53 protein-coding genes, 3 tRNA genes and 2 pseudogenes (1 of these 58 cut by a window edge) are annotated in these 55,998 nt (G+C 70.5%); 34 read left to right on the forward strand and 24 right to left on the reverse strand.

What is annotated here, in order from left to right; all coding sequences use genetic code 11:
* The 8 genes from AB0J93_RS00265 to rdgB all read left to right on the forward strand — a co-directional run.
* A protein-coding gene (locus AB0J93_RS00265) for a M67 family metallopeptidase (protein WP_093401918.1) crosses the window boundary here: on the forward strand, positions 1-287 show its 3' portion. It extends 202 nt beyond the left edge of the window; 287 of the gene's 489 nt are visible here — the last part of the coding sequence; its start codon lies off the left edge, out of view; it ends in the stop codon at positions 285-287.
* 67 nt (positions 288-354) lie between these two features.
* The gene (locus AB0J93_RS00270) at positions 355-714 is read left to right on the forward strand and encodes a MoaD family protein (RefSeq protein WP_363916606.1); all 360 of its coding nucleotides are present in this window, start codon (positions 355-357) and stop codon (positions 712-714) included.
* An 11-nt stretch (positions 715-725) separates the two neighbouring features.
* Positions 726-1,691: a pyridoxal-phosphate dependent enzyme gene (locus AB0J93_RS00275; RefSeq protein WP_363916608.1), complete on the forward strand. Its 966-nt coding sequence runs from the start codon at positions 726-728 to the stop codon at positions 1,689-1,691.
* 268 nt (positions 1,692-1,959) lie between these two features.
* On the forward strand, positions 1,960-2,706 hold the full coding sequence (locus tag AB0J93_RS00280; RefSeq protein WP_363916610.1) for an MBL fold metallo-hydrolase: 747 nt from the start codon (positions 1,960-1,962) through the stop codon (positions 2,704-2,706).
* An 84-nt stretch (positions 2,707-2,790) separates the two neighbouring features.
* On the forward strand, positions 2,791-3,936 hold the full coding sequence (locus AB0J93_RS00285) for a glycosyltransferase family 1 protein (protein ID WP_363916612.1): 1,146 nt from the start codon (positions 2,791-2,793) through the stop codon (positions 3,934-3,936).
* Positions 3,937-4,013: 77 nt separating this feature from the next.
* On the forward strand, positions 4,014-5,123 hold the full coding sequence (locus tag AB0J93_RS00290) for a glycosyltransferase (protein ID WP_363917637.1): 1,110 nt from the start codon (positions 4,014-4,016) through the stop codon (positions 5,121-5,123).
* Between the two features lie 100 nt (positions 5,124-5,223).
* Entirely contained in the window at positions 5,224-5,952 is a 729-nt protein-coding gene (gene rph / locus AB0J93_RS00295) for a ribonuclease PH (RefSeq protein ID WP_363916614.1), read from the forward strand.
* Entirely contained in the window at positions 5,949-6,566 is a 618-nt protein-coding gene (gene rdgB, locus AB0J93_RS00300; protein ID WP_363916616.1) for an RdgB/HAM1 family non-canonical purine NTP pyrophosphatase, read from the forward strand. The genes rph and rdgB overlap by 4 nt, the downstream gene beginning before the upstream one ends.
* Before the next feature lie 77 nt (positions 6,567-6,643).
* On the opposite strand, the gene hutH is transcribed toward rdgB, so the two are convergent.
* From hutH to AB0J93_RS00330, 6 genes are read right to left on the reverse strand one after another with little or no spacing between them, the layout of a single operon-like run.
* The gene (gene hutH / locus AB0J93_RS00305; protein ID WP_363916618.1) at positions 6,644-8,179 is read right to left on the reverse strand and encodes a histidine ammonia-lyase; all 1,536 of its coding nucleotides are present in this window, start codon (positions 8,177-8,179) and stop codon (positions 6,644-6,646) included.
* Complete coding sequence (hutI, locus tag AB0J93_RS00310) at positions 8,176-9,381, reverse strand: imidazolonepropionase (RefSeq protein WP_363916620.1); 1,206 nt, start codon at positions 9,379-9,381, stop codon at positions 8,176-8,178. Before hutI ends, hutH begins: the two co-directional genes overlap by 4 nt.
* Positions 9,378-10,739 carry a formimidoylglutamate deiminase gene (locus tag AB0J93_RS00315; protein WP_363916622.1) on the reverse strand — a complete coding sequence of 454 codons (1,362 nt, stop codon included), beginning with the start codon at positions 10,737-10,739 and terminating at the stop codon, positions 9,378-9,380. Before AB0J93_RS00315 ends, hutI begins: the two co-directional genes overlap by 4 nt.
* Entirely contained in the window at positions 10,736-11,953 is a 1,218-nt protein-coding gene (locus AB0J93_RS00320; protein WP_363916624.1) for an allantoate amidohydrolase, read from the reverse strand. The genes AB0J93_RS00315 and AB0J93_RS00320 overlap by 4 nt, the downstream gene beginning before the upstream one ends.
* A 9-nt stretch (positions 11,954-11,962) precedes the next feature.
* Positions 11,963-13,660, reverse strand: a complete 1,698-nt coding sequence (gene hutU / locus AB0J93_RS00325) for a urocanate hydratase (RefSeq protein ID WP_363916626.1) — start codon at positions 13,658-13,660, stop codon at positions 11,963-11,965.
* Between the two features lie 12 nt (positions 13,661-13,672).
* The gene (locus AB0J93_RS00330; RefSeq protein WP_363917640.1) at positions 13,673-14,503 is read right to left on the reverse strand and encodes a MurR/RpiR family transcriptional regulator; all 831 of its coding nucleotides are present in this window, start codon (positions 14,501-14,503) and stop codon (positions 13,673-13,675) included.
* Positions 14,504-14,694: 191 nt separating this feature from the next.
* Between AB0J93_RS00330 and AB0J93_RS00335 the strand changes: the two genes are divergently transcribed.
* The 3 genes from AB0J93_RS00335 (at position 14,695) to AB0J93_RS00345 (ending at position 19,403) form a co-directional block, all read left to right on the forward strand.
* Positions 14,695-16,590: a trypsin-like peptidase domain-containing protein gene (locus AB0J93_RS00335; protein WP_363916628.1), complete on the forward strand. Its 1,896-nt coding sequence runs from the start codon at positions 14,695-14,697 to the stop codon at positions 16,588-16,590.
* A complete protein-coding gene (locus AB0J93_RS00340) occupies positions 16,590-18,395 on the forward strand; it encodes a hypothetical protein (protein WP_363916630.1) in 1,806 nt (601 codons plus the stop codon). The genes AB0J93_RS00335 and AB0J93_RS00340 overlap by 1 nt, the downstream gene beginning before the upstream one ends.
* Positions 18,396-18,539: 144 nt before the next feature.
* Positions 18,540-19,403, forward strand: a complete 864-nt coding sequence (locus AB0J93_RS00345; RefSeq protein ID WP_363916632.1) for a glycosyltransferase — start codon at positions 18,540-18,542, stop codon at positions 19,401-19,403.
* A 47-nt stretch (positions 19,404-19,450) separates the two neighbouring features.
* Here AB0J93_RS00345 and AB0J93_RS00350 read toward each other — a convergent pair whose 3' ends face one another.
* Genes AB0J93_RS00350 through AB0J93_RS00370 form a run of 5 tightly spaced genes read right to left on the reverse strand, consistent with a single transcriptional unit; the run spans position 19,451 to position 24,640 of the window.
* Complete coding sequence (locus tag AB0J93_RS00350; protein ID WP_363916634.1) at positions 19,451-20,161, reverse strand: sugar phosphate nucleotidyltransferase; 711 nt, start codon at positions 20,159-20,161, stop codon at positions 19,451-19,453.
* Positions 20,158-21,174 (reverse strand): GDP-mannose 4,6-dehydratase, encoded by a 1,017-nt coding sequence (locus tag AB0J93_RS00355; RefSeq protein WP_363916636.1) that lies wholly within the window; start codon positions 21,172-21,174, stop codon positions 20,158-20,160. Before AB0J93_RS00355 ends, AB0J93_RS00350 begins: the two co-directional genes overlap by 4 nt.
* A gap of 15 nt (positions 21,175-21,189) precedes the next feature.
* Positions 21,190-22,125, reverse strand: a complete 936-nt coding sequence (locus AB0J93_RS00360) for an NAD(P)-dependent oxidoreductase (RefSeq protein ID WP_363916638.1) — start codon at positions 22,123-22,125, stop codon at positions 21,190-21,192.
* Positions 22,122-23,141 carry a glycosyltransferase gene (locus tag AB0J93_RS00365; protein ID WP_363916641.1) on the reverse strand — a complete coding sequence of 340 codons (1,020 nt, stop codon included), beginning with the start codon at positions 23,139-23,141 and terminating at the stop codon, positions 22,122-22,124. The genes AB0J93_RS00360 and AB0J93_RS00365 overlap by 4 nt, the downstream gene beginning before the upstream one ends.
* A gap of 26 nt (positions 23,142-23,167) precedes the next feature.
* A complete protein-coding gene (locus AB0J93_RS00370) occupies positions 23,168-24,640 on the reverse strand; it encodes a lipopolysaccharide biosynthesis protein (protein ID WP_363916643.1) in 1,473 nt (490 codons plus the stop codon).
* 433 nt (positions 24,641-25,073) lie between these two features.
* Here AB0J93_RS00370 and AB0J93_RS00375 point away from each other — a divergent pair, with 433 nt between their 5' ends.
* Both AB0J93_RS00375 and AB0J93_RS00380 read left to right on the forward strand, forming a co-directional pair.
* A complete protein-coding gene (locus tag AB0J93_RS00375; protein WP_363916645.1) occupies positions 25,074-26,129 on the forward strand; it encodes an endo-1,4-beta-xylanase in 1,056 nt (351 codons plus the stop codon).
* 198 nt (positions 26,130-26,327) lie between these two features.
* Positions 26,328-27,791 carry a sugar transferase gene (locus AB0J93_RS00380; RefSeq protein ID WP_363917642.1) on the forward strand — a complete coding sequence of 488 codons (1,464 nt, stop codon included), beginning with the start codon at positions 26,328-26,330 and terminating at the stop codon, positions 27,789-27,791.
* A gap of 63 nt (positions 27,792-27,854) precedes the next feature.
* Here the strand turns inward: AB0J93_RS00380 and AB0J93_RS00385 are convergent, their stop codons facing one another.
* Positions 27,855-28,928 carry an LCP family protein gene (locus AB0J93_RS00385; RefSeq protein ID WP_363916647.1) on the reverse strand — a complete coding sequence of 358 codons (1,074 nt, stop codon included), beginning with the start codon at positions 28,926-28,928 and terminating at the stop codon, positions 27,855-27,857.
* A gap of 105 nt (positions 28,929-29,033) precedes the next feature.
* On the opposite strand from AB0J93_RS00385, the gene AB0J93_RS00390 reads away from it, so the two are divergent.
* From AB0J93_RS00390 to AB0J93_RS00400, 3 genes are all read left to right on the forward strand, one after another.
* Positions 29,034-29,867, forward strand: coding sequence for a class I SAM-dependent methyltransferase (locus AB0J93_RS00390; protein ID WP_363916649.1), 834 nt, complete (start codon positions 29,034-29,036; stop codon positions 29,865-29,867).
* A 4-nt stretch (positions 29,868-29,871) separates the two neighbouring features.
* The gene (locus tag AB0J93_RS00395; RefSeq protein WP_363916651.1) at positions 29,872-30,690 is read left to right on the forward strand and encodes an MOSC N-terminal beta barrel domain-containing protein; all 819 of its coding nucleotides are present in this window, start codon (positions 29,872-29,874) and stop codon (positions 30,688-30,690) included.
* Positions 30,691-30,791: 101 nt separating this feature from the next.
* Positions 30,792-31,097 carry a hypothetical protein gene (locus tag AB0J93_RS00400; RefSeq protein ID WP_363916653.1) on the forward strand — a complete coding sequence of 102 codons (306 nt, stop codon included), beginning with the start codon at positions 30,792-30,794 and terminating at the stop codon, positions 31,095-31,097.
* A 255-nt stretch (positions 31,098-31,352) separates the two neighbouring features.
* On the opposite strand, the gene AB0J93_RS00405 is transcribed toward AB0J93_RS00400, so the two are convergent.
* Positions 31,353-33,059 (reverse strand): CocE/NonD family hydrolase, encoded by a 1,707-nt coding sequence (locus AB0J93_RS00405; RefSeq protein ID WP_363916655.1) that lies wholly within the window; start codon positions 33,057-33,059, stop codon positions 31,353-31,355.
* A 462-nt stretch (positions 33,060-33,521) separates the two neighbouring features.
* Between AB0J93_RS00405 and AB0J93_RS00410 the strand changes: the two genes are divergently transcribed.
* Positions 33,522-34,517: an expansin EXLX1 family cellulose-binding protein gene (locus AB0J93_RS00410; protein ID WP_363916657.1), complete on the forward strand. Its 996-nt coding sequence runs from the start codon at positions 33,522-33,524 to the stop codon at positions 34,515-34,517.
* 45 nt (positions 34,518-34,562) lie between these two features.
* Here AB0J93_RS00410 and AB0J93_RS00415 read toward each other — a convergent pair whose 3' ends face one another.
* The 3 genes from AB0J93_RS00415 to bcp all read right to left on the reverse strand — a co-directional run bounded on the left by AB0J93_RS00415 (position 34,563) and on the right by bcp (position 35,866).
* Positions 34,563-35,111: a GNAT family N-acetyltransferase gene (locus tag AB0J93_RS00415; protein ID WP_363916659.1), complete on the reverse strand. Its 549-nt coding sequence runs from the start codon at positions 35,109-35,111 to the stop codon at positions 34,563-34,565.
* A gap of 92 nt (positions 35,112-35,203) precedes the next feature.
* Positions 35,204-35,290 (reverse strand) — tRNA-Leu (locus tag AB0J93_RS00420).
* A 99-nt stretch (positions 35,291-35,389) separates the two neighbouring features.
* Positions 35,390-35,866, reverse strand: a complete 477-nt coding sequence (bcp, locus tag AB0J93_RS00425; protein WP_363916661.1) for a thioredoxin-dependent thiol peroxidase — start codon at positions 35,864-35,866, stop codon at positions 35,390-35,392.
* Positions 35,867-36,019: 153 nt separating this feature from the next.
* Here bcp and AB0J93_RS00430 point away from each other — a divergent pair, with 153 nt between their 5' ends.
* The 4 genes from AB0J93_RS00430 to AB0J93_RS00445 are packed head-to-tail and all read left to right on the forward strand — an operon-like array spanning position 36,020 to position 38,673.
* Complete coding sequence (locus AB0J93_RS00430) at positions 36,020-36,736, forward strand: energy-coupling factor ABC transporter permease (protein ID WP_363916663.1); 717 nt, start codon at positions 36,020-36,022, stop codon at positions 36,734-36,736.
* The gene (locus tag AB0J93_RS00435; RefSeq protein ID WP_363916665.1) at positions 36,733-37,119 is read left to right on the forward strand and encodes a PDGLE domain-containing protein; all 387 of its coding nucleotides are present in this window, start codon (positions 36,733-36,735) and stop codon (positions 37,117-37,119) included. Before AB0J93_RS00430 ends, AB0J93_RS00435 begins: the two co-directional genes overlap by 4 nt.
* Before the next feature lie 5 nt (positions 37,120-37,124).
* Positions 37,125-37,895, forward strand: coding sequence for a cobalt ECF transporter T component CbiQ (gene cbiQ, locus AB0J93_RS00440; protein WP_363916667.1), 771 nt, complete (start codon positions 37,125-37,127; stop codon positions 37,893-37,895).
* A gap of 7 nt (positions 37,896-37,902) precedes the next feature.
* Complete coding sequence (locus AB0J93_RS00445) at positions 37,903-38,673, forward strand: ABC transporter ATP-binding protein (protein ID WP_363916669.1); 771 nt, start codon at positions 37,903-37,905, stop codon at positions 38,671-38,673.
* Here AB0J93_RS00445 and AB0J93_RS00450 read toward each other — a convergent pair.
* Genes AB0J93_RS00450 through AB0J93_RS00465 form a run of 4 tightly spaced genes read right to left on the reverse strand, consistent with a single transcriptional unit; the run spans position 38,663 to position 41,550 of the window.
* Complete coding sequence (locus AB0J93_RS00450; protein ID WP_363916671.1) at positions 38,663-39,793, reverse strand: hypothetical protein; 1,131 nt, start codon at positions 39,791-39,793, stop codon at positions 38,663-38,665. The two genes, AB0J93_RS00445 and AB0J93_RS00450, sit on opposite strands and share 11 nt — an antisense overlap.
* Positions 39,790-40,506 (reverse strand): thioredoxin domain-containing protein, encoded by a 717-nt coding sequence (locus tag AB0J93_RS00455; RefSeq protein ID WP_363916673.1) that lies wholly within the window; start codon positions 40,504-40,506, stop codon positions 39,790-39,792. The genes AB0J93_RS00450 and AB0J93_RS00455 overlap by 4 nt, the downstream gene beginning before the upstream one ends.
* Positions 40,499-40,996, reverse strand: a complete 498-nt coding sequence (locus AB0J93_RS00460; RefSeq protein WP_363916675.1) for a MauE/DoxX family redox-associated membrane protein — start codon at positions 40,994-40,996, stop codon at positions 40,499-40,501. The genes AB0J93_RS00455 and AB0J93_RS00460 overlap by 8 nt, the downstream gene beginning before the upstream one ends.
* A complete protein-coding gene (locus AB0J93_RS00465; protein WP_363917644.1) occupies positions 40,993-41,550 on the reverse strand; it encodes a sigma-70 family RNA polymerase sigma factor in 558 nt (185 codons plus the stop codon). The genes AB0J93_RS00460 and AB0J93_RS00465 overlap by 4 nt, the downstream gene beginning before the upstream one ends.
* 305 nt (positions 41,551-41,855) lie before the next feature.
* Between AB0J93_RS00465 and AB0J93_RS00470 the strand changes: the two genes are divergently transcribed.
* The 3 genes and pseudogenes from AB0J93_RS00470 to AB0J93_RS00480 all read left to right on the forward strand — a co-directional run.
* Positions 41,856-43,520 (forward strand): copper resistance protein CopC, encoded by a 1,665-nt coding sequence (locus AB0J93_RS00470; protein WP_363917646.1) that lies wholly within the window; start codon positions 41,856-41,858, stop codon positions 43,518-43,520.
* Between the two features lie 13 nt (positions 43,521-43,533).
* Positions 43,534-44,295, forward strand: a complete 762-nt coding sequence (locus AB0J93_RS00475; RefSeq protein ID WP_363916677.1) for a YcnI family protein — start codon at positions 43,534-43,536, stop codon at positions 44,293-44,295.
* 665 nt (positions 44,296-44,960) lie between these two features.
* Positions 44,961-45,185, forward strand: a pseudogene (locus AB0J93_RS00480) (hypothetical protein); the annotation flags it as partial.
* Positions 45,186-45,669: 484 nt separating this feature from the next.
* Here AB0J93_RS00480 and AB0J93_RS00485 read toward each other — a convergent pair.
* The gene (locus AB0J93_RS00485) at positions 45,670-46,965 is read right to left on the reverse strand and encodes a glycosyltransferase 87 family protein (RefSeq protein ID WP_363916679.1); all 1,296 of its coding nucleotides are present in this window, start codon (positions 46,963-46,965) and stop codon (positions 45,670-45,672) included.
* Positions 46,966-47,038: 73 nt separating this feature from the next.
* On the opposite strand from AB0J93_RS00485, the gene orn reads away from it, so the two are divergent.
* Complete coding sequence (orn, locus tag AB0J93_RS00490) at positions 47,039-47,629, forward strand: oligoribonuclease (RefSeq protein WP_363916681.1); 591 nt, start codon at positions 47,039-47,041, stop codon at positions 47,627-47,629.
* 136 nt (positions 47,630-47,765) lie between these two features.
* A tRNA-His gene (locus AB0J93_RS00495) sits at positions 47,766-47,841 on the forward strand.
* A gap of 167 nt (positions 47,842-48,008) precedes the next feature.
* On the opposite strand, the gene AB0J93_RS00500 is transcribed toward AB0J93_RS00495, so the two are convergent.
* Together AB0J93_RS00500 and AB0J93_RS00505 are read right to left on the reverse strand one after the other, a co-directional pair.
* The gene (locus AB0J93_RS00500) at positions 48,009-49,277 is read right to left on the reverse strand and encodes an Ig-like domain-containing protein (protein WP_363916683.1); all 1,269 of its coding nucleotides are present in this window, start codon (positions 49,275-49,277) and stop codon (positions 48,009-48,011) included.
* 126 nt (positions 49,278-49,403) lie between these two features.
* Positions 49,404-50,669: an Ig-like domain-containing protein gene (locus AB0J93_RS00505; protein WP_363916685.1), complete on the reverse strand. Its 1,266-nt coding sequence runs from the start codon at positions 50,667-50,669 to the stop codon at positions 49,404-49,406.
* A gap of 187 nt (positions 50,670-50,856) precedes the next feature.
* On the opposite strand from AB0J93_RS00505, the gene AB0J93_RS00510 reads away from it, so the two are divergent.
* The 4 genes from AB0J93_RS00510 to AB0J93_RS00525 all read left to right on the forward strand — a co-directional run bounded on the left by AB0J93_RS00510 (position 50,857) and on the right by AB0J93_RS00525 (position 52,551).
* A tRNA-Lys gene (locus AB0J93_RS00510) sits at positions 50,857-50,932 on the forward strand.
* A gap of 215 nt (positions 50,933-51,147) precedes the next feature.
* Positions 51,148-51,576: an NUDIX hydrolase gene (locus AB0J93_RS00515; RefSeq protein ID WP_363916687.1), complete on the forward strand. Its 429-nt coding sequence runs from the start codon at positions 51,148-51,150 to the stop codon at positions 51,574-51,576.
* Between the two features lie 71 nt (positions 51,577-51,647).
* Positions 51,648-51,854, forward strand: a complete 207-nt coding sequence (locus AB0J93_RS00520) for a hypothetical protein (protein WP_092382243.1) — start codon at positions 51,648-51,650, stop codon at positions 51,852-51,854.
* Positions 51,855-51,870: 16 nt separating this feature from the next.
* Complete coding sequence (locus AB0J93_RS00525) at positions 51,871-52,551, forward strand: YdcF family protein (RefSeq protein ID WP_363917648.1); 681 nt, start codon at positions 51,871-51,873, stop codon at positions 52,549-52,551.
* 6 nt (positions 52,552-52,557) lie between these two features.
* On the opposite strand, the gene AB0J93_RS00530 is transcribed toward AB0J93_RS00525, so the two are convergent.
* Complete coding sequence (locus AB0J93_RS00530; protein WP_363916689.1) at positions 52,558-53,784, reverse strand: helix-turn-helix transcriptional regulator; 1,227 nt, start codon at positions 53,782-53,784, stop codon at positions 52,558-52,560.
* A gap of 370 nt (positions 53,785-54,154) precedes the next feature.
* On the opposite strand from AB0J93_RS00530, the gene amcA (AB0J93_RS00535) reads away from it, so the two are divergent.
* The 4 genes and pseudogenes from amcA (AB0J93_RS00535) (at position 54,155) to amcA (AB0J93_RS00550) (ending at position 55,977) form a co-directional block, all read left to right on the forward strand.
* Positions 54,155-54,322 (forward strand): multiple cyclophane-containing RiPP AmcA, encoded by a 168-nt coding sequence (amcA, locus tag AB0J93_RS00535; protein WP_281566319.1) that lies wholly within the window; start codon positions 54,155-54,157, stop codon positions 54,320-54,322.
* Entirely contained in the window at positions 54,319-54,663 is a 345-nt protein-coding gene (locus AB0J93_RS00540; protein ID WP_363916691.1) for a hypothetical protein, read from the forward strand. The genes amcA (AB0J93_RS00535) and AB0J93_RS00540 overlap by 4 nt, the downstream gene beginning before the upstream one ends.
* Positions 54,660-55,795: pseudogene (gene amcB / locus AB0J93_RS00545) on the forward strand (cyclophane-forming radical SAM peptide maturase AmcB). The gene AB0J93_RS00540 and the pseudogene amcB overlap by 4 nt, the downstream one beginning before the upstream one ends.
* Positions 55,792-55,977, forward strand: coding sequence for a multiple cyclophane-containing RiPP AmcA (gene amcA, locus AB0J93_RS00550; protein WP_363916693.1), 186 nt, complete (start codon positions 55,792-55,794; stop codon positions 55,975-55,977). The pseudogene amcB and the gene amcA (AB0J93_RS00550) overlap by 4 nt, the downstream one beginning before the upstream one ends.
* Positions 55,978-55,998: the final 21 nt, after the last annotated feature.

Raw genomic sequence — 55,998 nt, forward strand, 5'->3', positions numbered from 1 at the left:
ACGACCGGGACGAGGAACCGGTGGTGATCTACCACTCGCACACCGCCACCGAGGCGTACCCGTCACGGACGGACATCTCCTTCGCCGGCGAGCCCGGCGCGCACTATCTGCTCGTCTCCACGCGCGAGCCCGACACGGAGGAGATCCGCTCCTTCCGCATCGTGGACGGCGTGGTGACCGAAGAGCCGGTGCGGATCCTCGACGCCGGGGTGGATCCGCACGCCGTGCAGTCATACATGTTCGGGCAGAGCCCGGCGACGGTCGACTACGAGTGTTCGGGCCGCTGATCACCCTCAGCCCCCCGCACGCCCTTTCCCGTCACCGAGCATCCACCCGATCGAGGAGTACGACACCATGGCCATCGAGGTTCGCATCCCCACCATCCTGCGCAGCTACACCGGCGGCGCGAAGGTCGTCGAGGGCGGCGGCGACACGCTTGACGACCTGCTCACCGACCTGGACTCCCGGCACTCCGGGCTGCGTGGCCGGCTGGTCACCGAGGCCGGCGCGCTGCACCGCTTCGTCAACGTCTACGTCAACGACGAGGACGTCCGCTTCCTCGGCGCGCTTGACGCCAAGCTCAACGACGGCGACAGCGTGACCATCCTGCCCGCGGTGGCCGGTGGTGCGTTCGGCTTCGCCGCGGCGGCGGCGATGGCGCAGCACGTCGCGGCCGCGCCGGCCCAGGGCCGGGCGCGCGTCACCGCGAGCTGAGGCGGCCCGCGATGACGCGGTACGACAGCCTGTTGGACGCCTGCGGCGGGACGCCGCTGGTGGGGCTGCCCCGACTGTCGCCGACGGTGCCCGAGGGCGCACCGCCGGTGCGGCTGTGGGCGAAGCTTGAGGACCGCAACCCCACCGGCAGTGTCAAGGACCGGGCCGCTCTGTTCATGGTCCGGGCCGCGGAGGCCGCCGGCCGACTCCGACCCGGCGACACCATCCTGGAGCCGACCAGCGGCAACACCGGCATCTCGCTGGCCATGGTGGCCAAGTTGCGGGGGTACCGCCTGGTCTGCGTGATGCCCGAGAACGTCTCCACCGAGCGGGTGCAGCTGCTGCGGATGTACGGCGCGGAGATCATCTTCTCGCCGGCTGCGGGCGGCTCCAACCAGGCGGTGGCCACGGCCAAGCAGATCGCCACCGAGCACCCCGACTGGGTGATGCTCTTCCAGTACGGCAACGAGGCGAATGCCCGGGCGCACTACGAGACGACCGGGCCCGAGCTGCTGCACGACCTGCCGACCATCACCCACTTCGTGGCCGGGCTCGGCACCACCGGCACCCTGATGGGCACCGGGCGTTACCTGCGCGAGAAGGTCGAGGGCATCCAGATCGTCGCCGCCGAGCCGCGCTACGGCGAGCTGGTCTACGGGCTACGCAACATCGACGAGGGATACGTACCGGAGCTCTACGACGCGACCGTGCTGAACCGTCGCTTCTCCGTCGGCACCCGGGACGCGGTGCTGCGTACCCGACAGCTGGTGGAGGTCGAGGGGTTGTTCGTCGGCTTCTCCACCGGCGCGGTCCTGCACGCGGCGCTTGCCGTGGCGCACGAGGCGGCGCGGGCCGGCCGTCGGGCCGACGTGGCGTTCGTGGTCAGTGACGGCGGCTGGAAATATCTGAGCACCGGGGCGTACGGCGGGACGCTCGCCGACGCGGAGGAGGCGCTGGACGGTCAGCTCTGGGCCTGACCTGCGGCGCGACCGACATGTGACGAGGGCCACCGGCACGACGCCGGTGGCCCTCGTCGCGTCGGTCGGCCCGAGTCGACCACTTCGGTGACGGGTGGTCGATCGGACGGGCGAAACCGGTGTCACGTTGATGACAACTTCCAGCAGATCATTCTTGCCCTTGCACGCGCGGGCGTAGGCTGCGCAGCGTGGCGTACGCGTCGGTAGTGATCACCGCCGGAGCGGCGGCCGGCACGTTCACTACCTACCGTGACAGCGAGACAACTCGATGCGACTGACCGTCCTGGGCTGTGCGGGCAGCTTCCCCGGACCCGAGTCCCCCTGCTCGGCTTATCTGGTCGAGGCCGAGGACTTCCGGCTCCTGGTCGACTTCGGCTCGGGCTCACTGTCCACCCTGCAACGCTATGCCGGGCTGCACGCCCCGGACGCCATCCTCCTGACCCACCTGCACTGCGACCACATCCTCGACGCCGCGACATACGTGGTGGTGCGGCGATACGCCCCGGACGGGCCGTACCCGCCGTTGCCGGTCTACGCGCCGGCCGGTGCCCCGGACCGGTTGTCCACCGCGTACGGGCAGGAGGACAGCACCGTCGAGGACGTCTACCAGTTCTACGCGCTGCAACCCGGCACCTTTCCGATCGGCCCGTTCACCGTCACCGTCGACCGGGTGCTGCACCCGGTGGAGACCTACGGCGTACGTCTTGAACACGGCGGCCGGGTGCTCTGCTACTCCTCGGACACCGCCCCCTGCGAGGCGTTGCTGCGCCTGGCCCAGAACGCCGACGTCTTCCTCTGCGAGGCCAGCTATCTCGACGGCGTCGACAACCCACCGGATCTGCACCTCACCGGCGGTGAGGCGGGCGAGGCGGCAGCCAAGGCCAACGTCGGGCGGCTGCTGCTGACCCATCTGGTCCCCGCCTGGGGTAGCGAGGCGCTCACGGTCGCCGCCGCCTCCGCCGCGTACGCCGGCCCGCTGGAAGTGGTCCGTCCCGGCGCGAGCTACGAGGTCTGACCCGCGCGGGTTCGTGCCGCACTGTTCGCCGGGCGGTCAATTGGACGTCTCCTGGACCTTCGCTGCCACCACCACGGTGAAGGCATGCGGATCGCCATCGTGACCGAGTCGTTCCCGCCCGACGTCAACGGAGTCGCCCACTCGGTCGTGCGGGCCGCCGAGCACCTCGTCACCCGCGGCCACGAGCCGTTGGTGATCGCACCCGCCCCACCGGGGATGCTGCGTCGCGACACCGACCGGTACCCGTACCCGGTGGTCCGTATCCCGAGCGTGCCGTTGCCGCGCTACCACGGCTTCCGGCTCGGCGTACCGACGAACAACCGGCTGGCCGGGGTGCTGCTGGAGCACTCGCCCGACGTGGTCCACCTGGCCAGTCCGTTCATCCTCGGTGCCCGGGCGGCCGTGCTGGCGGGCCGGCACGGGCTGCCCACCGTCGCCGTCTACCAGACGGACGTAGCCGCCTACGCCCGGGCGTACCGGGTCGGTTGGGGCGAGGCGGCGGCCTGGCGACGACTGCGGGAGATCCACAACTCGGCCCGCCGCACCCTCGCCCCCTCCACCAGGGCCGCCGAGGACCTCGCCGCGCACGGCGTGCAGCGGATCTGGCTGTGGCGCCGAGGCGTCGACGCCGAGCGCTTCCACCCGGACAAGCGCTGCCCGAGCCTGCGCCGGGCCTTCGCGCCCGGCGGTGAGACCCTGGTCGGCTACGTCGGGCGGCTCGCCCCGGAGAAGCGGGTCGACCTGCTCGCCGCCACCGCCCGCCTGCCCGGTGTCCGGGTCGTGGTCGCCGGTGACGGCCCGGCCCGCCGCCAGCTCGAACGGGACCTGCCCGGTGTGCGCTTCCTCGGCGTCCAGCACGGCGAGGCCCTGGCCCGCCTCTACGCCAGCCTCGACCTGTTCGTGCACACCGGCCCGCACGAGACCTTCGGCCAGACCGTCCAGGAGGCGCTGGCCAGCGGGGTGCCGGTGGTCGCGCCGGCCAGCGGTGGGCCGGTCGATCTGGTCACCCCCGGGCAGACCGGCGTGCTGGTGCCACCCGAGGACGGCACGGCGATCGCCGAGGCGGTGGCCGGGTTGGTCGCCGACGAGACGCGCCGGCAGGCGTACGGCCTGGCCGCGCGTGCCGCGGTGCACGGACGCAGCTGGGCGGCGGTCGGCGACGAACTCGTCGGGCACTACCGGGCCGCCTGCGCCAGCACGCCCGCCATCGACCTGCCGGCGGCGTCGTGACCGGCACCCACCCGGGCCGCACCAGGACCACCGGCGTCACGCCCGCGACCGAGGTCGCGGGCACATCCACCGGCACACTGCGGATCGTCAGGCTGGCCAGCTTCGTCACCGGAACCTCCGGCGGGCTGCGCACCGCGTTGCAACACCTGGGCGAGGGCTACCGGGCGGCCGGACACGAACCGGTGCTCGTGGTGCCCGGCCGTCGCGACGACGACCAACGACACCCGTGGGGCCGGGTCGTCACGCTGGCCGGCCCATCGCTGCCGCACAGCGGCGGCTACCGGTTGCTCACCGCCCGACGCCGGCTCGCGCGGCTGCTGACCACGCTCGCACCCGACCGGCTGGAGGTGTCCGACCGCTCGACCCTGCGCTGGACCGGCGACTGGGCTCGGGCGACCGGGGTGCCGTCCGTGATGGTCTCGCACGAGTCCCTCACCGGCCTGCTGGGTGCCTGGGGCGTACCCGCCACGCTGGGGCGGCGGCTCGCCGACCGGCTGAACGCCGACACGGCCCGCCGTTACGACCGGATCGTCTGCACCACCCGGTGGGCGGCCGAGGAGTTCGCCCGCATCGGTGTGCCCCACGTCGACCTGGTACCGCTCGGCGTCGACCTGGACACCTTCCATCCCGGCCGCGCCGACCCGGCGGTCCGGGAACGGTACGCGGGCCCGGCCGAGGTGCTGCTGGTGCACTGCGCGCGGCTGTCCGTGGAGAAACGGCCCGAGCTGGCCGTCGACGCGTTGGCGCAACTGCGGCAGGCCGGTGTGCCGGCGGTGCTGGTGATGGTCGGCGACGGCCCGCGCCGCGCCGCACTGCGGCGGCGAGCGGCCGACCTGCCGGTCACCTTCACCGGCTTCCTGCCCGACCGTCGTGCCCTTGCGGCGGTACTGGCCAGCGCCGACGTGGTCCTGGCCCCCGGCCCGGTGGAGACCTTCGGTCTGGCCGGGCTGGAGGCACTGGCCTGCGGTACCCCGGTCGTGGTCAACGCGGCCAGCGCGTTGCCCGAGGTGATCGGCTCGGGTGGGCTCGCCGCCGACGGCACCCCGGCGGCGTTCGCCGAAGCCGTCCGTCAGCTTCTCGAGCGCCCGGAGGCCCGGCGGCGGGCCGCCGCCCGGGATCGGGCGGCGCAGTTCGGCTGGCCGGCGGCGGTCGCCGGGTTCCTCCGCGCGCACGACACCGACCGCTGACTCGGCCGGTCACGGCCTCGACGCCGGAAGACTCACCGCGTCGATCCCGATGGCGGACACCCGGGGAGGGTTCGATCAGCGCACCACATAGGGTGCAGGCATGGCGCGACCTGACGGGCGGCGACCCGACCAACTTCGACCGGTGACTTTGACCCGCGGTTGGAGCACCCATCCCGAGGGGTCGGTGCTTGTGGAGTTCGGCGGCACCCGGGTGCTCTGCACCGCGAGCGTCACCGAGGGGGTGCCGCGCTGGCGCCGTGGTTCCGGGCTGGGCTGGGTCACCGCGGAGTACGCGATGCTGCCGCGGGCCACCAACACCCGGTCGGACCGGGAGAGCGTCAAGGGCCGGGTCGGTGGGCGTACCCATGAGATCTCCCGGCTGATCGGCCGGAGCCTGCGCGCCGCGATCGACCTCAAGGCGCTCGGCGAGAACTCGATCGTGCTCGACTGCGACGTCCTGCAGGCCGACGGCGGCACCCGGACCGCCGCGATCACCGGTGCCTACGTGGCGCTGCACGACGCGGTGAACTGGCTCGCCGCCCGCAAGGCCCTGACCGGGAAGCCGGAGAAGGTGATGCACCGTTCGGTGGCGGCGGTCAGTGTCGGTGTGGTTGACGGCGAGCCGCGCCTGGACCTGTGCTACGACGAGGACGTGGCCGCCGAGGTCGACATGAATGTGGTCTGCACCGGCACCGGCGACTTCGTCGAGGTGCAGGGCACCGGCGAGGCCGGCGTCTTCGCCCGCGAACAGCTCGACGCCCTGCTCGACCTGGCCGTGGTCGGCTGCCTGGACCTGGCCGAAGCCCAGCGGAAGGCTCTACTCCCATGAACAAGGTGCTGCTCGCCACCCGCAACCGCAAGAAGCTGATCGAGTTGCAGCGCATCCTGGACGGGGCGCTTGGCGTGCACCGGGTGGCCCTGATCGGGCTGGACGACATCGAGGCGTACCCGGAGCTGCCCGAGACCGGGCTGACCTTCGGCGAGAACGCGCTGATCAAGGCCCGGGAGGGCTGCCGGCGTACCGGGCTGCCGACGATCGCCGACGACTCCGGGCTGGCCGTCGACGCGCTCAACGGGATGCCGGGGGTCTTCAGCGCCCGCTGGGCCGGGCGGCACGGTGACGACCAGGCCAACCTCCAACTGGTCCTCGACCAGATCGGCGACGTGCCGGACGAGCACCGGGGCGCCTCCTTCGTCTGCACCGTCGCGCTGGTGCTGCCCGGAGGCAAGGAACACCTGGTTGACGGCCGGCAGGCGGGTCGCCTGCTGCGTGCCCCGCGCGGCGACGGCGGTTTCGGCTACGACCCGATCTTCCTCGGCGACGGCCAGGACCGCACCAACGCCGAGCTGACCCCGCCGGAGAAGGACGCGATCAGCCACCGCGGCAAGGCGCTGCGCGAACTGGCCGCCCTGGTCGCCAAGGTGCTCCCGCCGGTCGCCTGACCAGCGCGCCGCCTGACCAGCGCGCCGCCTGACCAGCGCGCCGCCTGGCCGGCGTCCGGGCAGCACACCGTGCCGCGTCAGCCGAGGGGCCCGATCTCCTGCTCGATGGCGGCGCGGAGGTCGGGGGCGGCCAGCACGGCGCGGGCGGCCTCCATCAGCGGGGCGAGGAAGATGTCGGGGCCGGGCTCGCCGGCGGCCCCGCCGAGCGCGGCGATCGCCGCCCGCCCGGCCGGCGACGGGGCCAGCGGTGCCCGCAGCTGCAACCCGCGTACGGCGGCGAGCAGTTCCACCGCGAGCAGGCTGGTCAAATTGTCAAGCACGGTACGCAGCTTCTTGGTCGCCGCCCAGCCCATCGAGACGTGGTCCTCCTGCATGCCGCTGGTCGGCAGCGAGTCCACCGAGGCCGGCGCGGCCAGCCGGCGGTTCTCGGCGACGATCCCGGCGGCCGTGTACTGCGCGATCATCAGCCCGGAGTTGACCCCGGCGTCGGGGGAGAGGAACGCCGGCAGGCCCCGGGACCGGGTCACGTCGAGCAGCCGGTCCACCCGACGCTCGGCGATCGCGCCCACCTCGGCGGCGGCGATGGCCAGGAAGTCCGCCGCGAAGCCGAGCGGTGCGCCGTGGAAGTTCCCGGTCGACTCGACCCGGCCGTCGGGCAGCACCACCGGGTTGTCCACCACCGAGACCAGTTCCCGGGCGGCGGTGGTCCGGACGAACTCCAGGGTGTCCCGGGCCGCGCCGGCCACCTGCGGCGCACAGCGCATCGAGTAGGCGTCCTGCACCGCGTGCGCCAGGTCGTCGCGGTGCGAGTCCATCACCGCCGAGTCCTGCAACAACCGGTGGATGTTGGCGGCCGAGACGCCCTGCCCGGGATGCGGACGGATGGCGTGCAGTTCCGGTAGGAACGGCCGTTCCGAGCCGAGCATCGCCTCGATCGCCAGCGCGGCGGTCACGTCGGCCATGGTGAACAGGTGAGCGGCGTCGTCGATGGCGAGCAGCAGCATGCCGAGCATGCCGTCGGTGCCGTTGATCAGCGCCAGCCCCTCCTTGGCGGCCAGCTCGACCGGGGCGAGGCCGGCCCGGCGCAACGCGTCGGCGGCGGGCACCCGCCCGCCGTCCGGACCGAGCACCCAGCCCTCGCCGAGCAGCACCAGCGCGCAGTGCGCCAGCGGGGCCAGGTCACCGGAGGCACCCAGCGAGCCGTGTTCCGGCACCCACGGGGTGACGTCGTGGTTGAGCAGGTCCACCAGGGCCTCGGCGACCAGCGGGCGTACCCCGGAGTGGCCGAGCGCCAGCGAGCGGACCCGCAGCAGCATCATCGCCCGTACCACCTCGCGGTGCATCGGCGCACCGACCCCGGCGGCGTGCGACCGGATCAGCGCGTGCTGCAACTCGGCGCGGCGCTCCGGAGCGACGAAGGTGTTCGCCAGGGCCCCGAAACCGGTGGACACGCCGTACACGGGACGACCGGCGGCCTCGATCCCGTCCACGATGGACCGACTGGTGGCCATCGCCTCGATCGTGGCCGGGTCGAGGACCACCTTGGCGCCGCCGCGCGCCACGGCGAGCAGGTCGGCGGGGGTGATTCCGGTGGGCTGGATGGTGACGGTCATCGCGGTACTCCGTTGTGCAGAACCTGGCGGACGAGAGGCACCCCGGGCCGGTAGGCCAGGTGCAGGTGAGACGGTGCGTCGAGAATGATCAGGTCGGCCCGGGCACCGGGCCGCAGCACGCCGATGTCGTCGCGGCGCAGCGCCCGCGCGCCGCCGGCGGTCGCGGCCCAGACCGCCTCCGCCGGGGTCATCCGCATCTCGCGCACGGCAAGCGCGATGCAGAACGGCATCGACGAGGTGTACGACGAGCCGGGGTTGCAGTCGGTGGCCAGCGCCACGGTCACCCCGGCGTCGAGCAGCCGGCGGGCGTCCGGGTAGGGCGACCGGGTGGAGAACTCGGCGCCGGGCAACAGCGTCGCCACGGTCGTGGTGTGCCCACCGTCGGCGCACATGCAGTCGAACCGGGTCGAGGCCAGCGCGTCGACGTCGGCGTCGGTCAGGTGGGTGCAGTGGTCCACACTGGCGGCCCCCAGCTCCACCCCGAGTTGCACCCCGGGGCCGGGGCCGAGTTGGTTGGCGTGCACCCGCACCCCGAGCCCCAGGGCCTGCCCACAGGCGAGGATCGCCCGGGCGTGGTCGGCGTCGAAGGCACCCCGCTCGCAGAACACGTCGATCCAGCGGGCGTGCGGCGCGGCGGCGGCCAGCATCGGCCCGCAGACCAGCGACACGTAGTCGTCGGGACGGGCGGCGTACTCGGCCGGGACCACGTGCGCGCCGAGGAACGTGGTCTCCGCGCTGAACTCGGCGGCGATCCGCAGCGAACGGGCCTCGTCGGCGACAGTCAGGCCGTACCCACTCTTGATCTCGATCGTGGTGGTGCCCTGGCGTAGCGCCTCCGCGCGCAGCCGGCGCACGGTGGCCCGCAGCTCGCCGTCGGAGGCGGCCCGGGTGGCACCGACCGTGGTGCGGATGCCGCCGCCGGTGTACGGCTCGCCGGCCATCCGGGCGGCGAACTCGGCGGCCCGGTCCCCGGCGAAGACCAGGTGGGCGTGACTGTCCACGAAACCGGGCAGCACCGCCGCACCGGCGGCGTCGATCCGCCGGTCCGCTGCCGGTGCGTCGGTCGCCGGGCCGACCCAGGCCACCTCGCCGTCCTCGACGAGCACCGCGGCCCGTCGCCGGATCCCCAGCGGCCCGCCCACGCCCGAGCCGGCCACATTCGTCACCAGTTCACCGATGTTGTCGACAAGCAGGCTGCTCATGGGGTGGTCACCTCCGCGATCGCCGTGGCCAGTTCCTGCGGTACGTCCACGCGTACGTGCCGGCCGTCGCGGACCAGCACCTGACCGTCCACCACCACCTGCGCGACATCGGCCGCGCCCGCCGCGAACCAGACGCCCGCCGGGGTCACCCCGGCCGTGCGTACGCTGTCCAGCCGCACCGTGACCAGGTCGGCGCGGTCACCGACGGCGATCCGGCCGGCATCGGTCCAGCCCAGTGCGGCGTGCCCGGCGCTGCTCGCGGCGGTCAACAGCTCCGCCGGGGTGAAATGGCCCCGCTTGCGGGTCCGCAGCCGCTCGTCCAGTTCGACGGCGCGCGCCTCCTCGAACAGGTCGATCACGGCGTGGCTGTCACTGCCCAGGCTGAGCGGGATGCCGGCGTCGGCCATCCGGCGGGCCGGACCGATACCGTCGGCGAGATCCCGCTCGGTTGTGGGGCAGAGGCAGACCCCGGTGCGACTGTCGCCGAGCAGACCCACGTCGGCGCTTGTCGGATGGGTGGCGTGCACCGCCGTGGTGGCCCGGCCGAGCACCCCGTGATCGGCGAGCAGCCGCGTCGGGGTGCACCCGTGCACCGCCCGGCAGGCGTCGTTCTCGGCGGGCTGCTCCGACAGGTGCACGTGCAGTGGGGCGTCGCGGCGCTGCGCCCAGCCGGCGACGGTGGCGAGTTGCTCGGCCGGCACCGCCCGTACCGAGTGGATCGCCGCCCCGAGACGCACGTGCCCGCCGTCCGGGGTGAACGCGTCGAGCCGCTCCGCCCAGCGCAGCGCGTCGCCGTCGCCGAACCGCTGCTGCGGCCCGGTCAGCGGCCGGCCGTCCACCGAGGCGGTCAGGTAGCAGGTGTCCAGCAGGGTCAGCCGGATTCCCGCCTGCGCCGCCGCCTCGACAAGCGCCACACCCATCGCGTTCGGGTCGGCGTACGGGGTGCCGTCCGGCCCGTGATGCAGGTAGTGGAACTCACCGACGCCGGTGACGCCCGACAGCGCCATCTCGGCGTAGACCGCCCGGGCCAGCGCCAGGTAGGAGTCGGGGTCGAGGCGGGTGGCGACCGCGTACATCTGGTCACGCCAGCTCCAGAAGTCGCCGCGCCCGGAGTGGGTGCGGCCACGCAGCGCCCGGTGGAACGCGTGGGAGTGCGCGTTGGCCAGCCCGGGCAGGGTCAGCCCCGGCAGCCGTACCGCGTCGGCCAGCACGTCGACACCGGCGTCGGGCCGGCCGTCCGGCGCGAGAGGTGTGACGCCGGTGATCCGGTCGTGCACGGTCTCGATCAGCACGTCCGGGGTCGGCTCGGCCTCCTCGGGAAGCCAGGCGTATTCCGCGAGCCAACGGGTGGCACTCATCGGAGCAGCTCCTCCAGCACCCTGGCCAGGGCGGTGACTCCGGTGGCGCAGTCGGCGTCGGTGGCCGATTCGGCGGGGGAGTGCGACACCCCGGTCGGGTTGCGGACGAAGAGCATCGCGGTGGGTACGTGGGCGGCGAGCACCCCGGCGTCGTGCCCCGCCCCGGTGGGCAGCACCGGCGCGGCCAGCAGACCGGCCAGCCGGTCGGCCAGCCCGCCGTCGAAGGCCACCAGCGGGGTGGCCGACTCCTCGGTCAGCGTCACCTGCGTACCGTCGCGTCGGGCCCGTTCAGCGGCCTTGCCGTGGACCGCCTCCACCATCCCGGTCAGGGTCTCCGGCTCGGCCGCGCGGGCGTCCAACCAGCCGGTCACCCGCGACGGGATCGCGTTTGTGGCGTTCGGCTCCACCGCCACCCGACCGACGGTGGCGTGCGCGCCGCGCAGCCGGGCCTCCTTGTTCGCGGCGAGCACCGTGAACGCGTACGTGAGCATGGGGTCTCGGCGGTCGGCCATCCGGGTCGTACCGGCGTGGTTGCCCTCGCCGGTGAAGTCGAAGCGCCAGCGGCCGTGCGGCCAGATGGCGCTCGCGACGGCGACCGGCGCGTCCTGTTCGACAAGCGCGCGGCCCTGCTCGACGTGCAACTCCACGAAGGCCGCGAAGCGGCCGAGCAGCTCCGGCCGGGCACCCGCCGGCAGGTCGCCCAGCGCCTCGGCGAAGCTCACCCCGTGGGTGTCGCGCAGCCCCGCCGCGCGCGCGACGTCCAGCGCACCGGTGAGCAGCCGGGACCCCAGGCACGGTACGCCGAACCGGGCGCCCTCCTCCTCCACGAACGCCGCCACCGCCACCGGCCGGGCGGGTGTGACGCCCGCCGCACGCAACTCGTCGACCGCGAGGAAGGCGCTCACGATGCCCAGCGGACCGTCGTACGCCCCGCCGTGCGGCACCGAGTCGAAGTGGCTGCCGGTCAGCACCGCGTCCCCGTCCTCCGAGTCACCCCACCAGGCGAACAGGTTGCCGTTGCCGTCGTCGGTCACCGGCATGGCCCGCGCGTCGGCCTGCGCCCGGAACCACTCCCGTAGCCGCAGCTCCGGCTCGGTCAGCGCGTACCGCAGGTAGCCGCCGCTGCGCTCGTCCCGGCCGATCGGGGCGATCTGCCCCCACAGCTCGCGGAACCTGTCGAGCAGGGGCCCGTCCTCCACCGTGTGTGTAAACAAGGGCCTTCCTCACTCCGCCATCGGGACGCGGACGCCGGTGCGGGTGGCCACCTCGCGGGCGTCTTCGTAGCCGGCGTCGACGTGCCGGATGACGCCCATCGCCGGGTCGTTGGTCAACACCCGCTCGATCTTCTGCCCGGCCAACGCCGTGCCGTCGGCCACGCAGACCTGACCGGCGTGGATGGACCGGCCGATGCCGACCCCACCGCCGTGATGGATGGACACCCAGGACGCCCCGCTGGCGGTGTTGACAAGCGCGTTGAGCAGCGGCCAGTCGGCGATCGCGTCGGAGCCGTCGGCCATCGCCTCGGTCTCCCGGTACGGGCTGGCCACGCTGCCGCAGTCCAGATGGTCACGACCGATCACCACCGGCGCGCTCAACTCACCCGAGGCGACCATCTCGTTGAACCGTACGCCCGCCCGGTCCCGCTCGCCGTAACCGAGCCAGCAGATGCGCGCGGGCAGCCCCTGGAAGGCGACCCGCTCGCCGGCCATCCGGATCCACCGCGCGAGGGACTCGTTCTCCGGGAAGAGGTCCAGGATCGCCCGGTCGGTGGCGGCGATGTCGGCCGGGTCGCCGGAGAGCGCCGCCCACCGGAACGGCCCCTTGCCCTCGCAGAACAACGGCCGGATGTACGCCGGCACGAAGCCGGGGAAGTCGAACGCGCGCTCGTAGCCGCCGAGGCGGGCCTCGCCCCGGATCGAGTTGCCGTAGTCGAAGACCTCCGCGCCCGCGTCGAGGAAACCCACCATCGCCTCGACGTGCTTCGCCATCGACGCCCGGGCCCGGTCGGTGAACTCGGCAGGTTTGGCCGTCGCGTAGTCCCGGGCGTCGGCCAGCTCGACCCCCTCCGGCAGGTACGACAGCGGATCGTGGGCGCTCGTCTGGTCGGTGACGATGTCGACCGGTACGCCCCGGCGCAGCAGCTCCGGGAAGACCGTGGCGGCGTTGCCGACCACACCGACGCTGAGTGCCCGACGGTCGTGCTTGGCGGCGAGCACCCGCCGCACCGCGTCGTCCAGGTCGTCGGCGATCTCGTCGAGGTAGCGGTCGTGCGCCCGGCGGGCCAGCCGGCTGCGGTCCACGTCCACGATCAGGCAGACGCCACCGTTCATGGTGACCGCGAGGGGCTGCGCCCCGCCCATGCCGCCACAACCGGCGGTGAGCGTCAGGGTGCCGGCGAGGGTGCCGTCGCTGGTCGGCTGCCCGTCACCGAGGGCACCCGCGAGCTTGGCCGCCACGGCGGCGAACGTCTCGTAGGTGCCCTGGAGGATGCCCTGGGTGCCGATGTAGATCCACGAGCCGGCGGTCATCTGCCCGTACATGGTCAGACCGAGCTGTTCCAGGCGGCGGAACTCCGGCCAGGTCGCCCAGTCGCCGACCAGGTTCGAGTTGGCCAGCAGCACCCGGGGCGCCCACTCGTGGGTACGCAGCACGCCGACCGGGCGACCCGACTGCACAAGCATCGTCTCGTCGTCACGCAGTTCGGTGAGCGTCCGCACCAGGGCGTGGTACGACGGCCAATCCCGGGCGGCCTTACCGGTGCCGCCGTACACGACGAGGTCGTCGGGGCGTTCGGCGACCTCGGGGTCGAGGTTGTTCATCAACATCCGCAGGGCGGCCTCCTGCGGCCAGCCACGGGCGGTGCGCTCCGTGCCCCGGGCGGCCCGAACAGGTCCGGGGGCGGTCTGGTCGGCGTGGGTCATGGCGGACTCCTCCTAACCGAGGAACAACTGTCGACGGGCCGCTGAGGCTTCGAACGCCTCCAGCCGCCGCTGGGTCTCGGCCGGGGCGGCGTCGCAGATCGCCTGGAGCAGCACCATGGCCAGGGTCATCGGAGCGGTGTGCAGGTCGAACACGAGTTGCGCGCCGACCGCGGCGGAGAGCACCACGTCGGCGTGCTCGGTCGCCGGGCTCACCGGCGAGTCGGTGATCGCGACGACCGTCAGCCGCGCCTCGCGGGCCGCACGTAACGCGTCCAGCGTTTCCCGGGGGTAGCGCGGCAGCACGAACGCCAGCAGCGCCCGCGCTCCCGCCTCGGCGGCCTGTTCGAGGCGGTCGGTGAGCAGGCTGCCGCCGTCGTCGAGCACCCGCACGTCGGGATGCACCTTGGCGGCGAAGTACGCGAAGTATGCGGCCAGCGGCGCGGCGGAGCGCAGGCCGAGCACCGGCAGCGGCCGGCTGGCCGCCAGCAGACGCCCGGTCTCGGCGATCCGCTCCCGGTCGGCCAACTGCCCGGCCAGCCGGTCCAGGTTGCCGATTTCGGCGCGTACCGCCTGCTGAAGTTCGTTGCCGGCGGTGGCCGGGCCGGGCGCGGCGGCGGTCAGCTCGCGCAGCCGGCGACGCAGGGCCGGGTAGCCGTCGTGGCCCAGCGCCACCGCGAACCGGGTGACCGACGGCTGACTGACCCCGGCCAGCTCGGCGACCTCGGCGGCGGAGAGGTAGCCGATCGCGGGGGCGTGCTGCACCAGACAGTGCGCGATGCGCCGCTGCGTCGGGGTGAGCCGGACCCCGTCGAACAGGCCGACGACCCGCTCCGCCGACGCCATGGCAACTCCCTCATTCACCCCGTGACTCTATGCATGAAAACTTTCATCCGGCAAGCTGATCTGCCCATTCCATTGTGGATGACGTCTGGTCTGCGGTTTCGGGACCGCCCTCGGCCGTGGGGCGACCAGCGGGCAGATAGGGGTGCGGCAGGTGGATAGGATCCGCACCGCGGTCGAGTAGAGGAGTTGCCATGCAGCCGGACGGCCCCTACCGGTACACCCACCTGCTGGGCGGGTCGCCGGTCGGTAAAGCGTGGGCGGCCGTGGACGGGCAGGGTCGCTTCGTCACGGTGGCCGTGCTGGACGCCACCGTGGCCGCCACCGCGGGCTGGCGTGAAGCGTTCGCCGGCACCGCCAACAGTCTCGCTCAAGCACCAGGTGGCGCCCCCTTCGCGTACGCGGACTTCTCCGCGCCCGCACCCTGGGTCGCCTACTCCGCCGAGGCCGGCCCGGCGGCGGAGCAGCTGTTCCGGGCCCTCGGCGTCGACTACCAGCCCGTGCCCACGTCTGCCCCTCCCGTGTCCGGTCCGCCGCAGCCGGTTTCGGGTGTGCCGCAGTCCGTGTCCGGTGTGCCGCAGCCGGTTTCGGGTGTGCCGCAGTCCGTGTCCGGTGTTCCGCAGCCGGTGTCCGGTGCGCCTCAGCCGGTGAGCCCGGTTCCGACGCAGCCCGCCTACTCGGCCCCGATTTCCGGCGCGCCAACCTCCCCCAGCTCTGGTCCGTCCGTCGACGAACGGGGCTATGACCCGTTCACCGCGCCGGCCCGCCGCATCCAGCCCTCGACGCCACCAAAGCGGCGAACCGGACTCTGGGTTTCGCTGGCCAGCCTCGTACTGGTCGTGGCGCTCGGCTCGGGTGTCGCCGTCTGGGCGCTCGCCGGTGACGACTCCGAGCCGCCGTCGAGTCCACCGGCGGCCGGTCCCTCGGCGTTTCCCAGCGGAGCCCAGGTCGAGCCGGGTTTGCGGCCGTGGGCGCAGGCGGTCCCGTTCAGCTCGGAGGAACGAGCACTGGCCGCAGCCGCCCCGTCGCTCGTCTTCGTGGAGGCGGTCTTCACCGGCTACGTGCGGGACGCCAGCACGAACGTCCCCGTTCGTAGCACGCCCATCATCTTCACCCGGCGGTGCAGTGCCTTCGTGGTCAACCCGGACGGACATGCCCTCACCAGCACGTCCTGCGTGCAGCCGACCGAGGAGAACGCCAGACAGATTGCCCTCGATGCGGTGGCCCGAATGCTCGTACGCGAGCGGGAGTTGACGGATGCGGAGGTCCCGGGCTACGTGCAGACCAACCTGCCCAAGGTCCGATTCACCGGGATCGAACCGGACAGCCCACCGGCTGGCGAGGTTTTCGCGCAGCTCAACACCGCCACCGGCAATCAGACAACCGCTCCGGCCATTCCGGTCGAGGTTGTTCGCACCCTGCCTGCCGAGGCGGGCAACACCGCACTCATCAAGCTCACCCAGGACAACCTGCCTGCGGTGGAACTCAACCCGTCGGCCGGGCTCGAGGAGGGCGGCACGGTGCTCATCATCGGGTTCGCCACCACTGACTCGGAGTTCCGCACTGCGACCTACCGACCGCAGTCGAAACTGGTGACGATCAGTGGGTCGGGGCGGCGGGGGCCAGTGTCGATCCACCGGATCAGCGAGGACCTCGGCAGCGCCTCCCACGGCGGCGTCGCCCTTGACCCCAGCGGTCGGATCGCCGCCATGGTCGACCAGGATCATGCTCGCCCGGACCGGGCCAACCGGGTGCTGTTGCCCGCATCCACGGTCAGCGGCCTGCTAAACGAGGCGAACGTCGAGAACACGCTCGGTGACACCGACAAGCTGTACCGAAACGCTCTGGACTCCTACTTCGCTGGTGACGACGGCACCGCGATCGCTGAGCTCGAGCGGGTCGCCGAGTCGTCCCCCGGCAATCTCCTTGCCCAGGCGTACCGGCAGAACGCCATCGAACGACAGCAGAACCAGGGCACCCCGACAGGCGGGTCGTCCTGGATCACGGTGCTGCTCGTGTCCGCCGGCGCGGCAGTCCTTGTCGCGCTGATCATCCTCGTAGTGCTGATGGCGCGTCGGAGGTCGAACTGATGCCCAGCGCGTCTCCCGTTGCGGTGCCGGACGCGGGCACCGTCCCGGCACGCCGGGCCTCCCGGATCCTCACCACCGCCATCGTCGTCCTGGTCGGTGTGCTGCTGGTGCACGTACTGGTCGAGACCTGGGCTCAGGTGCTCACCGGTCCGAGCAGCGAGGACCCTCGGGCGAACCTGGAGAATGCGGCCCAGTGGCCGAAGCACGTCAAGACGGGGTTGTATCTCGGCCTCGCAGCGCTGACGGTGACGAAGGTCCTCCTCGACCGACTATGGCAACGCTTCCGCACCTTCGCCGATCTTGCCCTGGTCGTGCTGGGTCTGGTGATGTTGCTCGCCGGTGTCGTCAATGACTCGTCGATGACCCTGATGGGGGAGGCGCTCTTCGTCTATTTCCGTGGCGTCATCGTCTTCTACGCGTTACGGGCCGCCGATCTGAACTGGGTCCTGGTTCGCCGGATGCTGATTCCGGTGGCCGTTGTGCTGGGCGTCAACGTGGTGCTCGCCCTCGTCCAGATGGTGATCGGTCATCCGGCGTACACCGCGCTCGGTTGGGTCGATCTCACCTGGGCCGACCAGAGTCGGGCGCAAGGGTTGCAGCCCCACCCCAACCACCTCGGGCATCTCCTCGGGCTCGCGCTGCTGGGCTTCATCGCCTGGGTCGCGGTGAGTGGCCGGGTCGGCCGCAGTTGGTGGATCGTCGCCTCAGTGGCGGCACTCGCCATGTCCGCGACCCAGTCCCGCGAGTCCCTGCTGGGCGTGCTGGCCGCGGGGCTGTTGATCGCGGTGTTGGTGCGAGGAAGCGCACGACGGGTCCTTGGCGTCTGTCTCATCGTGGTGCTGTGCACCGTCGCGCAGATCGCTGTCCGTCCGGACAACCGCGCGGAGTGGGAGCGCCGGTTGGAGAACACCCTGACCGGATTTCGGAACCCAGCCGGTAGCGAGCCGGAAAGGGTCACGCCGCCGGCTGCCACGGCCACTCCGTCCGTGCCGTCCAATGTAAAACCATCCAGTCGACCGGGTGACGCCGAGGCGACCCCATCTGCCGAGCCGTCGCCACGTGCGACCAACCCGTCCGCACGACCCACGGCTACGTCCCAGGCGAGCCAGGGAACGCCGCAAGCGACCACGTCGGCGAAACCGTCCTCGGCCGCCCCGTCGCCAGCACCCGTACGCGAGATCCGGGTCCTCTACCTTCAGCAGGCGGCGCGGATCCTGCCGCGCCAGCCGATCCTCGGCTTCGGCATCGGCCAGTTCGGTGGCATCGTGGCCGAGAAGGACAACCCCAACTGGCACAAGAATCCAAAGTTCGGCCCGGAGGGATTCAACCGGTACGGCTTCCAGGCTGTCCAGGTCGATTCCTTCTGGCTTCACCTCGTCATGGAGGTGGGCCTGCTCGGGCTTGTCGTCTACCTCGTCTGGCTGGCTGCGGTCGCCCGGCCGTTGGTGCACCGAGCCCGACACGATCGACGCTCCAGACGGGCGAGCCCTCAGGCCACGATCTGGGGCATCGCCGCGATCGTGTTCGCATGTGTCGTCGGATTCCTCTCGCCGTCGATGGAGGACCCGTTACTGCCGCCGTTGCTTTGGGCGATCGTCGCGGTGGGCTGGTGGGCGACCCGTCAGCCCGGAGACACGGCGGTCACTACCAGGGCCACCGGGGTGCCGTCCCCGCTACCGGCCGCCCGCAACGGCGAGGAGGCCGACACGCAGATCCTTTCCACCGACGAGATTCTCGCCCAGTCGCGGCAGGCACGTCGGTCGACTGACTTCGGTGCAGAGGGCGTGAATCGGACGTTCGGTTGACCCCCATCCACTTTAGGTAGTGGTGTGGGGTATCGCCGATCGCTAAACTGCCATCTGCCGCCGGAACCTGTCGACGTTGCGGCCACTCGTAGCAGGTCGCCGATGCGCCGGGAGCGAGTGACCAACACGGGGGTGGAGTGCGACATGGGTGAGGTAGGCGTGCGTAAGAGCATGCCGGCTGTCGATGCACCGACCGTCGGCTTCATGGAACCCGTGCGCGAAGTCAAACCTGCGATCTCTGTGTGCATCGCGGTAAGAGACCGGCCGGATCTCGTCGTCAAGTCGATCCGAAGCGTGCTCGCGGGCAGCTTCGGCGACTTCGAGGTGGTGGTGGTCGACGACGGCTCGGCCGTGCCGGTCCAACAGTGCCTTGCCGAGGCGGAACTTCTGGCCGACCAGCGCATCCGGCTGGTTCGTCAGAAGCCACTGGGGATCAGTGCCGCGCGCAACAATGCGTTGCGGATCGCTCGAGGAAGATGGATCACGGTCCTCGACTCGGACGACGAACTGGCCGGGGATGGGTTGGCACGGATCCAGGAGTTCGTCGCCGCCACCGGCGCCTCCTGGATTTACACGGACTACGAGGAATTCGTCGGGGAATCGGCGAAGAGGATTAACCTGCCCACGTACACCAGCAGCCGTCAGATGCTCTGGTCCGTGCTGGCTCGGCCGAGACTGCCCTTCAAGCACTCCGGGATGTCGATCGAGCGGGAGCTGTTGGTACAGCTGGGTGGGTACGACGAGCAGTTGCCCATCAAGGTCGATGTCGAGCTCGTCCTGCGTGCGCTCACCAATGGCGTCCAGCCCCGGCACCTTCCGCATCCGGTCGTGCGGTTCCACCGGCACCCGGGCAGTATCAGCCGTCGACGTTTCACCGGCCTGATGGTCTGGTTCGACCTCATCGACCGTTACCGCCGACCGAAGGTGCCGGGTCTGGCCCTCGGGATCAAGGCGATCCGCGCGGGCAGCGAGATCGGCAAGTGGCTGGTCTCGTCACTCGGCCGATAGGGAAGTCGAGCCGGCGCCGCCAGGGCGACGGCTCGACCGCTACCCGGTCACGCCTGGGGGAGGAAACCGCTCGGGTTCTCGGTGAACATCTTGTTGGCCAGGCTGTAGTCGTCCACGCGACCGATGTCGAGCCAGAACCCCTGGTGTCGCCAGCTCCGGATCCGTTGGCCTTTGGCCAGTAGATCAAGGATGAGTTGGGGCATGTCGTACGGGCCTGCGGGAATGTCCGCCAGGGCGGCAGGTGACATGGCATAGGCACCCATTGACACGTCCAGTTTCAACGTCGGCTTCTCCTCGTATCCCACGAGATCGCCAGAAGCGTCGATCTTGAGTACCCCCAAGTCGATCTTCTCCGCCCGGGTGTGGACGCTTACGGTCACTGTGGCGCCGCCGGCCCGGTGCTGCGCCATCAACGCGGTAAAGTCGAGGTCGGTCAGCAGATCGCCGTTCATGACGAAGAAATCGTCGGTCAACTGATCAGCGAGCTGCCGTAACGGCCCTGCAGTGCCCAGCGGCTGATCCTCCCGCACGTAGTCGATGTTGATACCCCACCGACGCCCATCTTCGAAGTAGCCCTCCAACAGGTAGGCCAGGTGGCCGGTAAGCAGCGTCACCTCGTCAACGCCGTGCGCCTTCAGTTGTCGGAGCAGGATCTCCAGGATGGGGAGGTCACCAACCGGCATCAGCGGCTTGGGGAAACTGGTGGTGAAGGGGCGGAGCCGAGTTCCCCGTCCACCGGCCAGGATCACGGCCCTCATACCGCGTACCGGTCCACGTCGAAGCGGTCCAGATGGGCCCGGACGTACTCGATGACGTCCGCCAGACCTGCTCGAAGACCGACTGTCGGTTGCCACCCACATCGCTCCCGCGCCCGGTCGGTCGCCGCGACCAGTTCGAACACCTCGCTCTGCGGCGGACGTAGCCGCTTGTCGTCCGCCACCACCTCGATCTCCGGCCGTCCGGCGATTTCTCCGATCAGCCTGGCAAGATCGCCGATGGAGACACCCCGGCCGTTGCCTATGTTCGTCACCTGGCCGACGCAGGCATCCGAGGAGGCGACCGCGAGGAATCCGTTTACCGTGTCCGAGACATGGGTGAGGTCGCGTACCGGGCGTAGGTCACCCAATGCGATCTTGTCTCGGCCAGCGACCACCTGCGCGGCGATCGTCGGAATGACGGCGCGGGCGCTCTGCCGCGGACCGTATGTGTTGAAGGGGCGGATGGTTGCCACCGGTACATCGAACGAGCGGTGAAACGACTCGGCCGTCGCGTCCGCGCCGATTTTCGAGGCCGAGTAGGGGGACTGCGGCTGGAGCGGATGATTCTCGTCAATCGGCGTGTATCGGGCCGTGCCGTAGGTCTCCGAGGTGGAGGTGTGCACGATGCGGCGGGTCCCCAGGTCACGCGCAGCTTCCAAGACGTTCAGAGTGCCGGTGACGTTGGTTGCGACGTACGAGGCGGGGGCGACATAGCTGTAGGGGATGGCGATCAGAGCTGCGAGATGGAAGACCGCGTCGCACCCGTCCATGCTGCGGCGCACCGCGAAGGGGTCAGTGATGTCCGAGTGCACGATCTCGACCGCGCGGAGTACGTGCGGATCCACGTCGCGGAGCATGCCGATGTCGGACCGTCCGGTGTAGCGCACCATGGCCCGTACTTCCGCACCGGCGCGGACCAGCCGCTCGGTCAGATGGGAGCCGATGAACCCACCAGCACCCGTGACGAGGATGCGACGCCCCGCCCATTCCTGGTCTTTCGTCGACGCGGTCATGCGTTGCCTTCCTGGTCAGTCGTGGGCCGGGCGGTCGGTCAGTTCGGTGAGCAACTCGCGGAGACTCTCCCGCAGCGGTATCTCGGCCTTCCAACCCGTCCGGGCTGCGAGCCGCTCCGCCGAGCCCACCTGGAACCGGATGGCGCTTCGACCCTCGATGAGTTCCACGACGCGGTGGTCCAGATTGGCGAGGTCGAGCAGTGTCTCCAGCACGGTACGGACGGTCACCCCGGAACCCGAGCAGACATTGTAGATATCTTCGGCCTGGCTGATCTCAGCCAGTTCCACGTACGCTCGCGCGACATCCCGGACATCGGTGAAGTCCCGCACCGCATCGAGGTCCGCCACTTGGACCCGATCACTGCGGCCGGCGAGAACGGCGGCGATCCGGCTGGCCAGGGCACCTGCCAACGTCGCACTGCTCTCGCCTGGGCCGACATGGTTGAAGGGGCGAGCCACTGTGACTCGGAGCCGGCCATCCGCAGCCATAGCGAGCGCGAGTGATTCCGCAGCCGCCTTGGCATGCCCGTAGGTATTCAACGGCCGGGGCAGCGTATCTTCGCTGATCGGGTTCTCGGCCGACGGCACGCCACCGTACTGTGCCGCCGACCCGGCCAGCACCAGGTGCGGCGGCGTCCCGACGTCGGCGGTGCGCAGTGCCCGGCACAGGTTGTACGTCGACTCCACGGCGTCCGCGACGACGTCCGTCAGGGAGCTGTTCCGCTGAGGAACGGTCGCGGCCAGATGCAGGACGACAGTCGGTCGAATCGCATCGACCGCTGCCGCGACCGCTGGCGCATCCCTCAGGTTGAGCTGGAGGTACCGTTCGCCCGCCGGTACCGTCCGCTGCCGGCGTCCCACGCCGACGACGTTGTGCCCACGGGCGACAAGCTGCCGGCGCAGATGGTGGCCGACCCATCCATGTGATCCGGTGACCAGCGTCGTGGTCATGATTTCAACAAATCGTGGTAGATCTCGGTGATCCGGTCGGCGACAAGGTGCTCGTCCAACCAAGCGTTCTGCTCACGGCCGTCGGCCCGGGAGCCGGCGTCCAGTACCTCGGTCACCCGGTCGGCCAGGTTCTCGACCAGGCCGGACCGGTCCGGGCCGGTCATCCCGCCGGAGGGGAATCGGACCACGGCCCCGGGCCGTACCCCGGACAGGACCTCCTGGACATCGCCGACATCCACCGAAACGACCGGAAGACCCATCGCCGCTGCCTCCTTGACGACGGTTGGAGAACCCTCGCTACCCGGGCGGGAGGTGAACAGCAACACGTCGGCAGCGTCGTACTTGCGGACCAGATCGGCTTCGGGTTGGCCGGGTGTGGAGAGGATCAGCTCACGTACCGACGGATCCCGCTGCCTCAAGCGGGTCATGACCTCATCAAACAGGTCATAGCCCTTGACCGGCCTGCTCGGATCGGCGCCGAACAGGACCACTCGGTCGGTGCCCGAGATGCCGAGTGCCTGCCGGGCGGCGCTCCGATCACCCGGCTGGAACAGCCGAAAGTCGACGCCGTTGGCGACGACGTGACCAGCCGGATCCCGCGCGGTCTCGGCGAGCCGCCGCGACACGTAGATCCGTGCCCGGCTGCCGCCCCAACCCAGCCGCGTCATGAATCGCTGGCGGGGAACGTTGATGTCGCTGCCGTAGAGCGAGAGCACGCGGACCGGGTGACCGGCGAATCGGGTAGCGGGCGCGGTCATGCCGTAGTGCACATGGACGACGTCGTAGCCTCCCGTCCGCGCCCGCCGACGTACCCTGGGTGCCGCCGTGAGGTAGTCCCACTTGCCGCGCGACTGGGCGACGACTTCCACATCGACGTGATGCCCGCGGCTGCGCAATGCCGCGACCTGACGTTGTACGAAGATGCCCCGGTAACTGCCATCCTCCGGCCAGAGGTTGGTGACCGCCAAGATCCGGAGCGCACGGTCGGTGGTCCCGTGCTGGTGTGCGTTGTTCACTGCTTCCCCTCGTGACATGAAGCGATTCAGCCGGCTTCCGTCGCGGAACGCCGGCGCGCCTGAAGAACTCGGAGCAGTGCGCGGAGGTCGGACCGCAGCACCGCAGCTGCCACTGTCAGCACGCCGACACTGATCGCGGCAGCAGACCAGGTCCAGGTCCGCATGAGGTCGGAATGCGCCAGGAGCGCCCCACCCGTCAGCAGCCCGACACAACGCACCAGGATCGGGCCCCATTGGAGCCGGTGCAGACGCTGGACCGCGATCACGGGGATCGCCGCGGTGACCGTCGTGCCCACCAGGTAACCGACGGCGATCCCGGTCGCGCCCAACGTCGGTGCGGTCCAGGCGGCCACAGCCAGGCCGGTCACGCATCCGACCACCGCGGAGGCGACTGGGATCCGGGTACGGGCGGCGGCATCGCTGGCGAGCGCGTTTACCGATGGCACCTGAAGGATGCCGATGAACGAGGCACAGAGCATGACCCGGAGAACCTGGGCACCATCGGCGTACGCACTGCCACCGAAGAGGGTGAGGATGAGCGGGGCGGCCATCAGCCCAGCCAGAAAGAGCGGTGTCATCGTCACGGCCAGTGCTCGGGTCGCCGCGTCGACCTGGCGTCGCACCGCGCCGGTGTCGCCCGCACCCTGGGCGCCTGCCATGGCCGGGAACAGCGCGAGGGCCAGTGCCCGGGGAAGGAAATAGAGAGGAGCTGTCAGGGCGATCGCGGCAACCAGGTAGGCGACCTCCGCCGGAGTGACGAACTGTCCGGCGAGCAACTGGGTGCCTTGAAGGAAGCCAGCGCTGGCGAGGGTCCCGATGCTGGCGAGCACGGTGAAGGTGACGATCTCCCGCCGGTGGAAGCGGCCACCGGTGGGCACCACCTCCCGACGCCGGTGCAGACGCAGTTGCCAGCGGCTCAGCACGACGAAAAGCCCGTACCCCAGGCAGAGCGGAAGCAGGTAGGTCGTCCTGGCGGTGACGACGACGGCCACGGTGCTTGCGACGGCGAGCAGGGAGGTGCCCACCTCAATGCGCGCGTACCTGGCGACCAGGCCGTGCCCGTACAGGGCAGCCTTGTCCAGGGTGTACAGCGAATAGGTGATCGTTAGCAGCGCTAGGGACGCCAGATCCCACGGCTTCAACGGGTGGAACGCATTCACCGCGATCGTCGTCGCCGCACCGAGCACCAGCGACGCGACCAGCCCGAGCCGGTAGAGAAAACGGTGCACCGCCCACGCGCCAGCCACGTCGCCGGCTCCACGATGGAAGGCGACGAACTTCGACAGACCACTGGACACGCCGCCGGGCAACACGAGGCTTGCGACCATGCTCGCCGCGAGCATGATGCCGACCAGACCATAGGTGGTTCGGTCGGTTGAGTGACTGGTCAGCGAACCATGCACGAGTCGCGTGCCGCCGACGGCGATCAGCGCGAGCATGGACAGGGCACCAGCCCGGACGATGGCCGAACCGGCGCGACCGGAGGATGGTCCGGCCACGACGGGCTCGGCCTGCTCGGCAGGCGAGGAAGCCAGCTGGCTCGGCATGGGTGGCGCGCCGACGGATCCGCCAGCGGTTTGCCTGCCGTGGGTCACTGTGAGTTCACCCGATTCGTCGAGAGGGCCACCACCTGGTGACGGCGTCGCGTGTAGCGGTGAGGGATCGTACCGACCTGATCCCGCCCCGCTGGCGCCAACCGGACGGCACCGCCCCGCCACCCCGTAATATCCTTCAGACGCATCAGTTGGGCCTCGTCACTGGCGTCGCTACCTTCGTCTGAGGATGGTAATGGCCGAAGAGGTCAGCTCCCGCACCGTGACAACGGGTGCCGCGCGCTCGGCCTGGTCGCCGAAGCTGCCGCGATCCGCCGCACCGACCGCTGTGCCGACCGTCCGACGGATCGGCAGATGGACCACAGCGGGGCTGACGGTAATGGCACTGTTCCTCGTCGCCTGTGCAGCATATGTGGGTTGGGACCGGGACGTGGGGCAGGCCGATCCTCCGTCCGGCCAGGATGCTCCGAGCCTTACGTTGCGCGGCCTGATGCCCGGAAACGTGCGGATCGGAGCAGCGGCCGACGGTGCGTTGCTCGACGCGGATCCCCGGTACCGCGCCACGCTCGCGGCGGACTTCAATGCCATCACCGCAGAGAACGCGATGAAGTGGGCCAACCTGGAGCCGACGCCGGGCGCGTACGACTGGACGGCGAGCGACCGCCTGATCTCCTTCGCGCAGGAGAACGGCCAGGCGGTGTACGGACACACGTTGGTGTGGCACAGCAGCGTTCCGCCATGGGTGTCGGAGGAGTGGTCCGCCGAGCGGCTCAGGGCTGCGCTTCGGCAGCACGTCGTGACGACGGTGACCCGCTATCGCGGCCAGGTGTGGGCCTGGGACGTGGTCAACGAGGTGATCGCGGAGGACGGGAGCCTGCGCGACTCCATGTGGCTGCGACGGCTCGGGCCGAGCTACATCGCCGACGCGTTCCGTTGGGCGCACGAGGCAGACCCCGACGCTCGCCTGTTCATCAACGAGTACGGCGTGGAAGGGCGCACCAAGAAGGCAAACGGGCTGTTCAAGCTGGTCCGCGGGCTGAGGGCCGATGGGGTACCGGTGCACGGAGTGGGCTTCCAGGCCCACCTTCGCCTGGATGCCGTCCCCGAGGACCCGATCGGGAACATGCGACGGTTCGCCGCTCTGGGTGTCTCGGTTGCGGTCACCGAGCTGGACGTACGCCTCGCGCTACCAGCCAAGCCCGAAATGCTCCTCGATCAGGCCCTGCTCTACCAGCACATGCTCAGAGCGTGCCTTGCCGTGTCGACCTGCGAGTCGTTCACCGTGTGGGGGTTCACCGACGCCAGCAGCTGGATCTCGGCGCACTACCCCGGGTACGGCGCGGCCTGTCTCTACGACAAGGACATGCGGGCGAAACCAGCGCGCGACCTTTTGCTGCATGAGTTGCGGACTCACGCGGATGAAACGCCGAGCTGATCTTGCCGATCAGTCTGAGCCGATTCGCCACTAGGCAGGCATCCGGTCAGCGCATAAGGTGCATCTCGCGATTTCCTACGGGGGCGAAGTGAAAGGAAGATCGTGTCCGTGCAGACTCAGTTCCTGGCGACCGTAGCGTCCCAGCGTGCGCCTCGCTTCGACCCGGATCTAGGGGTCATCACGCCGCCGTCCAACGGGATGCCCCGGTCGGTCTTCGGTCGTCCGGTCGCCCCTCGGGCGAAGTGGCGACGGCGCTACATGACCTGCCTGATCCTGCTGGACTTCCTCGCCGCGTTGGCCGCCAGCCGCACGGTCGTCACGGTGTTCGACGACGCGGACGCGGGATTCTGGGACGAGCGGATGCTCGGTGGGGCGGTGAGCACCTTCGCACTGGTGGCAAACGTCGTCGTGCCGCTGATGTGGATGACCATCCTCGCCGGTGCCGGCGCATACGACCGACGGGCGCTCGGTCGTGGCACGGAAGAACTCAAGCGGGTGGTACGAGCCAATGTGGCGATGGCCGCCGCGGTCTCCTTCCTCGCGCTGGGGTTGAAGAAGGACCTCTCCCGGGCAACGGTCGCCGCCATCATCATCGGCCTGCTGGTGTACACCGTCTTCTTCCGCTTTGTCGCTCGGGTGGTGCTGCGCCGGATCCGGCGGGTCAGCCAGCGAGCGTCGCAGAAGGTGCTGCTGGTGGGTCGGCTCTCCGACGCGCTGGCGGTGCACGAGGTGGTGACCCGTAACTCCGGCGCGGGACTGCGCCCCATCGCCATCCACCTGCCCAAGCATCCCGGTACGCGCGAGCGGGTGCAGGCTCCGGTCCCGGTCTACCTCGGCTGGGACCTGGTGCCGTTGGTGCAGCAGTTGGGCGCCGACACGATCGCGGTCTGTGGCCCGGCCAGCCTGGAGTCGTACGAGCTGCGCAAGCTGGCCTGGCAGCTGGAGGGCACGGGCCTGGATCTCGTGGTGGTGCCGCAGGTCACCGACGTCACCGGCCCGCGCATCCACGTCCGCCCGATCGAGGGCCTGCCGCTGCTCAACGTCGAGGAACCGACGATCTCGGGTCTGTCGCTGCTGGCCAAGACCCTCATCGACCGGATCGCCGCGCTGTTCGGGTTGATCGTGTTGAGTCCGGCGCTGGTCGGCATCGCACTTGCCATCAAGTTCACCGACCCGGGCCCGGTGATGTTCCGGCAGTCCCGGATCGGCCACCAGGGCAAGGCGTTCAAGGTGTGGAAGTTCCGCACCATGTATACGGACGCGGAGCAGCGGCTGGAGGCACTGCGAGCACACAACGAGAGCGACGGCCTCCTGTTCAAGATGAAGAACGATCCGCGGGTCACTCCGATCGGCCGTCATCTGCGTGCACTGTCGCTCGACGAGCTGCCACAGCTGATCAACGTGTTGGTGGGGCAGATGTCCCTGGTCGGTCCGCGTCCGCTGCCCACCGAGGACGACGACTACCGTGGCGATGTCCGTCGTCGGCTCCTGGTGCGTCCCGGCATCACCGGGCTCTGGCAGATCTCCGGCCGGTCGGACCTCACCTGGGAGGACGCCGTCCGGCTTGACTTGCACTACGTCGACAACTGGTCGTTGGTCTACGACCTCGGCATCCTCTGGCGCACGGTTCGGGTGGTCCTGGACCGGCGGGGCGCGTACTGACGCCTACCCGAAGCACAATGTCGATGGGGTGGCACCTGGGCGTCCAGGGCGCCACCCCATCGGTCACTTCTTGCCGGCGTTGCTGATGATCTCCTTGACCGCGTCCCGGCGAACCGCCTCATAGAACGGACCGACCCGCTCGTCGTCGGCGAACACGACGCTCTCCGAGCCGACCCGTCCCGTGCCCTTGGTCGGGCTGGTCAGGAAGAGGAGATTGCCACCGCGTAGCTTGCGGTTCTCGGTGGCCATGTCCAGCAGGGACAGGTCCTTGTCAACCGAGAGCGAGCCGGACGTGGCCTGGAGGAACGAATTCAACCGGGCCGGATTGGTGAGGATGCCGCCCGAGGTGGCCTTGTTCAGGATGGCCTTGATCACTTGCTGCTGGTGCTTGATCCGGGTGAAGTCGCCGTCAGCGAACTGCTTGCGCTGCCGGGAGAAGTCGAGCGCGGCCGCGCCATCCATCGTCTGCAGACCGGCCTCGAAGGTACGGTGCGGCGGATGGATGGAGGTGAATCGCTTCTCCGATTCCACCTCGATGCCGCCGAGGGCGTCGATGATGTCCTTGAATCCCGCGAAGTCCACCATCACCACGTGATCGATCCGGACCTTGGTGAAGTTCTCCACGGTCTGCACCATCAGCGGCACGCCGCCCCAGGCGTACGCGGCATTGATCTTCGCGTCGCGACCGCCACGACCCTCCTTCGAGCGAGGCACGGCGACCCAGGTGTCGCGGGGGATCGAGATGAGCTGGGCGCTGGCGCGGCCCTTGGGCAGGTGCGCGAGAATGATGGTGTCGGTCCGGGAGCCGCCCGGGTTCTCCGGGTCGCGTGAGTCGCTTCCGAGAATGAGTATGTTGCGGGCATCCGCGGCGACCACCTCGGGTCGGGTCTCCTCGGGCACGTTGTCGAACGCGTCGACCCGCTCGATGTCGGACTCGACGGACTTGAGGTAGAAGCCGCTAGCCACCACGGCACCCACGCCGAGCAGCGACAGCACCAGCAGCACGATCAGCGTGATCCGCAGCCACCGTCGGCGTGGCTTGCCAGCCGACCCGCCCGTCGTCTCCGAACCGTCGGCGTCCCCCGTCGGCAGGGTCTGCTCCGGGGCGATGGTCCCCACCTGCTCACCACTCGACATGGCGGTGATGCTACTGACTTCGTGTTCCGGCTGTGAGCCCGTGTCCGGCCCATCGAAGCGGGCATTGTTACTTCGCTGTTTCCGTACGTCTGGTAGAACGCAGCGGTGGATGCCGTCAAGCTGCGCCGGGCGATCGCCCGTACCCGCCTCGCCCCCGTCGCCGCCTTTCCGAAACGCCTGGTCGCCGTCGCGCGGCACGACGCGAAGGTGCTGCGCACCTCAGCCCGCTGGCTGGTCGCCTCGCGGGAGCATCACAACTACACGTACGAGCTGACCAAGCTCAGTCGCCACCATCTCGCCTGGTTCGTCAGCGTCGTCTGCGAACTGCCGGTCAAGCAGGTCCGCAAGTACCTCGCCGAGATCGAAGCCGATGACGCGCTGCGGCAGCACATCAGCTCCGCCATCGCGGGCGCCGCCCGTCGCGGTCTGGCCGACAAGCAGGTCCGCTACGCCCGCCGCATCGGCTGGTACGCGATGGTCCGGGCCAAGCGACCGAAGCACATCGTCGAGACCGGCGTCGACAAAGGGCTGGGCAGTTGCGTACTGGCCGCCGCGCTGCTGCGCAACGCCGCCGAGGGACATCCCGGCCGGGTCAGTTCCATCGACATCAACCCCGAGGCCGGCTACCTCGCCCGCACCGCACCCTGGTCGGAGGTGATCGACCTGGTGATCGGCGACTCGGTCGAGTCGATCACGGCGCTGGACCGGCCGGTCGACCTGTTCCTGCACGACAGCGACCACAGCCGCGCCTACGAGCGGCGTGAGTTCGCCGCCGTCGAGCCGAAGCTGGCCCCGGGCGCGATGCTGCTCACCGACAACGTCACCCACACGAACGTGCTGGCCGAGCACGCCGAACGCACCGGGCGGCGGTTCCTCGCCTACCGGGAGACGCCGGCGAACCACTGGTACCCGGGCGACGGCATCGGCGTGGCATGGTAGCCAGGTGCGGCTGAGCGGGATCACCACCTATCCGGTAAAGGGTTGCCGTGGCCTCGTCCACGGCGCGGCCGCCGTACGACCGTGGGGGCTGAACGACGACCGACGGTGGATGCTTGTCGACGCCGAGGGGGTCGGCGTCACCCAGCGTGAGGCCACGTCGCTGGTCCGGGTGCACGCCCGGCCCGGCCCCGACGGGCTGCTGCTGCGCGCCGACGGCCACCCCGACCTGGTGGTGCCCGAACCGACCGACGTCACGCCGGTACCGGTGCGGACCTTCCGCTGGCGGGTGCTGACGGTCGACGCGCTGCCCGCCGGTCCGGCCGCCGACGCCTGGTTCGGCGCGCTGCTCGACCGGCCGGTCCGGCTGGTCCGGCTGGCCCGACCGGCCCGGCACATCCCGCCGGGCGACCGGAAGTACGACCCCGGTGACCAGGTCAGCTTCGCCGACGCGTACCCGGTGCTGCTGGCCAGCACGGCGTCGCTGGCCGCGCTCGGCGACTGGCTCGCCGCGGGCGGTGCGCAGCCGGTGCCGATGACCCGCTTCCGGCCCAACCTGGTGGTCGACGGTGCCCACGCCTGGGCGGAGGACGAGTGGGCCGGGCGCGGGCTGCGCATCGGAGCCGTCCGCTTCCGCGCCGCCGAACCGTCGGCCCGCTGTCTGGTCATCACCACCGACCAGGAGACCGGGGTACGCGGCCGGGAGCCGCTGCGAACCCTCGCCCGGCACCGCAACATCGATCGTAAGGTCCTCTTCGGACTCAACCTGGTGCCGTTGGAGGCGGGTGAGGTGAAGCTCGGCGATCCGGTGGAACTGGCCGACTGACCAGGTGGACACGGCCCGGCGACGACCGGCGGACAGCTCTTGCCGCCGGGCGGCCGGCGGATCGATGATGGCCGAAGGGGACCTCGACCAAGGAGTCTGAGATGTCGGTGATCCATCATCCCCGGGTGGCGTGGGACGCGGCCCGGACGCTGGTCGGGGCGGTACCCGACGATGAGCGCTTCCGCAGCATCGCCGGTGAGGTGGTACGCCTGCTGGGCGAGGGGATGGCACAGTCGCTGCGGGAGACGCGGGACCGGCTGCGCTCGGCTCCCGACGACGGCCGTGACCTGGTGGAGGCCGGCGTGTGGCGGGTCCGGATCGAGGACGCGCTGCGCAGCCACCCGGACGCCGTGGAGCCGCTGCGCCGGCTGGTCACCACCGGCCAGCCGAGATGGATCCCGTCTTAGCTTTCGCTTAGCTCGCTTGTCCGGGCGGTCGAGTCTCCGGCAGCATGGCTGCACGTGACCGACGGAATCGGCGGCCCCGCCGGCCGGACACCGGCTCAGCGTCCCGCGCTGCGTCGTTGGCTGGCCGGCGGGGCCGTGGCCACCCTCGCCACGCGTAATTCAGGGCCCTTTCGCAGCACCAGCAGGCTGCGGTACCCGCCGACACGACCGTCGGGCCCGCGCCGGTCTTCGGCGCGGGCCCTCGGGGTGAGAAGGTCAGCAGGCTCCTAGGTCAACCCAGACGCCGTACTGACCGGTGGTGCCCGGCTCCTGGTTCTGCGTCCACCACTGGGCACGCCAGCGGTGGCCGTTGTGCGACACCACGTCGTTGGTGTTGTAGACGGCCGCGGGGCTCCACGCCGGGTCGGCGCAGGACGGCGCTGGCGCGACGGTCAGCGGCAGGATCGCCCGGCTGGTCCCGAGCGCCACCGTCAGCTGGCCCGCCAGCGGGTCCGAGTGGACGAACGCGTTCAAGTTGCCGGTGAGAATGAGACCGATCTGGCTGCCTGCGGGGAAGACGTAGTCCTTGGGCTCCAGCAGGACGGTGCCCGTGGCCTGTTGCCCCGGAGTCAGGGGAGTGCCGGTGGTCAGCGACAGGCGGTTCTTGGCATCGAGCGAGCCGCGTGCCACGACGCGGGTGACCGACCCGCCGGTGTAGTGCACGAGCAGAGCCGTGAGCGGGGTGCTCGTGGTGGCCGAGGTGAACGTCACCTCGATCCGGGCGGCGCCGGAGAGCCGGCTCTCCGAAGCGAGGGTCGGCCCGAGATACGCCAGCCGGTAGCTCCGCACGGTGCCGGGGCTCGCCACCATCGTCGACTCCGCCACCGCGCCGGAGCTGGTGAACTGCTGGCTGCCCGCTCCCGCGGTGGTGGTCAGGCTGCCGGCGCCCCCGTTGCCGGCCGGGCCCAGGTACAGCGACGTGTCCGTGGTGCCGGCCGGCGGCCACCCGGTCTCGTTCACCTGGGTGCCGTCCGGTCGCCTGATGGTGGCCTGCGGCTCGTTCATCACACCGTTGGCGATGTCGTACAGCCAGTAGTCCATCCACCGGCCGACCGGGTCCTTGGACTCGCTGTAGAACGGGTCGACGTGCTCTCCGTCGTGCAGGTACACCTTGCGCGGGACGTCATGCGTGACCAACTCGTCCCAGTAACGGCCCCACTGGGTGGTCTTGACGTTGTCGTCACGCTGCCCGTGCACGAGGAACACCGATGCCTGGACCTGATCCACGTCGTTGCGGTAGTTACGTTCCGCGAAGAAGGGGCTGTAGTCCCACTCGGCCAGCGTCTCACCGTCACCGATGGCCTGGTACTGCGCCGTGCAGTTCACCAGGGACTGGTCGTTGCCCCAGCGGGAGGTGAACCCCTCCATGTAGCGGACGCTCCAGCTGCGGTACCCGATGCCCTGGGCCCGGGTGTAGTCGTACCAACTGGAGATGCTGCTGACCGGCACGATCGTCTTGAGCCCGTCGATGCCCGTCTCGGCCACCTGCGTGGCCAGCGTGCCGTCGTACGAGGTCCCGTACATGCCTACGTTGCCGGTGCTCCACGACGCGACCGCAGCGGTGCCGTCGGCGTAGCTGGCGGTTGTACGGCCGTTGAGCCAGTCGACGACAGCGGCCACGCTCCGCCCGTCCGACTCGCCACCGACCGACAGGCAACCGTCGGACGTGCCCGTACCGGCGATCTCCACCTCGAGCACCGCGTAGCCTCGCGGTACGAAGTACTCGTCCAACCAGCCGCTCCAGTGGACGGCCGGGTCACCGATCGGGTCGGTCACCGTGCTGCGGCGGGCCGCCGGGCTCTGGACCGTCCAGTACGGACTTGCCTTGACGATCGATGCGACCTGCATGCCGTCGGCCGTCTCCGCCGGCCGGATCAGCTGGACGGTGATGGTGTCGAGCAGGCCGTCACCGTCGCTGTCCATGTCCGAATCGACATGCACGGTCTCGTTTATCGCGTTGGCCAGGGAGAAGACCGGTTGGGTGGCGCCGTCCTCAACAGCGATCTCGGGTGGGGCCGCCGCCGCCTGACCGGGTGCGAAGAGCGCGCCCGTCGAGACTGCCAGTACCGCGGCGAGAACGCCTGCCGACCGCCTTGCTCGTGCGTGTGCAGACAATGATCATCCGTTCGGTCATGTGCCACCCACGCCCTCATCCCCGCGTGGATGGCATTCCTGTCGATTACGGAATGCGCATCCACGCACACCGTGTCAGGGATGCGGTCCGCCGAGAACCCGTTTGTGATCAGTGTCCAATTCGGAGTTTGGGCCTTCCGGCCAACGCACCGGCATGGTTCGCTACGGGAACCGCGGGTGGGTGTTGCCCAAACTTAGTTTTCAGTTAGCTCGCTTGTCCGCCAGCCCGCCGGTCCGGCAGCATCGGTCCTCATGATCGACGCCACCACCGCCGCGGACGAGCCTGGGATGCCTGCGTCCCGTCCTGGTCTGGGCCGCTGGCTCGCCGGTGGGAGCGTCGCCGCGCTCGCCGTACTCCTCGGGGTCACCCTTGCGGTGCGCTCGGGCACCGCGCCCGCCTGTGCCGCGCTCCGCGCCGTCGACGGGCTGCTGGCACCGCCGGCCGCCGGGCCTGAGTACAAGGGCAAGGCGACCTTCTACGACTCGCGTGGGGCCGGCGGGAACTGCTCGTACCCGGCCGCCCCCGCCGACCGGCTCTACGTGGCGCTCGGCCCCACCGAGTACGCCGACGGTGCCGCCTGCGGCGGATACCTGGAGGTGACCGGGCCGAAAGGCACCGTACGGGTGATGGTGATGGACCAGTGCCCCGAGTGCGCACCCGGCCACATCGACCTGTCCCGGGAGGCGTTCGCCCGCATCGCGGACCCGGTGCAGGGCATCGTCGCGGTCAGCTACCGGTTGGTCGTCGATCCGCCGCTGTCCGGTCCGCTCACCTTCCGGATCAAGGAGGGCGCGTCGCAGTGGTGGTTCGCGGTGCTGGTGGCCGGCCACGGCAACCCCCTTCGCTCGGTCGAGGTGCGGCAGGGCGGTTCGGGCCAGTGGCGGGCGGCCGCTCGGGAGAGCTACAACTACTGGCTGATCGACTCCGGCGCCGGGCCCGGTCCGTACCAGATCCGGGTCACCGACACCCGGGGCCACCGGGTCACCGCCACGGGCATCAGGATGGCGCCGGGCACGGTGCAGCGCAGCTCCGTTCGGATGTACGGGGGCAGCTCACGTGGGTCCGTCACGGCCACCAGATCACCGTCGGCGCGTGCGAAGCCGTCCGTCAGCGCGTCGACCCGCGCCTCCGCCCGCCCGACGCCGTCGGCCGAAGTGACGACCGGTGCGACCACGTCGGTCGAGCCGACCGCGGTTGACGCGTTCGCGCCCGCACCGCTCGCCGCGCCCTCGCCCGGCTGCGGCTGACGCTGCGACCGGCCGCCGGCCGCCGGAGCTGTCCGCCGGGGCCGGTCAGCCGCTCGTGCCTTGATCCTGCCGGTCTTCCGTCACGCCGAGCCACATCAGGATCTCGTCGCGGTCGTCGCCGGGGGCGACCCGGATCGCGGCGGGCCAACGGCCGACCTCCCGGTACCCGAGCCGCCGGTAAAAACGGTCGAGCCCGAACCCGTCGCGCACGGTGACGTGCAGCGCCGCCAGCCCGAGGCGGCGAGCCACCCGTTCGGCCTCGCGCATCAGCGCCTCGCCGAAACCACGCCCCTGCGTGTCCGGATGCACCATCACCCGGGTGAGCACCCGCAGGTGCGGCTTCAGGTGGAACCGGGGATCGGTGAAGATCGCCATGGCGACCAGCCGGTCGCCGTCGTAGCCCAGCAGCAACCGGTCCGGCCCATCCGCGATGTCGGCCAGCGTCGGGTCGGCGATGGTGCGGACCTGGTCGGCGGTGACCGGTGCCACGAAGCCGACCGCGCCGCCGGCGTTTGTCACGTCGACCCAGAGCGCGACGATCCGTTCGCGCAGCTCAGCGGTCAGGTCCGGGTCGAGGACGAAGCGCAGACTCACGCCCGTCATCCTGACCCGCAAGTCGTACTCGCCACCCGCGATGGTGACGAGCCTGACAGCGCTGTGATCCCTCTTGTCGGGGGAGCGTCCAGTGGTGCGGGAGGGGGGACTTGAACCCCCACATCCTTTCGGACAATAGGACCTAAACCTATCGCGTCTGCCGATTCCGCCACTCCCGCCGGCCTGAGTGATTCTAGAGCGACACCTGGCCGTGTCGAGCCCGGCCCTCCCTCCGTCACCACCGGCCCGACGCGTGTCGCGCCGACCGGTACGACGATTCAGTCCAGGCCGAGGTCGCGGCGCAGCTTGGCGACGTGGCCGGTGGCCTTGACGTTGTAGAGCGCCCGCTCGATCCGGCCCTCCTCGTCGATGACGAAGGTGGACCGGATCACCCCGGTGACGGTGCGGCCGTACATCTGCTTCTCGCCGTACGCGCCGTAGGCGGTCAGCACGGTCTTGTCGGTGTCGGCGACCAGCGGAAAGGTGATCGCGTCGCGCTCGCGGAACTTCGCCAGCTTCTCCGGCTTGTCCGGTGAGATGCCCACCACCTCGTATCCGGCGGCCTGCAACGAGGCCAACGAGTCGCGGAAGTCGCAGGCCTGCTTGGTGCAGCCGGGAGTCATCGCGGCGGGGTAGGCGTACAGCACGATCTTGCGACCGCGCAGGTCGGTCAGGGCGAGCTGCCCGCCGGTGTCGGTGGGCAGGCTGAACCCGGGCGCCGGGTCACCGGGGGAGAGGCGGGCGGGTGCGGTCATGGCACGACCCTACCGTCGGGTGGCGTCGCTCCGGCCGGCACGGCACGGCAGCGAGGCGTACGGCACTGTTGCCAGGTATTGGCAACAGCATGGTACGGGAAATACGCTCACCCCTGCTGGCGGGCACGGGTCCGCCGGCGCGTGGGAGGTCACGTGGAAACCCTGGCGATGCACATCTCCAACGGCATCATCAACGGCCCGGTCGCCGCGGTCTTCGCGGTGATCGCGCTGGCGGCGATGGCGTACTGCGTGATGCGTGGCCGGCAGGACCTGGACGACCGGCTGGCGCCGATGGCCGGCCTGGTCGCCGCGTTCATCTTCGCCGTGCAGATGCTCAACTTTCCGATCTTCTCCGCCGGGGTCAGCGGCCACCTGCTCGGCGGTGCGCTCGCCGCCATGCTTGTCGGGCCCTGGGTCGGCGCGCTCTGCGTCGCGGTGGTGCTTGTGGTGCAGGCCCTCGTCTTCGGTGACGGCGGCGTGGCCATGCTCGGCCTCAACATCACCAACATGGCCGTGATCGGCATCGCCGTGGCGTACCTGCTGATCGCGCTGCTGCTTCGGCTACTGCCCCGCACCCCGGCCGGGTTGGCGGTCACCGCCTTCGTCTCCGCGCTGGTCAGCGTGGTCGTCGCGGCGATGGGCTTCGTGTTGCAGTACCAGCTCGGCGGCACCACCGATCTCGGCGGCAACCTGGCCGGCCTGGCCGGCACCATGGCCGTGTCCCACCTGTTCATCGGCGTCGGCGAAGGGCTGATCACGGCCACCACCGTGGTCACCGTGGCGAAGGTCCGCCCCGACCTGGTGTACGCGCTGCGCGCCCTGAAACCGGCCGCTCCGGTGACCGTGCCGACCGTCGGAGGTGTCCGGTGAGGAAGTGGGGTTTCATCGTCGGTGGACTCCTCGTCGCCCTGCTGCTGGCCGGTGTGGTCAGCAACTTCGCCTCGTCGCATCCGGACGGGCTGGACTCGTCGCTGCGCGAGGGCTGCACATTCAACGCCGACGACGAGATCACCGGCGGCAGTTGCCCGGCGCAGCAGGAGCAGGAACACGAGATCGGCGGACCGCTTGCCGACTACGGCATCGCGGGTATCGACAACGATTTCCTCTCCACCGGGCTCTCCGGCGTGCTGGGCGTACTGCTGACCTTCGCGGTGGCCGGCGGTGCCTTCTGGCTGGTCCGCCGCCGGCAGCCGGGGGCGGAGCACGCGACCGGGCCGGAGCGCACCGACCCGGCCGCTACGAGCGGCGGGTAGCCGAGGTGGGGGCAGGTCACGCCCACGTGCTGTACCGGGCGGGCGACTCCCCGGTGCACCGGCTACCGCCGGAGGCCAAGATCGCGGCGATGGTGGCGTTCACCATCGCCGTGGTCGCCACCCCCCGCGAGGCGCTCTGGGCCTTCGGCGCGTACGCCCTGCTGGTCGCGGTCGTCGCGGCGCTGGCCCGGGTGAACGCGCGTTGGCTGCTGTTGCGGTCGACAATCGAGCTGCCGTTCGTGCTCTTCGCCTTCGCCCTGCCGTTCCTCGGCGCGGGCGAGCGGGTCGACGTGGCCGGGCTGCACCTGTCGGTCGACGGTCTCTACGGCGCATGGAACATCATCGCCAAGGGCACCCTCGGCGTGTGGGCGTCGCTGCTGCTGGCGGCGACCACCAGCACCCGTGACCTGATCGTGGGGCTGGACCGGCTGCGCTGCCCGCAGATCCTCACCCAGATCGCCACCTTCATGCTGCGCTACCTCGACGTGCTTGTCGGCGAGGCCCGGCGGATGCGTCTGGCCCGGATCTCCCGGGGCGACGACCCGCGCTTCGTGTGGCAGCTGCGTGGCTTCGCCGCCGGCATCGGGGCGCTGTTCCTGCGCGCCTTCGAGCGCGGCGAGCGGGTCTACCTGGCGATGCTGTCGCGCGGCTACTCCGGCCGGATGCCGACGGTGTGGCAGGACACCGCGGCGGCGACGACCGGGCAGTGGCTGATCGCGGCCACCGTACCGGTCCTGGCGGGCACCGTCGCCGCCACCGCCGCCGTCCTGACATGATCGAAGCGTGCAGCCCACTCCGCCCAGCCTGGACGTCCGTGGCGTCCGGTACGCCTATCCCGACGGCCATGTCGCGCTGCACGGCGTCGACCTGACCGTGGCGCGCGGCGAGCGGGTCGCGCTGCTCGGCCCCAACGGAGCCGGCAAGACCACGCTGGTGCTGCACCTCAACGGCATCCTGACGCCCACCGAGGGCCACATCGCGGTCGGTGGGCTGACCGTCGGCCCGGACCGGGCGACGCTGGCGGAGATCCGCCGCCGGGTGGGCATCGTCTTCCAGGATCCCGACGACCAGCTCTTTCTGCCCACCGTGGCCGAGGATGTGGCGTTCGGGCCCGCCAACCTCGGGCTGCGCGGGCCGGAACTGGCCGCCCGGGTGGACGAGGCGCTGGCCGCGGTGGGCATGTCCGAGCACCGCGACCGGACCCCGCACCATCTCTCCTTCGGGCAGCGTCGCAGGGTGGCGGTGGCCACCGTGCTCGCGATGCGGCCGGAGATCCTGGTACTCGACGAGCCGTCGTCAAACCTCGACCCGGCAGCACGGCGGGAGCTGGCCGGCATCCTGCGTACCCTGCCGGTGACCCTGCTGATGGTCACCCACGACCTGCCGTACGCGTTCGAACTCTGCGACCGCTCGGTCATCCTCGATGGCGGGCGGATCGTGGCCGACGGGCCGACAGCCGTCCTACTGGACGACGAGGAACTGCTCGCCCGGCACCGCCTCGAACTGCCCTACCCGTTCCGTCCCACCCCGGGGCGCAGGCCGATCAGCGAGTAGCGGCCGGCGCGTGGCGGGCGGCGGCGTGCAGGCGCAGCAACGCGGCGGCCAGCGCACCGGCGCCGGCCACCAGGACGAGGACGACAAGTGTCCGGGCGACCGTGGGCGGCCACGGCACCGGCAGCACGGCCCGGGCGAACCCCGCGGCGTTCGTCACCCCGGCGAACAGGGCCAGGCAGACGCCGGCCAGCGCCACCACGAAGTCGACGTCGGAGCGGAAGGCCGACGCCTGCCGCCCGGTCCCGGCGGACGTCCGCGCACCCGTCGCGGCGGGTCCACCTCCGCCGCGCACCGTGCGCGCTCCGGCGGCGATGGCACCCAGTCCGGTCAGCAGCGCCCAGACCGGACCGGTAAGCAGGCCCGTCAGCACGCCGCCGAGACCCTGTGACCCGGCGTCCAGGGTCCGCCCGAGGGCGAGCGCGACAGCCGCGATCCCGCCGACGATCAGCAGCCCGCCGAGGGCGACAAGCGCCCGCCGGCCGGGGCCGGAGGCCGCCGGCAGCACCCCGAGCGCACCGACCGCCAGCGCACCGACGGTCGCCACCACCCACCAGGTGTACGCGTCCGGCGGCGGTACCCAGTCCAGGGTGCCGCGGATCTCCAGCGGCCCGTCCGCGTCGCGTAGCGGTACCACCCAGTCGCGTACCCGGTGCTCGCGGTCGGGCGCCGCGCGGACCTGGGCGGGCGGTCCCGGCTCGCGCCACAGGGCCCGCTGGTCGTGCCAACGGGCCGTCGTCCCGCCGTCGACGCGACGCCAGCGCGGCTCGGCAGCCGGGTCGGCGTCGGCCGGCAGGGCGGTGTCGCCGACGATCGTGCGGTTGAGGTAGGTCGCGGGCGAGCGGGAGTTCTCGTAGACGCCGTCGGGTCCGACCCGCAGGTACGGCTCGCCCGAGTAGCCGATCACCTCGACCGGGGTGTCGCCGGTGTTTGTCAGTTCCAGCCGGGCACCCGCCTCGACGACCCGTACCCGCAGGTCCGGGCGGCCGACGTCGGTGACGGCCACCCGGTAGTCCGTGCCGTTCGGCGCATCCGCGCCATGGGCGAGGGCGGGGGCGGCGGTCGCGAGGGTCGCGGTGACCGTGGCGGCGAGCAGCAGCCCGGCCCGGGTGAGCAGGGTCACCGGCCGGCCGCCTCCACCGCTGCGGTGATGTTCTCCGGCGTCCACTCCCGCACCGGCTCCCCGTCGACCAGGATGGTCGGCGTACCGGTGACGTTGGCGCGGCTCGCCTCGGCGGTGACATGCTCCGTCCACGGCTGGTACTTCCCGTCCCGGACGCAACTGCCGAACGCGTCGCGGTCCAGCCCCACCTCGACCCCGATGTCGATCAACTCGTCGTTGCTGAGCCCGGCACCGCCCTCCGGTGGCTGCCGTTCGAACAGCGCCTTGCTGAACTCGGTGAACCTGCCACCTTCGGCGGCGCAGCCGGACGCGGCCGAGGACCGGGTCGAGTACTCGGTGCTGGAGTAACGGTTGAGGTAGGCCACCGGGTGGTACACCACCCGCACCTTGCCGTCGGCGACCAACTGCTCGATGGTGGCACCGCTGGTCTGCTCGAACTGCTTGCAGGCCGGGCAGAGGTAGTCCTCGTAGATGTCGACGGTCACCGGCCCGGATCCGACCACGACGCCGGTGCCCGCGTCGTTGGCGCCCGGCGGCGCGGTGAACTCGTCGGACTCCTGACTGGACCAGACGCTCCAGCCGATCAGGCCGGCGATGACCAGCACCAGCACCGCGCCCAGGGAGATCCACAGGGTCCGTTTGCGGCGCCGCTCCCGAGCCAACTGCTCCCGGACCACCCGGGCCGCGTCCTTGCGCCCCTTGCGACTACTCATTGTCGTCCTCCACCGGTTCGCCCGTCAGCGCGCCGTCGGCGGAGACGGCGGTACGGGGCCAGATCAGCAGGAACCCGGCCAACGCCAGGAAGCCGATGTCCCGGAGGATCTCCGGGAGATAGCTGGGGCTCTCCCCGGCCGGCAGTTCGCCGCCCACCCCGAAACAGCCGCAGTCGATGGCCAGCCCGCGCGACCAGGCCGAGACGATGCCCGCGATGAAGACCAGCAGCAGGGCCGCGGAGACTCCGGCGGCCAGCCTGGTGGCCAGCCCGAGCAGCAGCAACAGGCCCAACGCCAGCTCGACGAAGGGCAGCGCCGCGCCGACCACCATCGCCACGTCGTACGGCAGCACCTGGTAGGCGTTCACCGCACGACCGGAGGCAGCCAGGTCGCCGACCTTCGACCAGCCAGCCCACAGCCACACGACGGCCAGGCCGAGCCGGACGGCGAGACCGAGCCAGGGGCGCCAGGTGCGCAGTTTGGTGTTCATCCGGCCAACGCCTCGCCGACCGCGTCGACCAGTTCGGCCCGGGCCCGCGCCACCCGGGAGCGGATGGTGCCGACCGGCACCCCCTCCACCGCGGCGGCCTCGGCGTACGACAGGCCGAGCAACTGGGTCAGCACGAAGGCCCCGCGCCGTTCGGCGGCCAGCCGGCGGACCAGGTCCGTCGCGCCGAGCTGGCCGGCCGGGTCGGGGTGCGGCACGTCGGTGTGCGCGTGGGCGGTGAGACGTTGATCGAGTCGCCGCCGCCGCACCACGGTGCGCAGGTGGTCGGCGCAGGTCCGCCGGGCGATGCCGAGCAACCAGGTGCGCGCGCTGGACCGGCCGGCGAAGGCGGGCAGCGCGCGGAAGGCCCGCAGGTAGGTCTCCTGGGTGAGATCGTCGGCGCTGTCCGGATCGATGAGCGCCGCGGCGAACCGCCACACCTCGGCCTGGGTGGCGCGGACGAACGCGGCCTGGGCGACCGGGTCGCCGTCCCGGGCGGCGAGCGCCCACCGGGTGGTCGGGTCGACGGTCGGGTCCGGCTCCCCGTGCGGCGACATCCGGGCAGGTCGCCGGGGTCGGCCGGCGGCGCGGTCCGTGCCGACGGTACCGGTGTCGGCGGTGGTGGGGGTGTCGCGCGGGGCGGGGATCACGACAATTTAGGTTACGCGGCGCAACGGCGAGCAGCAGAGTCCTTCGGCCCTTCCATGGGGTGCGCCACTCCGGGAACTTTTCCGGCGTCGTGACCGACTATCCGCCTATGACGTCCGGTCCGGTTCCCGCGCGCCCGCGCCCGCGCCCGATCACGGAAAATCGGGATCAATCGATAAATGTGGCTCGCCTGGGACGGGTGTCGTCGGCGACCATGGGCGGCATGACTGCCGCCCATCGCCGCCGGTTCGCCCGGCTGGCCGCGACCGCCGGCCTGTTGGTCGCCGTCGTGGCGCTGCTGCTCGTCCCCGCCAGCCCGGCCAGCGCCCACGCCGTGCTGTCCAGCAGCAGCCCGGCCGCCTCGGCCGTGGTACCCGCCGCGCCGGCCGAGGTGGTGCTCACCTTCAGCGAGACGGTACGCAAAGTGCCGGACCGGATCCGGGTGATCGCGCCGGACGGGTCCCGGGCGGACCAGGGCGAGCCCACCTTCGCCGGCAGTGTGGTCAACATCCCCGTCGACACCGGTCGCGGAAACGGCACCTACCTGGTCACCTACCGGGTCATCTCCGCGGACAGCCACCCGGTCTCCGGCGCGTTCACCTACTCGGTGGGCGCGCCCTCCGAGCCGCCGGTGGACAGCGGCGACGACGGCCGGGCCGACCCGGTGGTCGGCAACGCGGTCAAGGTCGCCAAGTTCGTCGGCTACGCCGGACTGCTGCTGGTCATCGGCTCGGCGCTGGTGCTCGCCCTGCTCTGGCCGCGCCGGCTGTCCCGACGCGGGCCGGCCCGGCTGGCCTGGACCGGTCTCGGGCTGGTGGCGCTGGCCACGGTGGCGGCGGTCCTGCTCCAGGTGCCGTACACCAACGGCGGCGGACTGTTCGACATCACCGGTGACGGGCTGAGCCTGGTGCTCGGCAGCGCCTTCGGCGCCGCTCACCTGGTCCGGCTCGGCCTGCTGGCCGCGGTGGCGTTGCTGCTGCGCCCGCTGCTGGCCGGCCCGGTGGGCCGGCCGGACCTGGTGATCCTGGGCGTGCTCGCGGTGGGCGCGCTGCTCACCTGGCCGATGGCCGGGCACCCGGCCGCCTCGCCCGCCCCGGCGGTGTCGGTGCTCGTGGACGCGGTGCACCTGGGTGGTATGGCCGTCTGGCTGGGCGGCCTGGTGATGCTCGCCGTGTTCCTGCTGCCCCGGGCCGACGAGCGGGAACTGGGGGCGATCCTGCCGATCTGGTCACGGTGGGCGGCCCTGGCGGTCTCCGCGTTGCTGCTCGCCGGCACCGTCCAGGCGCTGATCGAGGTGGCCACCCCGGCGGCCCTGGTGAACACCACGTACGGCCGGCTGGTGCTGGCCAAGATCGGGCTCTTCGTCCTGGTGATCGCGGTGGCCGCCTACTCCCGTCACCTGGTACGCACCCGGGTCGCGGCCAGCCGACCGGCCCCGGTACGCCGGGCGATCTGGGCGGAGCTGGCGATCACCGCGATCGTGCTGGGGGTGTCGGCCACCCTGGTCCAGACGACACCCGCCCGCAGCGTGGCCACCGATGTGGCCGCCACCGACAGCGGGTACTTCAGCACCACGGCGACCAGCTCGCTCTACTCCATGCAGATCGAGGTGTCGCCGGCTCGCCGGGGCAACAACTCGGTGCACCTGTACGCGTACACGCTGGACAACCAGCCCCTGCCGGTCGTCGAGTGGCAGGTCACGGTCGCCCTGCCGGCGGCCGGGATCGAGCCGATCCAGGTGCCCCTGCTGCCGCTCACCGACAACCACGCCACCGGCGAGATCAGCCTGCCCGCGGCGGGCGAATGGGAGCTGCGGGTCACCGCCCGTACCACCGAGATCGACCAGGCCACGGTGACCGCCACCGTGCCCATCCGATAGAGAGGTTCCATAGATGCTCCGTCACCGGCGCTTCGCCGCCACCGCCGCCGCTCTGACGCTCGGCGCCGTCGCCACGGCCGTGTTCGGCTTCGTGGCCCCGGCGTCGGCGCATGTCACGGTCAACCCGCGCGAGGCGACCCAGGGCGGGTACGGCCGGCTCGCGTTCCGGGTACCGAACGAGAGCGACGCCGCGTCGACCACCAAGCTGGAGATCTTCCTGCCGGAGAACGCGCCGGTCGGCTCGGTGTCGACCATGCCGGTGCCCGGCTGGACGGTGGCCGTGGAGAAGCGGCAGGTCGACCCGCCGGTGCAGGTGCACGGCAGCGAGATCACCGAGGTGGTCTCGAAGATCACCTGGACGGCCGGCGAGGGAGCCGCAATCGCACCCGGCACCTTCCAGGAGTTTCCGATCTCCATGGGCCCGCTGCCCGAGGTGGACCAGATGATCTTCAAGGCGTTGCAGACCTACTCCGACGGTGCCGTGGTGCGCTGGATCGACGAGCCGCAGCCCGGTGGCGAAGAACCGGCCGCCCCGGCGCCGGTGCTCACCCTCGCCGCCGCCGGCTCCGACACGCCGACGACGGCACCGGCCGACGCGCCCGCGGCGGCACCCGACGACAGCGACGACGAGGACGGCAACGGTCTGGCGGTGGGCCTCGGCGTCGCCGGGCTGCTCGCCGGCCTCGGCGGCCTGGTGCTCGGTGGACTGGCCTTCGCCCGCACCCGGCGCTCCAGCGAAGCGACCCCGGGCGACGAGTCGACGACGACCTCCTGAACCTCACCGCGTCACAGGCCCGCCGGGTGATCTCGGCGGGCCTGCCCGCTTTCGGCGTCCGTGCCGTGGATATCCGCTGATTGGCGGGTCGGCGTAGGTAAGGTCGGCCGGGTGTCTGGCTACAGAGGGGAACAGGGCGCATGCGTTTGGTGTGGACGCTGACCGGAATGCTGCTGCTGACCGTCGGCACCGCCGCGCTGATCGGTGCGGCCGCGCTCGGACTGCTGACCGGCCACGCCGGCCCCGACGGGGCGTTCGCCGCCCGGTTCGAGACCGTGCAGACCCCGGGTCACGCGGTGGTGGTGACCGACCTCGACGCGCTGGTACGGCAGGAGGTGCCGTTCGCCCGGGGCGGGCAGGCCCGGGTGCGGCTGGACGCGCGTACCCCCGACGGGCCGGCCTTCGTCGGGCTGGCACCGGCCGAGGAGGCGCAGCGGTGGCTGGCCGGCGCGCCGCACGCCGCGGTCCTCCGGATGTCGCTGGCCAGGGGGCCGCTGCCGGTCCGGCTGGAGCAGGTGACCCCGGCGGCGGGGACGCCGCCCACCGTCCCGGCCGCACCCGCCGCGCAGACCTTCTGGGTACGCGCCGGCTACGGCACGCTCGAGTGGAACCCCGGCGACCTGGCCGGGCAGCGGCTGAGCCTGGTGCTGATGCGACCCGACGGTGGGGCGGGGGTGACCCTCGACCTGGACGCGGAGCTTCGGGCCGGCTGGATCACCCCGGCCACCTGGGGCTCACTCACCGGCGGCACGTTGCTGGTGATCCTCGCCGCGTTGGTGCTGCTGCGGCCGCTCCGGCCGCGCGAAGTTGTCTTCGTGGTCGAGCCGGACCAGGTGCCGGTGCTCGCCGGACGACTCGGGATCAGCTCGCTCACCGGCCTGGGTGCTCCGCCGCCGCCCGGCCCCCGCAGACTGCCCGAGCGTCAACTCGTCCCAGTCGCCGCCACGGTTCCCGCCACCACGAGCCGCCCCGCGATCGGCCCCGTCCCGCGCCCCGCCACCCTCGCCGAACTCCCCGACCCATACACCCCGCCCCGCCCCCTCCGCCCACCCGCCCCCCCAACCTGACCCACGCGCCCCCGCGCGCCCCGCGCCCCCGCGCGCCCCCGCGCCGATCTTGCACTTATGGTCGCGACGAAAGGGATAAAAGCGGTGTATCGACGACCAAAACTGCAAGATCGGCGAGGAAGGGGTGGGGGTGGCGTGGGTGGCCGTGACTGCAAGATCGGCGAGGAAGGGGTGGGGGTGGGGTGGGTGGCCGTGACTGCGGGATTGGCGGGAGCGGGCGGGCGGCCCTCCGTGCTGCCGACGCGGAGGGCCGCCCTTCACCGGGGGATATCGGTGTCCGTGGGGCTTTGGTAGCCCTGAGACCAGATTACCGATGAATGGGTGCCTCGGGAAGAGTGTCCGACTTTGCGCGCTGTCGCCTCGGCACCTGGGCGCCGGGACGCACCGGCAGGACGACCAGCAGTACGAGGCAGAGCCACACGTACGCGTTGCGGAGCAGGAACTCCCACGGACTGCCGGTGGGCGATGGGGTGATTCCCCAGTCGTAGAAGGACACCACTCCGTACACGATGATCGCGGTGACGGCGACGGCGAGGATCACCAGCCGGCGGCGTCGGCGTGCCCCCGCGACCGTGCGCGGATCGGTGTCCAACGCCGCGTCGGCCAGGATCATCACCGCCGGGATGAACCAGTAGATGTGGTGGGTCCAGGTGATCGGGCTGACCAGCGCCGCCACCAGGCCGGTCAGCGTCAGGCCGGTCAGCGCGTCCCCGGCCTGCGACGCCCGGACCGCCCGCCACAGCCCGTACCCGGTGGCCACCGCGACCAGCAGCACCCAGATCAGCCGGCTCGGCTCCTCCGGGGCGGTGAGCCGGCTCAGCAGTCCGAACAGTGACTGGTTGCCGGTGTAGTCGGTACGGCCGACCCGGTCGGTGGCCCACAGCTCGTGCGTCCAGAACCGCCACGAATCACCGGGCGCGACCGCCGCGGCGAGCAGGGTCGCCCCGGCCGCGGTCGCCACGGCCACCACCGCCGCCCGCCACCGCCGGGTGGCCAACAGGTAGATCACGAAAATGGCCGGGAACAGCTTGAGCGCCGCCGCCAACCCGACGCCCACGCCGGCCCAGCGGCTTTCTCGGGGTACGGCGAACAGCAGGTCGGCCAGGATCAGCAACACCAGCAGCATGTTGATCTGCCCGAAGGTGATCGTCTCCCGGGTGCTCTCCACGCCGAGCACGATCAGCACGCCCACCACGAGGGTGAACAGATGGGGCAGGCGGTGGCGACGGATCACCGGGTCGAGCAGCCACTTCGTGGTGACCACCACGCCGAGCAGGGTCAGCCCGGTGAAGATCGTCACCGTGGCGCCCAGCTTCAACCAGGAGAACGGCAGCAGGACCAGAGCGGCGAAGGGCGGATAGGTGAAGTACAACTCGCCCTGCACCCGGTCCGGTTGTACGTAGTCGTACAGCGGGTTGCCGGCGGCCCACCAGTCCATGGCCGCCATGTAGATCTTCAGGTCGAAGAAGTTGTGGGTGCGTCCCGGCAGGTAGAGGGCCGGGAGCACCGCCGCCAACGCCAACGCTCCCACGACCCGGCGGGCCGTACGGCTGCCCTGGTCGTCCAGGTCGACGCTGGGTGGTGTGGCGGGTTCGGCGGGCACGGGGAAGACCCTAGCGGTCGGTGACCGTGGCGGCGCGCAGCCACGAGAGTTGGGCTGCGCGTAGGCTGTCCCGGTGGCTGATCTTCTCGTCTGGATCGACTGTGAGATGACCGGGCTGGACCTCGGTGGCGACAAACTGATCGAAGTCGCCGCGCTGGTCACCGATCCCGATCTCAACGTGCTCGGTGACGGCGTCGACGTGGTGATCCACGCTGACGACGCCGCGCTGGACGCGATGCCCGAGATCGTCCGGACGATGCACGGCAAGTCGGGGCTGACCGACGAGGTACGCCGTTCCACCGTGACCCTGGCCGAGGCGGAGGAGCGGGTGCTCGACTACGTCTCCCGCCACGTCAAGGACCCGCGTACCGCCCCGCTCTGCGGCAACTCGATCGCTACCGACCGTGGTTTCATCGCCCGGGACATGCCCCGCCTCGACGCCCACCTGCACTATCGCATGATCGACGTGTCCTCGATCAAGGAACTGTGCCGTCGCTGGTACCCCCGCGTGTACTTCGGTCAGCCCCAGAAGGGCCTGGCGCACCGGGCCCTGGCCGACATCCGGGAGAGCATCCGGGAGCTGGAGTACTACCGGCGCACCATCTTCGTGCCCCTGCCCGGTCCCGACGTGGAGAGCGCCAAGGCCATCGCCGGGCAGCTCTGACCTGCCCCGGGCTGCTGCGGCGGCCTGGCGCGGACGCGTCGCACCCCCGGCGGCAACCCGCTGGACGTGGTCGGCCGTGGTGGGGGTATGATTTCACCGCACCCGCCCCGGGCTATCGACCGGGCGCGGCGGCATGGTGGCTGTAGCTCAGTTGGCAGAGCACCGGGTTGTGGTCCCGGTTGTCGTGGGTTCAATTCCCATCAGTCACCCCACCGGTCAGGCCCCCTCCACGGAGGGGGCCTGACCTTTTGGAGTGACCGGCGGCCGGGTCTGCGGCCCGCTGCGGGGAGCAGCCACCCCGGTTTGCGGCATGACGCGGTATGCCCGTCGGCGGAGGCCGCAGTTTGCGGCATGACGCGGCACCGGTGCCGGCGTGGGGTCAGGCGCCAGGGTCCTCGCTCGCCTCGACGTCTGGGTCGGTTTCGTCGTTGGCCGCCGGCTCGTACGGCAGGGCGCTACCCTTGACGTACTCGTCCCAGCTCATGTTCCAGTCGGTCCAGCCGTTGCCGAGCTGGAGCTTGCGCTCGGTGCCCTTGACCACGATCGGGTCACCGACCTTCGTGTTGTTGAACAGCCAGGCGCCGTTGGCCATCGAGACGTTCACGCAGCCGTGCGAGACGTTGGTCGTGCCCTGCTGCCCCTCCGACCAGGGTGCCGCGTGGATGAACTCGCCACCCCAGGTGAGCCGCTGCGCGTAGTCGATCTTCGTCCGGTACCCGTCCTCGGGACCCAGTTCGTCGTACGTGTCGAAGACCGTCTTGCGCAGCTTCTCCATCACCACCATGGTGCCGCTGGAGGACGGGGTGCTCTTCTTGCCCAGGCTCACCGGGATCGTCTTGATCTTCTCGCCGTTCTTGGTGACGGTCATCCGCTTGGTCCGGTTGTCCACCGTCATCAGCAGCTTCGGGCCGATGGCGATGTCGACGGTCAGGTCGGCCCGGCCGTACCAGCCGTCGCCCAACGGCAGCCCGCCGGCCTGGACCCGGTACGACACCTTGCTGCCGGCCTGCCAGAACTCCTTCGGCCGGTACCGGACCTCGGTCGGGCTGACCCAGTGCCAGATGCCCTCCTGGGCCGGCTCCGAGGTCACCGTCATCCGGCGTTGCAGGTCGGCGCGGTACTTCTCCGGGATGTTCCGACCGAATTTCACAATCAGCGGCATGGCCACCCCGACCGTCTGGTCGTCGCCGAGGAAACTGCTGATGCGTACCTGATTCTCCGGCTCCTTCATCACCGTGAAGGCGCTGGTCGCGGTCGCCGGCAGCCCGTCGTCGCCGGTCGCGGTGACGGTGGCGGTGTACGAGGCGCCGTAGGTCAACGCCTTCGACGGCAGCCAACTCCGGCCATCGGCGGCAAGGTCGCCCTCGACCGCCTCGCCCTCGGCGTCGGTCAGCTCGACCGTGACGTCCTCGGCCTGCTCGGCGGCGAAGGCGATCGCCGCCGACGCCGGCACGTCCTTGGCGTCCGCCGCCGGCTCGCTGATGCTCACCGACGCCTTCGCGGCCGGCTGATCGGCTCCGTCCTGCCAGCCCGGCCCCTTGTCGCCACCCTTACCGCCGGTACAGGCGGAGGTAAGTGCCAACGTCACGGCGAGCATGCCCGCGACGAGCACCCCCCGCCTCCGGTTGCGCTGGTCCCGAACTCGCATGGTGTCCTCACAGTCGTGGTCCGCTGCCCGTCCACATCACTGACGCACCAGTTCACGTACCCGTTGCGACAAGTGAACCGAAACACGTGGAAGCGGGATGTCCGGATAGTGACATATTTCGTCCGGTCATACGGCCGGACCGGCGCCACCGTCCGGAACTGGCAGCGCACTGCCCTTGACGAACTCCGACCAGCTCAGGTTCCACGCGGTCCAACCATTGCCGGCCGCCAGCTTGCGCTCGGTGCCGGCGATGGTGATCGGATCTCCGATCTTCGTACGTTGGAAGAGCCAGCGGGCGTTCGCCATCGAGATGTTCACGCAGCCGTGCGACACATTCTGCCGCCCCTGGACATTCTCCGACCAGGGTGCGGCGTGGATGTACTCGCCGCCCCAGGTGAGTCGCTGGGCGAACTCGATGTCGGTGACGTACCGGTTCTCCGGATCCGGGTCGTCCATCGTGTCGAAGACGGTCGCTTCCTTCTTCTCCATCACCACAAGCGTGCCGCTGGACGAGGGGGTCTTCTTCTTGCCCAGGCTGACCGGCAACGTCTTGATCAACCGCCCGTCCTCGTACACCCGCATCTGCTTGTCCGAGTTGGTCACCTTCATCTCGAAGGCCGAGCCGATCTTCGCGGTGGCGTTGCGGTCGACGTTGCCAAACCGGCCGTTGCTCAGCGGAATACCGGCCAGCGCGATGCGCACGGTCAGCTTGGTGCCGGCCTTCCAGTACTCCGGCGCGCGGTAGTACGCCTGCGTGCCGTTGCTCACCCAGTGCCAGGCACCCGGCTGTGGCGGGTCGGTCTGCACGAACATCCGCTTCTGCACCTTGGCCCGGTCCTTCTTCGGGATGCCCGGATGGAACTCCGCCACCACCGGCATCGCCACCCCGTACGTCCGGTCGTCGAACAGGTACAACCCGGAGGTGATCATCGAGCCCGGCTTGGCCATCGTGGTGAACGTGCTGGTGCCCTCGCTGACCGTGCCGTCCGGCCCCTTCGCGGAGACGGTGGCGGTGTAGCGGGTGGACCATTTCAGCGGGGCCGACGGAACCCACGAGGATCCGTCCGTACGCAGCTTGCCCTTTACCGTCTTGCCGTTCTCGGTCTTGAGGGTGACCTGCGACACCTCGCCGCCGTCCGGCAGCTTGGCACCGATCTCCACGGAGACCGGCCGGTTTTTCGCCCCGTCGGCCGGGCTCACCGCCAGTGGCGGACCACTCGACACCTCCGGCGCCCCCGGTGCTCCCGGCGTCTCCGTGCCGGTCGTCGTCCCTGGCGTCTGACCGGGTACGAACTCGGCCGCTGCGCGATCCTCGCCGCAGCCCGACAATGCCAGCGACGCCACCAGTCCCAAGGCGCTCAACAACGCCCCGGCCCGCGCGAACCTGCCCATCCCCACCCCTGTCCTAGCGCACCTGGCGGACATCGTGCCGTATCGCTGCCGCCCGGCATCACCCCGGTCCCACACTTTGCGAGGGGTTTTCGTCAAATGTCCGGAAAGCTCGACCGAAGGGAGGACCCGGGGATCGGATTGGAACCCGGTTCAGGGTGCGTGCTAGTGTTTCCCCCGTTGTCAGCGAGCGCCGCTAGCTCAACTGGCAGAGCAGCGGACTCTTAATCCGCGGGTTCGGGGTTCGAGTCCCTGGCGGCGCACCAACGAGCAAGGCCCTGACCTGGTAGAACTCTGCCGGTCGGGGCCTTTTTCGCGTACGTGGGTGGCGGTGGTCGCTCGGTGGGTGCTCGGGAGCCGTTGGACCGGGCCGGCGTCGGTGGGACGCGGTGCGGTGCCAGCGGACAGACCCATAGATCAACGGGGTGCGTTGCTGCCGGTGCGTCTCGGGCGTGGATGGGGGCTGGTTATGCGTCGGATCGTGCGTAGGTCGGTGCGGGCCATTCTGCTCGACGAGGACGACCGCCTCGTGCTGATCAAGCGGATCAAGTCCGGCCAGGCGCCGTACTGGACGACGCCGGGTGGTGGCGTGGAGTCGACAGATGTCTCCCTGGAGGCTGCGCTTCGTCGGGAGTTGCATGAAGAACTCGGTGCCGAGGCCGACCGGTTCGCCCAGGTGTTCCTGTTCACCGCACCCGCTGGTGAAGGCGTTTCCGTGCAGCACTTCTTCGCCTGTCGGCTACTTGAGCTGCGGGAGGATGCTCGAACCGGGCCGGAGTTCGATGATCCATCGCGTGGTGACTATCAGCTCGATCGAGTGACGATCGACGAGCTGCCGGCGGTGGATCTCAAGCCGGAAGGGCTGGCCGAGTTCATCACCTCCAACAAGGAGGCACTGCTCTCGGTGTAGGCAGCTTGGCCAGAGCATCCTTGCCTGGAGTCGGCGTCGCCCCGCCGCCGCACAACCCCTACGCTGGCGGCATGAGGGAACCCAGTGCGGACCGGACCTACGCCACGCCGGATGACCTCCCGGTCTCGGCTCTGTTGCCTGAGCTGCTGCGGAGTGTTCGTGAGGGGCAGGTCGTCTACCTCAGCGAGCAGGATGAACCGGTCGCCGCTGTCGTGCCGCTGGAGGTAGCGAGGGCGGGCTTGGCGGCACTGGGCCGATCCGACGAGGGGCTGCGGTGACGGTCCTGCCTGGTACCTGTTGATGAATCAGCACCCGGCGGCGCCGGCTGAGTCGATCCCCGACGAGATCCGTGTCGATGTGGAGACGCTGTGGCGCTACCACGACATGGGCCACGAGCTGCGGCCGTGTGACGTGGGGATCGGGCTGGGCAGCCATGACCTCGGTGTCGCGGTGATCGCGACGCGCTTGTTCCACGAGGGATTGTTTCCCTGGATCGTGTTCACCGGGGCGAACGCGCCGACGACGGTGGAGCGGTTCCCTCGCGGCGAGGCTGTGCACTACCGCGAGTACGCGATGGAGCAGGGCGTGCCGGCGGATTCGATTCTCGTGGAGCCACGGGCGACGAACACCGCCCAGAACCTGGAGTACACCCGGCAGCTCCTGGCCGAACGGGGAATCCCGGTGCGGTCAGTGTTGATCATGTCGCGGCCGTACCAGCAGCGTCGGGCGTACGCCACGTGCAAGCTGATGTGGCCGGAGGTCGACGTGGTCTGCGCGTCGAACCCGTTGGCACTCGACGACTACGTGCGCAACATCGGTCACCCGCGGCGGGTGGTGGAGATGCTGGTCGGTGACACCCAGCGGATCGAGGTGTACGCCGAGCGCGGGTTCGCGATCCCACAGGAGGTGCCGGACGAGGTCCGGGCCGCCTTCGAGCGACTGATGGCGGCCGGTTACACGAGCCGGCTGGTCTGACGACGGCTACCAGCGTGGTCCACCCGACCGGACGCCCATCCGTTCGCTGAGTTCGACGGCCAGACGGGGCGGCCGGGGGCGGATGAGGATGTCCCGGACGAGGTCGCGGGAGAGCCGGTGGTAGCGCACCTGGTCTCGGCCGATGACCTCCGCGTCCAACAGCGCGCCGAGGGCGTCGTCGATGCGGTTCCAGCGCGCCAGCGCTCGCGCGGTCTCGATGGCGTGGCGGACCTGCCGCTCGATGGGCAGGGCACCGGTATCGAGTGGGGTACCTATGGCGATGGCGCGTTGCACGTCGCCGAGTTCCATCGCCACGGTCGTCTTGTGGATCGACACGTTGGTGGGGCCGAAGGCGGTCCACACGTGGTTGTCGTCGGCGCCGAGTCGGGTCGCTGCGGCGTCGGCTTCGGCGATGTGGATGTCTGCGGAGGCGCGGTCGTCGTCGCGGGCGGCGGCGAGGGCGCAGACGAGGTGCAGGCTGCCGTAGACCGACAGCAACTGCGGTGTGGGCTTGGTCAGCCGCGATTCGAGGAACTGCGCTGCGATGGCGGCGAGGCCTCGGGCCTGCGCGTATTCACCGATCGCAATCAGAGAGTGCGCGGCGGAGCGGCTGAGCGAGCCGATGACGACGTGGTCGTGGCTGGCGTTGGCGGCGGCCAGCCCTCGACTGGCCGCGGTCCATGCGAGATCACCTTCGCCGAGCTTGGTGAGGAATAGCGCGGCGAGCTGGTGGGCATAGGCGGTCATCGCGTGTGCACGCTGGCCGTCGTCTCCGTCGTAGGCCTCGGTGGCGGTCAGGCAGTCGTGGATGAGGTACGGAAGCCGGCGAGCGAGGGTGCCGTATCGCGAATGCTGATAGGCGGTCCAGATCTCGGCCACGTCATTCTCGATCTCACGCATGGCAGGCGCATCGACAGCAGCCGGACTGGCCAGAGCTGGCGCGAGGTGCCGGTAGTCGTGAAGCGCGGCGCGCAACGCGGGAATGGTTTCACGCCCTGAGTCGTCGGACCACTCGAACAAGCTCGGTGCGCCGATCAGGTCCCCAAGAGAGACATCGAGGGCCTTGGCGATTGCGCGAATGACCGAGAGTCGGTCCAGGTCGGCGCGGTTCGTCTCGACCTTGCGTAGCCACTCCTGGGTCTTGCCGACCAGTCCGGCCAGCACCTCCTGGGAAAGCCCTCGCCGCCGCCGGTAGAAGGCGACGCGCTGGCCGATGGTCATGTCGTCCGTCATTCCTCGCACACCATCACCCTGCCCGCTGATGTCCGCCTGACCCGGTACGAATTTTCCCGGTCCCTTCGACAGGTCGCCCCTACGTTCAGTGCACCCCAGGTCACCGTCGCATGTCGATGCCTAGGCCTGGATCGCCTGACAGAGAGCTGCGGATGGAGGGATCGATGACCGGCTTACCCAAGTGCGGCTCGAATCGCCGGCTCGGACTGTCCTGGAGCGCACCGTATCGGAGTCTTCCTCGCCTGCGTACCGCCATCGGGGCTGCGTGGGTGGGTGATCGGCGGTCTGCCCGAGGCCGCCGTGCGGCGGCGGTGGGCTCGCCCTTCCCCCGGCGAGCCCACCGCTCACCGTCTCGAACGGAAGTGCTGGCATGACGGTGTACGTCTCGCGTCATGCGAAAGCCGACCACCTCTGGCGACAGACGTTGATCGCCGAGGGCCCTGCGCCACAAACGACTCGCCCGGCTGATCCGCCGCTGCTCACCCATGCCTGGCGTCAACTGTTCGAGCGGCAGGTCCGGGAAGCCGGCCGCCGATGACCGGCGACCGAGGCCAGAGCCGGGCCCGAGCGAATGCAGCGCTGTTCCGGCAGGAACATCTGCCAATGCGGCCATTGTGGCTTTGCCGGCGGTGCGGTCAGCCGTGGCCGTGCGGCGCGGCGAAGCTCGCCCTCGCGGCCGAGTACCGGGACAGCCCGGTGAGCCTGTTTCTCTACCTGGCCAGCTGCCTGCACGACGCGATCGATGACCTGCACCGGCTCAATCCCAGTGAGGCGGGTGGTACCGCCTCACTGTTTGACCGGTTCCTCGGGTGGCCCGCCCGCACCCACGGCTACCGAGCCAACACCGCCACGGCGATCGGGAACGAGGAGACATCGTGAACGGCATCGGCCTCATCAGCGTCAATCGTCAGCCGGCGATCGCCAGCAGGTTCCACACACTGGTCGTGCAGCCCACCAGCTTCTGCAACCTCGACTGCACCTACTGGTATCTGCCCGACCGCAGATCCATCCGCCTGATGAGCGATGCCGTCGCGCAAGCCTGCGCCGAATCGATCGCCCAGCAGAACAGCAGTCATCCGGTCAGCGTCGTGTGGCACGGCGGCGAGCCGACTGCTACCCCCACCGAGACTTTTCAGCGGCTGCTGACTCCGTTTGAGGATCTGCGGCGCGACGGCCGGGTGCGTCACGGGATCCAGACCAACGGCACCCTCATCAACCAGCGGTGGTGCGACCTGCTCGCCATCCACGACTTCGAGATCGGGATCAGCATCGACGGTCCACGCACGCTGAACGGCAACCGGCTCGACCGGGGCGGCAGGGCAACGACCGCCCGGACGATGCGTGGCATTCAGACGCTCGCCGACAACGGCCTGACGTACTCAGTGATCTGCGTCGTTACTCCCGAGACCATCGACCATGCCGACGACCTCGTCGAGTTCTTCGCCGGTCTGCCGGGCTGTGAGTCGGTGGGCTTCAACATCGAGGAGCAGGAAGGGGCCGACCGCCCTCCAGTCTCCGAGGAAGCCGCCTACCGGTTCTGGCACCAGATCGTGCGGTACCGGCTTGCCGGCAGTCCGCTCCGGATCCGCGACGTGGACCGCCTGGCCGACTACCTCGCCACCACCCGCGCCGGGCTTGTCGACCACGTCCCGTACGAGCCGATCCCCACCGTCTCCCACGACGGCCAGGTGGTTCTGCTGTCACCGGAACTGCTCGGCATCAAAGACCCGCGTTACGCGGACTTCATCGCCGGCAACGTGCTCCACGAGCCGATCGGCGACATGCTCGCCCATGCCAGCGAGCTGCGATACGTCACCGAGTTCGTGACCGCGCTCAACGAATGCGCCGACCGCTGCGACTTCTACGACTTCTGCCGGGTGCGCAGGCCGGCAATCGCTACTTCGAACACGGCACCTTCACCCCGCGGGAGACCGCCTACTGCCGCACGACCCGGCAAGCCCTGATCCGCGCTGCTGCGGATCACCTCACCCCTCAAGGAGGACCGTCATGACCCACGCCCTCACCGCGCTTCTCGACGCCCCGCCGGACCGCCTCGCCCTGCTCGGAGTCGACCCGACCCGCGCGGTAGCGTCGATCGACGCGGCGAAGTTCGACAACCGTCCCACCTGGGACAACAAGGGGAAGTTCGACAGCCGCCCCGCCTGGGACAACTGGAACAAGAAGAAGTCGTAGCCCGACCGGCGGTGCGACTCG

Source organism: Micromonospora sp. NPDC049374, from assembly GCF_040677165.1.
Lineage (GTDB): Bacteria > Actinomycetota > Actinomycetes > Mycobacteriales > Micromonosporaceae > Micromonospora.

Coding starts and splice junctions, on each gene's coding strand:
- AB0J93_RS00405 (WP_363916655.1), bottom strand. CDS start 33,059: ATGGACAGCGACGGTGACGGCCTGCTCGACACCATCACCGTCCAGCTG.
- bcp (WP_363916661.1), bottom strand. CDS start 35,866: ATGACCGCACCCGCCCGCCTCTCCCCCGGTGACCCGGCGCCCGGGTTC.
- AB0J93_RS00350 (WP_363916634.1), bottom strand. CDS start 20,161: ATGAGGGCCGTGATCCTGGCCGGTGGACGGGGAACTCGGCTCCGCCCC.
- AB0J93_RS00280 (WP_363916610.1), top strand. CDS start 1,960: ATGCGACTGACCGTCCTGGGCTGTGCGGGCAGCTTCCCCGGACCCGAG.
- AB0J93_RS00340 (WP_363916630.1), top strand. CDS start 16,590: ATGCCCAGCGCGTCTCCCGTTGCGGTGCCGGACGCGGGCACCGTCCCG.
- AB0J93_RS00500 (WP_363916683.1), bottom strand. CDS start 49,277: ATGCGAGTTCGGGACCAGCGCAACCGGAGGCGGGGGGTGCTCGTCGCG.
- rph (WP_363916614.1), top strand. CDS start 5,224: ATGGCGCGACCTGACGGGCGGCGACCCGACCAACTTCGACCGGTGACT.
- AB0J93_RS00465 (WP_363917644.1), bottom strand. CDS start 41,550: ATGTCGCCGCACGGGGAGCCGGACCCGACCGTCGACCCGACCACCCGG.
- AB0J93_RS00540 (WP_363916691.1), top strand. CDS start 54,319: ATGACCGGCGACCGAGGCCAGAGCCGGGCCCGAGCGAATGCAGCGCTG.
- AB0J93_RS00505 (WP_363916685.1), bottom strand. CDS start 50,669: ATGGGCAGGTTCGCGCGGGCCGGGGCGTTGTTGAGCGCCTTGGGACTG.
- AB0J93_RS00410 (WP_363916657.1), top strand. CDS start 33,522: ATGATCGACGCCACCACCGCCGCGGACGAGCCTGGGATGCCTGCGTCC.
- amcA (WP_363916693.1), top strand. CDS start 55,792: ATGACCCACGCCCTCACCGCGCTTCTCGACGCCCCGCCGGACCGCCTC.
- AB0J93_RS00380 (WP_363917642.1), top strand. CDS start 26,328: ATGCCCCGGTCGGTCTTCGGTCGTCCGGTCGCCCCTCGGGCGAAGTGG.
- rdgB (WP_363916616.1), top strand. CDS start 5,949: ATGAACAAGGTGCTGCTCGCCACCCGCAACCGCAAGAAGCTGATCGAG.
- AB0J93_RS00330 (WP_363917640.1), bottom strand. CDS start 14,503: ATGGCGTCGGCGGAGCGGGTCGTCGGCCTGTTCGACGGGGTCCGGCTC.
- AB0J93_RS00455 (WP_363916673.1), bottom strand. CDS start 40,506: ATGAGTAGTCGCAAGGGGCGCAAGGACGCGGCCCGGGTGGTCCGGGAG.
- hutH (WP_363916618.1), bottom strand. CDS start 8,179: ATGACCGTCACCATCCAGCCCACCGGAATCACCCCCGCCGACCTGCTC.
- AB0J93_RS00385 (WP_363916647.1), bottom strand. CDS start 28,928: ATGTCGAGTGGTGAGCAGGTGGGGACCATCGCCCCGGAGCAGACCCTG.
- AB0J93_RS00375 (WP_363916645.1), top strand. CDS start 25,074: ATGGCACTGTTCCTCGTCGCCTGTGCAGCATATGTGGGTTGGGACCGG.
- hutI (WP_363916620.1), bottom strand. CDS start 9,381: ATGAGCAGCCTGCTTGTCGACAACATCGGTGAACTGGTGACGAATGTG.
- amcA (WP_281566319.1), top strand. CDS start 54,155: ATGACGGTGTACGTCTCGCGTCATGCGAAAGCCGACCACCTCTGGCGA.
- AB0J93_RS00315 (WP_363916622.1), bottom strand. CDS start 10,739: ATGAGTGCCACCCGTTGGCTCGCGGAATACGCCTGGCTTCCCGAGGAG.
- AB0J93_RS00400 (WP_363916653.1), top strand. CDS start 30,792: ATGTCGGTGATCCATCATCCCCGGGTGGCGTGGGACGCGGCCCGGACG.
- hutU (WP_363916626.1), bottom strand. CDS start 13,660: ATGACCCACGCCGACCAGACCGCCCCCGGACCTGTTCGGGCCGCCCGG.
- AB0J93_RS00530 (WP_363916689.1), bottom strand. CDS start 53,784: ATGACGGACGACATGACCATCGGCCAGCGCGTCGCCTTCTACCGGCGG.
- AB0J93_RS00285 (WP_363916612.1), top strand. CDS start 2,791: ATGCGGATCGCCATCGTGACCGAGTCGTTCCCGCCCGACGTCAACGGA.
- AB0J93_RS00520 (WP_092382243.1), top strand. CDS start 51,648: ATGAGGGAACCCAGTGCGGACCGGACCTACGCCACGCCGGATGACCTC.
- AB0J93_RS00345 (WP_363916632.1), top strand. CDS start 18,540: ATGGGTGAGGTAGGCGTGCGTAAGAGCATGCCGGCTGTCGATGCACCG.
- AB0J93_RS00360 (WP_363916638.1), bottom strand. CDS start 22,125: ATGACCACGACGCTGGTCACCGGATCACATGGATGGGTCGGCCACCAT.
- AB0J93_RS00270 (WP_363916606.1), top strand. CDS start 355: ATGGCCATCGAGGTTCGCATCCCCACCATCCTGCGCAGCTACACCGGC.
- AB0J93_RS00475 (WP_363916677.1), top strand. CDS start 43,534: ATGCTCCGTCACCGGCGCTTCGCCGCCACCGCCGCCGCTCTGACGCTC.
- AB0J93_RS00275 (WP_363916608.1), top strand. CDS start 726: ATGACGCGGTACGACAGCCTGTTGGACGCCTGCGGCGGGACGCCGCTG.
- AB0J93_RS00335 (WP_363916628.1), top strand. CDS start 14,695: ATGCAGCCGGACGGCCCCTACCGGTACACCCACCTGCTGGGCGGGTCG.
- AB0J93_RS00470 (WP_363917646.1), top strand. CDS start 41,856: ATGGGCGGCATGACTGCCGCCCATCGCCGCCGGTTCGCCCGGCTGGCC.
- AB0J93_RS00460 (WP_363916675.1), bottom strand. CDS start 40,996: ATGAACACCAAACTGCGCACCTGGCGCCCCTGGCTCGGTCTCGCCGTC.
- AB0J93_RS00355 (WP_363916636.1), bottom strand. CDS start 21,174: ATGACCGCGTCGACGAAAGACCAGGAATGGGCGGGGCGTCGCATCCTC.